This is a genomic window from Sphingomonas turrisvirgatae (assembly GCF_001721295.1).
GTDB classification, from domain to species: Bacteria; Pseudomonadota; Alphaproteobacteria; order Sphingomonadales; family Sphingomonadaceae; genus Sphingomonas; species Sphingomonas turrisvirgatae.
On the sequence record NZ_MDDS01000046.1, the window covers coordinates 57,381 to 115,051 of the forward strand.

Sequence of the window (57,671 nt, forward strand, 5' to 3'; positions counted from 1 at the left end):
TGGAGTAGAGTTATGTCGACGAAATCTGAGGCCCTCAAAAAGCGGATGATCCGCCGCCATGAGCTTCGGCAGATCGTACCGCTGGCCGACACCACCATCTATGAGATGGAACAGCGCGGCGAATTCCCTCGTCGCTTTGCGCTCACCCCACGCTGTGTGGTGTGGGATCTGGCCGAGGTCGAAGCCTGGCTGACCGATCGCCTGGCGACAGCCCGGCGATCGCCAATCGACCGGGCGCCGCATCCCGATGTGCGCAAGCGTAAGGCGCGTCCCGTCAAAGCGCCGGATCAGGCGCGAGCATCGGCATCGAGGGCGGAATCAGGACCGGCACGCGCTTCTGCCCTGCCACCCAGGCGTCGATGATATCAGACCATTCCTGCATCATATGCCGCCGCTGGTGCTCGTACTCCGCCTTGTTGTAGACGCCGCGCGAGGACCGCCCATCTTCATGGGCCAGGCACTTTTCGATCCAGTCACTGTTGAACCCCAGTTCATTGAGCAGGGTCGATCCAGTCCGGCGCAAGTCATGTACCGTGAACGGCTCCAGCGGTAAGCCTTCCTTCTGCGCGCGCTCCACGACGGCGTAGGTGACGCGATTGAAGGTCGCCCGGGACATCGGCGCATCCGCATCATACCGAGACGGCAGAAGGTAGCGCGAGTTGCCCGCGCAAGTCTTCAACGCGATCATAATGTCGAGGCATTGCTGCGAGAGATAGACGTTATGCGCCTTGGATCGCTTCATGCGCTCCTTGGGGATCGTCCACACGGCGTTCTCGAAGTCCACCTCGTCCCAGACCGCATCCTGCAGCTCGCTCTTGCGCACCATTGTCAGCAGGAAGAGGCGCATCCCGAGTCGGATCGTTGGCAGCGTCGCCACATGGTCGAGCTGCTTGAGCATCACGCGAATTTCCGTCGGCGACAGCGACCGGTCCTTTGGAACGAACGTCGCGATCGAGGCGGGGCCGACATCGTCGGCCGGATTGGCAACCTTCTCGCCGTGCAAGATCGCAAACCCGTAGATCTGCTTGAGGATGTCGCGGACATGGATAGCAGTCGCCGGTGCGCCGCGATCAACGATCTTGCCGCAGTGGGCGCGCAGGTCATCCGGCGTGATTTCAGTCAACAGCCGGTTCTTCCAGACTGGCAGAAGCTCTCGTTCGAAGATCGAACGCCGCATCGCGCGGGTGCTGTCAGCCATCGGCGCCTTCACCAACCAGCGCTCTCCAAACTCACCGAAGCTCTTGGCCTCCTTGATCCGGCGTTTGTCGCGTTGTTTTTCCTGGGCCGGAGACCTGCCTTCGAAGACGGCACGTTTAGCGTCGATCGTCGCTTCACGGGCTCGAGCAAGGGACAAACCGGAGGGACCGTATTTCCCAAGCGTTAGCGTCTCGCGCCGCCCATGCAGCCGGTAGTCCAGCCGAAACGTCAGCGTCCCGGAGGTTGAGACCTGGACATAAAGGCCGTCACGGTCCGTGACTTTGTAGGCTTTCTCGCGTGGTTTCAGGTTCTTAAGGGCAACATCGGTGAGCATACCGACCTCCTTTACGCAAAATACCGTCAGGCGATTTTCGGCCATTTTCGCCGACATTATCGTTTGATTTACAATAGTTTAGTGCGTAAAAAATACCGTCACTGGCTTCAATACCTCTGACGGTATCGCTGGATTGGGCCAAGTGCAAGTTTGCCGGATACCGTCGAGCATGACGCCAGAGCCAACCGCTGCTCCGCGATTGATCCCGATAGATAACGTGAGATAATCTTTTTATTTCAATGTTTTGATGGTTAAACGCCGATTGATCGCGATAGCCAAAAATGGCCTCGAATCATTCCCACTCGATCGTGCCGGGCGGCTTCGACGTATAGTCATAGACCACGCGATTGACGCCCTTCACCTCGTTGACGATCCGTGTCGCGACACGCGTCAGGAAGCTGGCATCGAAGGGGTAGACGTCCGCCGTCATGCCGTCGGTCGACGTCACTCCGCGCAGGCCGCATACGCTGTCATAAGTGCGCCCGTCGCCCATCACGCCGACGGTCTTCACCGGCAGCAGCACCGCAAACGCCTGCCAGATCGCGTCATACAGCCCGGCGTTGCGGATTTCCTCCAGATACACGGCATCTGCCTTGCGCAGGATGTCGCAGCGTTCCTTGGTCACCTCGCCCGGGATACGGATCGCAAGGCCCGGCCCCGGGAACGGGTGCCGCCCGACGAACACGTCCGGCAGGCCCAGCTCCCGGCCGAGCGCGCGCACCTCGTCCTTGAACAGCTCGCGCAGCGGCTCGACCAGCTTCATGTTCATCCGCTCGGGCAGACCGCCGACATTGTGGTGGCTCTTGATGGTGACCGATGGACCGCCAGTGAACGACACGCTCTCGATCACGTCGGGGTAGAGTGTGCCCTGCGCCAGGAACTCGGCCCCGCCGATCTTCTTGGCTTCGGCTTCGAACACGTCGATGAAGGTCTTGCCGATGAACTTGCGCTTGGCTTCGGGATCGGTGACTCCGGCCAGCCCGTTCATGAACAGCGTCTCGGCGTTCACATGCACCAGCGGGATATTATAGTGTCCGCGGAACAGCGACACGACCTGATCCGCCTCACCCGACCGCATTAGGCCATGGTCGACGAACACGCAGGTCAGCTGCTCGCCGATCGCTTCATGGATCAGCACCGCCGCCACCGCCGAATCGACACCGCCCGACAGGCCGCAGATCACACGGCCGGATCCCACTTGCTTGCGGATTTCCTCGATCTTGGTCTGGCGGAACTCCGCCATCGTCCAGTCGCCCTTGAGGCCGCAGACATGCCGCACGAAATTGGCCAGCAGCTTTCCGCCGTCGGGCGTGTGAACCACCTCGGGGTGGAACTGCATGGCGTAGTAGCGCCGCTTGTCGTCGGCGATCACGGCAAAGGGCGCGCCAGGGCTGGCCGCCACCGGGCGGAAACCGGGCGCCAGGTTCGTAACCTTGTCGCCATGGCTCATCCATACCTGGTGCCTATCGCCCTCGGTCCACAGCCCGTCGAACAGCGCGCAGCCATCGGCGATCTCGATGAACGCCCGTCCGAACTCGCCGCTATCACCAAGCTGAACCTGGCCGCCCAGCTGCTGCATCATCACCTGCTGGCCGTAGCAGATACCCAGCACGGGCAGTCCGCTCTCGAAGATCGTATCGGGTACACGCGGCGAGTCCGCGTCCAGCACCGATGCCGGAGATCCGGACAGGATCACGCCGCCCGGGCGCATCCGCTCGAACGCCTCGGCGGCGGCGTTGAAGGGCGCGATCTCGCTATAGACCCCCGCCTCGCGCACGCGCCGCGCGATCAGCTGAGTCACCTGACTACCGAAATCGACGATGAGAATGGATTCGCTGGGGCCTGTCATGGCGGGTCGATAGGAAGGGCTGCGAGTCGTGTAAAGCCGCCTTGCCAGCTGCGTCGCGCCGCCCGATAGCTGTGGCAATGGGGGAGATCATCGAGCGTCGCGCCAAGTGGACCGTCGTGGCCATTGCCGTGTTCGGCCTCGCGCTGCGGATGGCGGCCGCACAGGGCGGGCTGTGGCTCGACGAAGCTTGGTCGGCGGTGATGGCGCAGGAGGCCGGCACCCCACTCGGCATCTTCCTCAACATCAATCACGACAACAACCATCATCTCAACTCGCTATGGTTGCAGCTGGTGGGACAGAGCGGGCCGCCCATGCTTCAGCGCGCGCTGTCGATCGTGGCCGGCACCGTCACCATCCTGATCGCCGCGCGCATCGGCGCACGCCGCAATGCTGGCACTGCGATCCTGACCGCCCTGTTCCTCGCGCTTTCGCCGCTGCTCGTGACCTATGGCTCGGAAGCGCGCGGCTATGCGCCGATGTTGCTTGCCTTGATGTGCGCGGCCGATCTGGTGGACCGCTGGCTTGCACACCCTGCCACACCGCCACCCGCCATCGCGCTTGCCATTGCCGCCCTGCTCGGCCTGCTGGCCCACCTCACAATGGCGTTCGGCCTCGTCGCGCTCGGCCTCTGGTCGTTGTGGCAGCTGCGTCAGCAGCGAGCCCAGCTGTTCGGCATGCTGGCAAGGCTGTGGGGACTCGCCGCGATGGCGGCGGCTATCGCGCTCGCGCTGATCTTCATACCGGCGTGGCGCAGCGGCGGCATGGCCTTCGGGGCCGCGGAGCCGTTCACGTTCATCCAACTCGGCGCAGGCCTGGTGCACGCCTTTCGCTATGCGTTCGGCGGCATTTGGTCTGCGGTCGCCATCATCGCGCCTGCCGCCATGCTGCTCGGCATCCCCCAGGGACGGCTCGCCGCATGTGGCTATGCCTGCCTGCTCGCGCCGCCGCTTCTGGTGTTGGCCGCCCAAATGCCCAATGCTGGTTTTGCACGGCTCTATCTGATCCCGGCCACGGGTGCGCTGCTGCTGTTGGCCCTTCTGCTCGGTAACAGCTTTGCGCAGGGGAAGCGCGTCCTGCCCCTTCTGTTCGCCGCCGCAACCCTGCTGCTGATGGCGTGGGGCACTGCCCCCCTGATCGAGGGCCGCCGTGCTGACCCCGCTCAGGCCATTGCCGCTATCGCCGCCCGCACCGGGACCGCGGATCTCGCACTCGATCACTCGCGCTCCGAAGCGACACTGCGCGCCGCGGCCGCCAGCGCCCGCTATCCACTCACCATCCGCCAGTCGTGCCCGGCCGCTCGCTTCCTGTTCCTCGAGCGTGACGGGGATGCCCCCTTCCCCGCTACCCCCTCGCATTGCGGCGCGCGCTATCGCGGGATCGCCGGCGCCTTCGCCCAAGGCCTTTCCGGCACCCATTGGAAGCTCTACGAACGCGCGGAGAGGTAGCCAGCGATGTTCTTTTCCTTCGTCGACGAACTGCGCGCCGCTGGCATCCCGGCCAGCCTGAAGGAGCATCTGGTGCTGCTGGAAGCGCTGGACAGGGATGTGATCGATCGCACGCCCGAGGCTTTCTACTATCTCGCTCGCGCTACCTTCGTGAAGGACGAAGGCCTGCTCGACCGTTTCGACCAGGTGTTCGCCAAGGTGTTTCGCGGCATCGCATCCAGCTACGGCGTCGAGAATGCCGACTTGCCCGAGGATTGGCTTAAGGCCATCGCAGAGAAATATCTCACCGCCGAAGAGATGGAGGCGATCAAGTCGCTCGGCTCGTGGGACGAGATCATGGAGACGCTCAAGAAGCGGCTCGAGGAGCAGCAGGGCCGCCACCAGGGCGGCAACAAGTGGATCGGGACGGGCGGCACCTCACCTTACGGTAATTCGGGCTACAACCCTGAAGGCGTGCGCATCGGCGGCGAGAGCAGGAACAAGCGCGCGCTGAAAGTCTGGGACCAGCGCGAGTTCAAGAACCTCGATTCGACTCGCGAGCTCGGCACCCGCAACATCAAGGTCGCAATGCGCCGCCTGCGCCGCTTTGCCCGCGAAGGTGCAGCGGACGAGCTGGATATCGACGCGACCATCGCGGGCACCGCGCGCCAGGGCTGGCTCGACATTCGGATGCGGCCCGAACGCCACAATGCGGTCAAGCTGCTGCTGTTTCTCGACGTCGGCGGCTCAATGGATCCGTGGGTCAAGCTGTGCGAAGAGCTGTTCAGCGCCGCTACCGCCGAGTTCAAGAATCTGGAATTCTTCTACTTCCACAACTGCCTTTACGAAGGAGTGTGGAAGGACAATCGCCGCCGCTTTCAGGAGCGTACGCCGACCTTCGACATCCTCCATAGATATGGCCACGACTATAAGGTGATTTTCGTCGGCGACGCGTCGATGTCACCCTATGAGATCAGCCACCCCGGCGGCTCGGTCGAGCATTTCAACGAAGAGGCCGGCGCCGCGTGGATGCAGCGGGTGACCAATACCTATCCTGCCACGGTCTGGCTGAATCCCATTCCGGAGGCGCAATGGGGCTATTCGCAATCGATTCGCATCATGCGCGATCTGGTCAACGACCGGATGTACCCGCTGACTCTCGAGGGCCTGGACGACGCGATGCGTGAACTGAGTCGGAAGACCTAAGGAGCCTAGAGCCGGTCGACCGCCCGCTGCAACTTGCGCAGCACGGCGACATCGCCTGCCGGCGCGTCCGCCGCATCCTGCGCCAGCGCCATCAGCCGCACCGCGCCAAAGCTCGCGGCCAGGCCTTTGAGGCGCAGTGCCGATCCGCGCCAGCTTTCGGGATCGGCCGCAGCATTCAGCGCCGCCAACGCACGCTTCGCGCTATCGAGAAACGCCTCGCGAAGCTCCGCGATCAGCCCGGGCTCGTCGCCCACTGCCGCCGCCAGCGTCGCATCGATTGCACCGGGATCATATGCCATGCGCCATGTCTAGGATGGCGTGCTTAACGAGCGGTTTCTCCCCGCTAGTCGCTTGCCGGGTAATCGTGCTAGATCGGGACAATGAACGGGGGCAAGAACACTGCCGGCCTCGCGCCGGTCGCGGATGACGGGCTGCTGCTCGTCGAGGAACCGGCACCGACGAGCGCCGCGCATCCTTCCTACGATCCGGCCGAAGATGCCGAAGACGAGGAAGCCTTTCGCACACCCAATGAATGGGCGGTGCCCGTGCTGGCGCTCGGTCTTGTCACCATCTGGTTTGGCGTCATGGGATGGCTGCTCGGCCCCACCTTGGCCTCGCCGCAGCCGCCGGCGCAGCTGGTTCAACTCATCGCCGCGCTCTGCGTGCCTCCGGCGCTTGTCGGCATCCTGTGGCTGCTCGCCCAGCGCAGCAGCCGATCCGAAGCCCGCCGCTTCCGCGACACCGCCCGCGCGATGCGCAGCGAAGCCGCCAGCCTCGAGCGCACCGTCGCGGTTCTCGCCCGCAAGATCGAGGAAAATCGCGCCGCGCTCGCTGCTCAGACCAGCGCGATGATGGCAATGGGCGACGGCGCAGCCGAGCGACTGCAGGCGGTTTCCAATGGCATGGCCGCCGAAGCCCGCGCGATCGAGGCAAGTGGGCGGCTGCTGGTCGACAGTGCCGCCGCTGCCGAAAGGAGCGTCAACATCGTCCTCGCGTCGCTCCCGCGCGCGCATGAGACGATGACCGGCATGGCCGCCACCCTCGATTCGGCGGGGATGAAGGCAAGCGAGCACGCCGCCGCGCTGGATGCCCAGCTTTCCGCCCTGACCGAACGCGGACGAATCGCGGATGAAGTTGCCAGCGGCGCCGCCACGCGGCTCGCCGCGCATATCACCCGGATGGAGGCGACTGGCGAGACCGCCGGTACCAAGCTCGAGGGCGTCGCCGCACAGATGGCGGAGACGGTCGACGCCATGCTCGACCGCGCCGCGGCAGCGGTGGACGAGGCGCGCAAGGGCATCGCCGCCCAGGGCGAAGCGATGCTGGCGATGCTCGCCGCCAATCAGGCGTCGCTGGACGCTGCCGGGCGTGAGAGCATCGAGGCGGTCGGCAACCGCGTCGCCGAAGTTGAGGGCACCATCCTGCGCATCGGCGACAAGCTGGGCGAGGAACAGACCCGCATCGACATCATGCTCGCTTCGGTGACGGGCGGTATCGCACAAGCCGACGGACAGCTCTCCGCGCTCCATGCCGGCGGGATGGAACGGACTCAGGCGCTTGCCGCTTCGATCAGCGCGCTCGACAGCTCGGCAACCGCGATGACCGAAACGCTGCGCATCGGCGACAGCACCGCGCGCAGCGTCATCGCCACGGCCGAAGCGTTGTTGACCGCGATGGATGCGTCGGCGCGCGAGATCGACGAGACCATGCCCGAAGCCTTGCTGCGGCTCGAGGATCGCATCACCGCGACTCGCACTGTCATCGGTAGCGCGAAGCCCGAACTGCTCGCGCTCGTCACGGCGGCAGAGAGCACGCATGACGCGATCGAGGCGATTGCCGATGTCGTCTCCAAACAGCGTGACACGTTGCTCAAGACCCAGGCCTCGCTCATCGAGACGCTGGATACGGGTCATGAAAAGACCGATCAGCTCGAGGAGATCGTGGATCGCGCGATCGGCAATGCGCGCCGCTTTGCCGAGGAGGCAGCGCCGCAACTCGTCGATGCGCTGCTCCGCATCCGCGAAACCGCAAAGGTCGCCGCCGAGCAAGCTCGCGAGACGCTGGCCGGACTGGTCCCCGAAGCGTCGCGCCAGCTTGAGCAAGCCGGCAGCAGCGCCATGCGCCGGGCGATCGACAGCGGCGTACGCCAGCAACTGGTCGAGTTGGGTGAGGTCGCCGAAGCGTCGGTCACCGCCGCCGCCCGCGCGTCCGAACGCCTGACGCAACAGATGCTGACGATCGGCGAAGCCTCGGCCGCGGTCGAGCGTCGGATCGAGGAAGCCCGCGCCGAGCGTGAAGCGGCCGATCAGGACAATTTCGCGCGACGCGTCTCGTTGCTCGTCGAAGCGCTCAATTCCGCCTCGATCGATATTACCAAGGCGTTCGCGCACGAAGTCACCGACAGCGCATGGGCCGCATATCTAAAGGGCGATCGCGGCGTCTTCACCCGCCGCGCCGTTCGCCTGCTCGACAGCGGCGACGCGCGTGACATCGCTTCGCTCTACGATGGCGACTCGCAATTCCGCGAGCAGGTCAACCGCTACATCCACGATTTCGAGGCGATGCTGCGCCAGGTGCTCGCGTTACGCGACGGCTCGCCGCTTGGCGTGACCTTGCTCTCGTCGGACATGGGCAAGCTCTATGTCGCGCTGGCCCAGGCGATCGAGCGACTGCGCGCCTAGCGCGTCGCCGCCGCCTGCACCTTCATGGCAAAGGCCAGTCGTGCCTGTGACAGCGCGCGGTCCGATGCCTTCGGCCAGGCACCACTGATCGCGATAACGATGCGATTGGCCGGATCGACCAGGATCGCCTGGCCGAATATCCCCTGCGCGGCATAGCCGCCGGGGAACGTCCACCATTGATAGCCATAGCCGCCGCCTGGGAACGTCACATGAGTCCGGGTCGCGTCGGCGAACCAGCCAGCCGGCACGATCCCCTCGCCTCCGTCCAGCGTCAACATGCCAATCCGAGCGTAGTCGCGCAGCGATACCGACAGACAGCATCCGCTGACCTCGGCGCCGGTCTGGTCGGTCATCCAGAACGCATCGCGCTCCATGCCATAGCGGCGCCAGACCTTCTCGCTCAGATATTGCGCAAGCGGCTTGCCCGTCGCGCGCCGCACCAACACGCCGATCAGGTTCGTTTCGCCCGTCTTGTAGACGAACTTGCTCCCCGGCTGGTCGGCGCGGGGAAGCTTGCGCATATAGGCGACGGTCGGATCCATTCCGGCCGGTGCCGGCTCGGCGAACATCCGGGCGACGTCGCTGTTCGGGTCGGTATAATCCTCGTTCCAGCGCACGCCCGACGTCATGGTAAGGATTTGGCGCACCGTCACGCCGTCATAGCCGCCGCCCGCCAGCTCAGGGATATACCTCGTCACCGGATCGTCGAGCGACTTGATGTAGCCGTCGCGGATCGCCGCGCCGACCAATGTCGACGTGACCGACTTGGCAACCGAAAAGCTGGTCCAGCGCCCCTCCCGCGAATAACCCAGCGCATAGCGTTCCAGCCGCACCTTGCCGTCCTGCACGACGATGAGGCCAGCGACATTCTGCGCCGCCATGAACGCATCGACCTCGGCCTGAGGTAGCGGCAGCGGCGCGCCATCGGGCAGCGGCTTCACGCGCCTGCCGGCCTTCACCACATGGCCGGGGAAGACCCGCTCCATCGCCGGGAAGTTGCGCAGCCGTTGCTGCGGCGACCAGAACAACACCGCAGCCGACGCTTGTCGCAACCGGGCCTCGTCTGCGGCGGTGACGGCGGTCGGCGCGGGGGCCACCTGGCCCGTCGGGGCGCATCCGAACAGCGCCATTGCGCTCATGCCAATCGCTACCGCCCGCATCGCGCTCTCCTATTCTTTGATCAGCGTCACTTGCGCCACCCAGATCCCGCCGCCGCGGAACCCGCCTTCGCAATACATCAGATAATAGCGCCACAAGTCCAGGAAATGCGGGTCGAATTCCGCTGGCATCCGCCCTGCCGCCACTGCGGCATCGAACGCGATGCGCCAGCGCTTCAGCGTTTCGGCATAGTCCGGCCCGAACGCGGTCCGGTCAGCCCATGCCAGGCCATGGCGCGCGGCGATCTCTCGAAAGCGCCGCTCGGAAATCAGCATTCCCCCGGGAAAAACATAGGCCTGAATGAAATCGACATTGCGCGCATAGCTGTCGAAGATCGCGTCATCGATCGCGATATACTGAATGGCCGCGCGCCCACCCGGCTTCAGCACGCGCGCGATCGTCGCGAGATAGTCGGGCCAAAACGCCTCGCCGACTGCCTCGACCATCTCGATACTTGCGACCGCATCGAACTGGCCGGTCACGTCGCGATAATCGGTCAGCCCGACCGTTACGCCGTCAAGCCCCGCCGCCGCGACCCGTGCCTCGACATGCGCCTTCTGTTCGATCGACAGGGTGATACCGTGGACACGCCGCCCTGCTCGCGCCGCGGTTTCGGCGAACGATCCCCAGCCGCAGCCGATCTCCAGGATGCGCTCGCCCGACGCCGTCGCGGTGCGTGCGAGGATCGCGTCCAACTTGGCCTGTTGCGCCGCCTCGAGCGGCAGCCCGCGGCGCTCGAACATCGCGCTCGAATAAGTCATGCCGGCGTCCAGCCACGGCGCGTAGAAATCGTTGCCCAGATCATAATGGTACGCGATGTTGCGCCGCGCGCCATCCCGGTCGTTGCGCTGCAGCCAGTGCCACGCGCGCTTGGCGACCCGCGTTGCGCCGCTCGCCCGCCCCGCATTGCCCAGCGTCGCGCGATTGCGCACGAACAGGTCGAACAGCGGCACCGGATCGGGGCTCGACCATTCGCCCGCCGCCCACGCCTCGTACCAGCCGACCGATCCGCCGGTCGCCAGCCGCCACAATGCCCGCCAGTTGCGGATCGCGACGATCGCGACAGGGCCGGGCTTTCGTCCGCCCAGCCTTCGCTGCATGCCGCCGGGCAGCGTCGCCTCGATCATGCCTTCCGCCAGCCCGGCATCGATGCGATCGAGCAGGCGGTGCAGCAACGGTGTCAGCGCCGCGCCGAGCCGCACGCCCAACCCGTCGCGCCGGCCGTCGCGGCGGCCCCTGTTTCGTAACACCCCCTGCATGGCGCGCTCAAACCACGCGCCCGCCCGGCGATCAAGTCAGGATGTCAACGGATCGCGCGGCCAGCCGCCAGCGCCCGCTCCCGCGCTTCGCGATGGCCGATGATCTTCTCGGGATAGCCGTTCGGCCGATCCTCCGGATCGTGAATCTGCGCATCGCTCACATCGCGCAGCTCCGGCACCCATTGGCGGATATAATCGCCGGCATCGAACTTCTCGGATTGGCCAAGCGGCGCCATGATCCGGCCCCACATATTGGAATCGACTCCAGTGCCCGCCACCCACTGCCAATTGACGCTGTTGTTGCCGTAATCGGCATCGACCAACGTGTCCCAGAACCACCGCTCGCCCTCGCGCCAGTCGATCAGCAGATGCTTGATCAGGAAGGATGCGGCGATCATCCGCACGCGATTGTGCATCCAGCCCGTTGTCCAGAGTTGCCGCATTCCGGCGTCGACGATCGGATAGCCGGTACAGCCCTGCTGCCACGCCTTCAGGTCCGCCGCGCTCTTGCGCCACTTCAGCTTGTCGAATGCCGGCCGGCCGTTCCTGTCGCCATAATCGGGCATCGCCAGCAACAGGCTCGACGTGAAGTCCCGCCACGCCAGTTCCTTGTGGAACTTCGCCGCATTCGCACCGCTGCCCAACGCGTGCCACAGGCTCCGCGGCGAAATCTCGCCGAAATGCAGATGCGGCGACAGCCGCGAAGTGCCCTCGACAGCCGGCATATCGCGCCGTGCCGGATAGTCGCCAACCTCTTCCGCGAAGTCCTTGGCCTTGCGCAGCGCCTCGGCCTCGCCCGGCGTCCAGTCCGGGGCAAAGCCCGTGGCCCAATTGGGGTTGGTCGGTAGCAGGTCCCAGCCCGACAGCTTTTCGCTCGACGGCCAATGGTCGGGCGCGGGGAGCGAGTGCGGCACCGGCAGCGGCTTTTCCGGCGGCATCCGCTCGCTCAGCGCACGCCAGAACGCCGAGTAGATCTTGAACTGCCCGCCAGATCCCGTTGTGACGTCGCGCAGCGGCGCCAGATGGTTGCCGTCATGCAGGCACAACCGCTCGCCAAGCTTCTCCTCTGCATCGATCCACCACGGCTCATAATGCCGGATCGCGTGGATGGCGCTCGCGCCGGTTTCGTCGGCCAGCTTTTGCAACTCGCGAACGGCCGAACCCCGCCGCAGGATCAGCCGCGACCCCTTCGCCGCCAGCGCTTCGCCCAACGCGTTCAGCGCGTGATGCAGCCACCAGCGCTGCGCTGCACCCATCCGCCATCTGCCCGGCGCCTCATCGTCCAGCACATAGACGGGGATGACCGGCCCAGCTTGAGCCGCGCTGACGAGCGCCGGCTGGTCGTGCAGGCGCAAGTCCTGCCGCAACCACAGAATGACAGGATTCACCATCCCCCGCCCAGCGCTTCAAAGCGCGTGCGGTTCCTTCTCGACCATCCAGGTCTGGCCCTTGCTCACCAGCTTCTGCAGATCGGCCGGCTTGCCTTCGCTGGCCGCGGCATTCTGCGCCATCACCGCCGCTTCAAAGGTCGATGCCGGATCGTCGTAGATCACGCCCAACGCCATCGGAAACGGCCCGAACGGCATTTCCACCAGCAGGTGCGCGAGCGCACGGTTGCGGACATTGTGGACCAGGATGCCCGATGCGTCACCATCCACCACATCGACTACTTTCAGCGTCAGTGCCTGCACGTCCAGCGCGATGCCCTTGGTCCCGCCGGCGAACAGCATCGGCTCGCCATCGGTCAGCCACAGCTGATTGCCGGCATTCGCCTTCTGCGTGAACGGCGCAAAGACGTCGTCATTATAGACGATGCAGTTCTGGAAAATCTCGACGAACGCTGCGCCCCGATGCGCATGCGCGGCCTTCAGCACGCTCGGCAAGTTCTTGTGCACATCGATCCCGCGCGCGATGAACCTTGCCCCCGATCCTAATGCGAAGGCGCACGGCTTGGCCGGGTGATCGACCGACCCAAAGGGGGTGGATGGCGACCGCGTACCCTCGCGGCTGGTCGGCGAATATTGGCCTTTGGTCAGCCCATAGATCTCGTTGTTGAACAGCAGGATCTGGCAATCCAGGTTCCGCCGCAGCAGGTGCATCGTGTGATTGCCGCCGATCGACAGCCCGTCCCCATCCCCCGTGACGATCCACACGTCCAGCTCGGGATTGGCAAGCTTCACGCCCGTCGCAACTGCCGGCGCGCGGCCATGGATGGTGTGGAAACCATATGTCTCCATATAATAGGGAAAGCGCGACGAGCAGCCGATGCCACTGATGAACACCGTATTTTCCGGCGCGCCCCCGATTTCAGGCATCGTTCGCTGCACCGCCTTCAGGATCGCATAGTCGCCGCAGCCGGGGCACCAGCGCACTTCCTGATCGGTCTCCCAGTCCTTCGGGCTGCTCGGACGGATGGTGGTGATCTCGTTCATCGCTCCCCCTTCAAGCCGATTGCGGCGAGGACTTGCCGCGCAGCGAGCCATCGTCATGCCCCGCCACGGGATTGGGCAGCTGCGTATCGTCAGCCGACAGGGTGCCGCCCTCATTGCGCGGCGCGCCGTCGAAAAAGGCCCCGATCGCCGCCTCGATCTCGTGGATGCGAAACGGCTGGCCCGACACCTTGTTGAGCGGACGCGCATCGACCAGAAACTGGTCTCGCAACACCGTCTTGAGCTGCCCGGTATTCATCTCCGGCACCAGCACATGGTCAAAGCTGCGGAGCAGATCGCCAAGGTTTCGGGGTAGCGGCCAGATGTGGCGGATATGGATGTGGCTGACATCCAGCCCCTGCCGCCGCGCACGCCGTACGGCCTGTGTGATGGGGCCATAGGTCGATCCCCAACCGACGACGACCAGCGTGCCACCCGGTCCGCCTTGCTCGACCACCTGATCGGGCACATCAATCCCGGCGACCTTCTGCCGCCGTATCTCGGTCATCGCCTGGTGATTGGCCGGCGAATAATCGAGATTGCCGGTGCCTTCCGCCTTCTCGATTCCGCCGACCCGATGCATCAGCCCCGGCGTGCCGGGCTTCACCCACGGCCGCTTGAGCTTCGCGTCGCGGGCATAGGGCAGAAACGCCTCTTCCTCGTCCGGCACGCGCGCTTCGAACTCCACCGGGAATGGCGTGTAGCCGCTCATGTCCGGGACCTTCCACGGCTCGGCCGCATTCTGGAGATAACCATCGGTCAGCAGCATCACCGGCGTCATATATTGCGTCGCGATCCGCACCGCTTCGATCGCGCAGTCGAAGCAATCCGCAGCCGAGCGTGTCGCGATTACCGGCACCGGCGCGTCGCCGTTACGGCCATAGACCGCTTGGTAAAGGTCGGACTGCTCGGTCTTGGTCGGCAGGCCCGTCGATGGTCCGCCGCGCTGCGCATTCACGATCACCAGCGGCAGCTCGGTCATGATCGCCAGCCCGATCGCCTCGGTCTTCAGCGCAATTCCGGGGCCGGACGAACAGGTCACGCCGAGCGATCCGGCATAGCTCGCGCCCAATGCCGACGCGATTGCCGCTATCTCGTCCTCCGCCTGGAACGTGGTGACGCCGAACTCCTTCAGCCGCGCCAGATGGTGAAGGATCGCGCTTGCCGGCGTGATCGGATAACCGCCGTAGAACAGCTTCAGTCCCGCCAACTGCGCGCCTGCGACCAGCCCCATCGAGATCGCATCCGCTCCCGTCACCGTGCGGTACAATCCCGGTTCGACCGGCGCGGCGGGCACATGCAGCTGTCCCACGCCCTGCGCGCCCAGCTCAGCCGTTTCGCCATAGGCATGGCCGGCATTCAGCGCGGCGATATTGGCCTCGGCCAGCTCAGGCGCTTTGGCGAACTTCGCTTTCAGCCAATCGATTAGCGGCTGGCGATCCCGATCGAACATCCACAGCGCCAGCCCCAGCGTCCACATGTTCTTACAGCGCAACGCTTCCTTGTTGCCCAGCCCGAACGGTTTCACCGCGTCCATCGTCAGCTGAGAGATATTCAGGCGCAGCAACTGCCACTTGGCGAGCGAGCCGTCGTCCAGTGGGTTCTCGGGATATCTCGCCTTGTCGAGGTTGCGCTTGCTGAACTCTCCCTCGTCCGCGATGATCAGGCCGCCCGGCTTCAAATCGCCGACATTGGTCTTGAGCGCTGCCGGGTTCATCGCCACCAACACGTCCGGCGCATCGCCCGCAGTTTCGATCGACACCGACCCAAAGTTGATCTGGAACGCCGACACGCCGAACAGCGTCCCCTGCGGCGCGCGAATCTCGGCGGGAAAGTCGGGGAAGGTCGCAAGGTCGTTGCCGGCCAGTGCGGCTGAGAGCGTGAACTGCCCGCCGGTCAGCTGCATGCCATCGCCAGAATCGCCGGCGAAACGCACGACCACCGCCTCGGGCTGAGGATCGGCCGATGCCTCGGCGGGCGTCACCTGATGGACAGCGCTGGCCACTCAGTCCCTCCTGCAATGTATCACCCTCTCCGGGGTGTTACCGGGAAGGTTAGGCCGATGCGGGCAGGTTGCAACCGCTTCTTTTCATGCCCCGCCGAGCGCCAGGATCGAGGCGACGTGACGACCAGACACTTCCATCGCGTCGGCCCCGTACCCGCCACCCAGTGCGCTCGCGAGCGGCAAGCCGCGCGATCGCGCCAGCATCGCGATCCATCGGTCGCGCATCACCAACCCCTCATGGCTGAGGGCAAGCCGCCCGAGTCGATCTCCCGCCCACGGATCGACGCCCGCCTGATAGAGGATGATCGTCGGTGCAAACTCGTCCGCCAGCCGAGGCAGGGTGGTGGTCAACGCCGCCATGTAACCGGCATCGTCGGTTCCATCGTCCAGCGGCACGTCCAGCGTCGAGCGCGCCTTGCGAACCGGGAAGTTCTTGTCGGCATGGATCGAATAGGTCGCAACATCGAGCCGCCCGGCCATCAACGATGCTGTGCCGTCGCCCTGATGCACGTCGCAGTCCACGATCAGCACTCGCTCGCCCTCACTCGCCAGCCGATGCGCGGCGATCGCAAGGTCGTTGAAGATGCAATAGCCGGCCCCCGTATCAGCCAGCGCATGATGGCTGCCGCCGGCCGTGTTCGCAGCAAAACCGCGCTGCTGCGCCAGCTTTGCCGCCAGATAGGTTCCGCCCGGCACCGCCATCGCCCGTGCCGCCACCGCCGCGGTCACGGGAAAGCCGATCCGGCGTTCCTTCTCTCGCGGCAGGCGCGCCTCGATCACCTGCGCCACATAGTCTGGATCGTGTACCGTCTCGATCCACTCGCGCGGCATCGGTTCGGGCTCATGCCATTCGAGCGCGTCACCCAGATCGCGCAGCTGATCGCGGACCAGGCCATTCTTGTTCCACTGATACTGGCTGCGTGCCGGCGCTGGCGCGACGTAGAGCGGGTGGTGGACGACCGCGATGGTCACCGCCGATCGCCCTCACCCTTCCGACGCCTCGCGCCTACCTCCCGCTCCCACCGGGAATGGGCAGAGCGAGCGCGGCCCAAGCCCCTACGCCACCGCGTCACGCCGCCAGTGCCTCCAGCGCTTCGCTCGCTTCCATCCAGCTAACCTCTGCCGCCTCGATCTGCTTCACAAGCGCGCCGCGCAGCTTCATCAGTTCGGTCATCGTCAGTTTGGTGAACTCCGGAGCGCCGCTGGCCGGATCGAACATCGCGCGATCGATGGCGGACAGTCGCTCGTTCAGCTTCGCGAGTTCCGCTTCTGCTGCCTTGGCCGATTTGCGCAGCGCATTCCCCTTCTCCCGCGCCTCGGCCGCCTCGCGCCGCGCATCCTTGCGGTTGACGCCGCCTTTCGAACCCTCCGCCTTAGGCTCCTTGGCCAGCACGAACGCGATATAATCGTCCAGATTTCCCTCGAACGGCCGTGCGGTGCCACCATCGACCAACACCAGCCGATCCGCCGTCATCTCGATCATGTGCCGGTCGTGGCTGACGATCACCACCGCGCCCTGATACGCCGCCAGCGCCTGGATCAGTGCCTCGCGCGCATCGACATCGAGGTGGTTGGTCGGCTCATCGAGGATCAGCATGTGCGGCGCGTCGCGCGTGATCAGCGCCAGCGCCAGCCGCGCGCGCTCACCGCCCGAAAGCTTGCCGACCTGAGTCATCGCCTTCTCGCCAGGGAAGCCGAAGCGCCCGAGCTGCCCCCGCACCGCCGCCGGCTTCTGCCCCTCCATCAATCGCGCCATATGGTCATACGGCGTCTCGTCGCTGTGCAGCTCCTCGACCTGATACTGGGTGAAATAACCCACCCGCATCTTGCCCGACGCCGCCTTTTCCCCCTCGATCGGGGTCAGTTGCGCCGCCAGCAGCCGCGCCAGCGTCGTCTTGCCGTTGCCGTTGCGCCCCAGCAGCGCGATGCGATCGTCGGGATCGATGCGCATGTTGATCCGCTGCAGGATCGGTTTCCCGTCATAACCGACGCTCGCATGGTCAAGCGTGATGAGCGGCGGGCGCAGCTGCTCGGGATCGGGAAAGCCGAAGGACAGGCTCGGATCGTCGATCACCGCCGCGATCGGCTGCATCTTCGCCAGCGCCTTGGCGCGCGACTGCGCCTGCTTAGCGGTCGAAGCACGCGCCGAGTTACGCGCGACGAAGTCCTGCAGCTTTGCGCGTTCGGCCAACTGCTTCTCGCGCGCCGCCGCCTGCTGCGCCTGCCGCTCGGCGCGCTGTCGCTCGAAACTGTCATAGCCGCCTGGGTAGAGCGTCAGCTTGCCGCGCTCGAGGTGCAGGATGTGATCGACGACATTGTTGAGGAAATCGCGCTCATGGCTCACGATCACGATCGTCGCCGGATAGGATTTGAGGAAATCCTCCAGCCACAGCACGGCTTCCAGGTCGAGATGGTTGGACGGCTCGTCGAGCAGCAGCAAGTCGGGCTGGCTGAACAGCAGCGCCGCCAGTGCCACGCGCATCCGCCACCCGCCCGAGAAACTGTCGAGCGACCGATGCTGCGCTTCCTCGTCGAAGCCCAGACCGACCAGGATGCGGGACGCGCGCGATGGCGCGGTATAGGCGTCGATCGCCCCCAGACGCTCGTGGATCTCGCCAAGCCGGTCGGGATCTTCCAGCTCTTCAGCCTCGGTCATCAGCGCGGCGCGCTCGATATCTGCCGCCAGCACCGTTTCGAACGGCGTCGTCTTGCCCGCTGGCGCTTCCTGCGCGACATAACCAAGCCGCGCGCCACGCGGCATCTCGGCGCCGCCTTCGTCGGGGTCGATCATGCCGGCAATGACCTTGACCAGCGTCGACTTGCCAGCGCCGTTGCGGCCGATCAGCCCGATCCTGCCTTTTGGCGGCAGGGCCGCGGAGGCGCGGTCAATGATCGTGCGTCCGCCAAGGCGAACGGTGATTCCGGACAAGTTCAGCATGGCGGCGCGCCTAGCACCGCAGCAGAAATCAGGAAAGCCGCCCCTCGAAATCCTCGTAACCGAACGATTTCACGATCCGCAGATCGTCGCTGCGGCTGTCCCACAACGCGATGCTGGGGAGTGGAACCCCGTTGAAGGTCGTCGTCTTCACCATCGAATAATGCGCCTGGTCGAGAAAGGCGAAGCGCTGGCCCGGCTGCGGGCGCTGTTCGAAGCGATAGTCGCCCAGGATGTCGCCAGCCAGACAGGACGGGCCGCCGAGGCGGACGAGCACCTCGCCCACCTCGCCTAGCATCGCCGGGCGGTACGGCGCCTCGATCACGTCGGGCATGTGGCACGTGGCAGAGATGTCGACCACGCCAATCGGCATCCCGTTGTCGAACAGGTCGACGAACTCACCCACCAGGATACCAGTGTCGAGCGCGATCGCCTCGCCTGGTTCGAGATAGACGTCGAGGCCAGTCTCCTCACGCACCCCCTTCAGGAACTGGACCAGATCGTCGCGTTGATAGTCGGCGCGCGTGATGTGGTGCCCACCGCCGAAATTAAGCCATTTAAGCTGGCCCAGATACGGCGCGATGCGTGGCTTCAAAGCCTCCCAGGTGCGCCGCAGCGGCGGGAAATCCTGCTCGCAGAGCGAATGGACATGCAGGCCGTCGATGCCATCGAGATGCTCGGGCCGCAGCTGATCCGCGGGAAAACCGAGACGCGAGTGCGGCTGGGCGGGATCGTACTTCTGGACCTCGCCTTCCGAATGCATCGGGTTGAGCCGCAGCCCGACATGGAAAGTATCGCCCCGTGCTCGCGCCGCATCCAGCTCGCCACGCATCGCCGCGTGCTGCGACGGCGTGTTGAAAATGACGTGGTCGGAAATGCGGCACACCTCCGCCATGTCGCCGGCCTTGTAGCCCGAGCAATAGGTCGCGATCTCGCCGTGATAATGATCGTCGGCAAGCTTGGCTTCCCACAACCCCGACGTCGCCACGCCGTCCAGATAGCGCCCGACGAGGTCGCCAAGCGACCACATCGAAAATGCCTTGAGCGCGAGCAGGATCTTCACCCCCGCGCGGTCGCGCACGTCGGCGATGGTCTGCAGATTGCGCTCCACCGCAGCTGCATCCACGACGAAGCAGGGCGAAGGCACGCGCGTCAGATCGAACCGGGCGAACGCGCCGGGGTCGCCCGCCTTGGTGGACATGACCGGCGGTTCAGCGCGAGTATCGGACAAGACAATTACCTCCGTAAGCCTACCGGCACCGGCAGGCGATCTCGCATAACGGAAGAAGGGAGCCGCAGCCCCCTTCCCCTCATCAGAACTTCAGCGGGCCATCCAGCTCATGTACCTGCCACGGCAGGCCATGCTTGTTGAGCATGTCCATGAAGGGATCGGGATCGAACTGCTCCATGTTGAACACGCCCTCGCCACGCCACGTGCCGTTCAGCATCAGCGCCGCGCCGATCATCGCCGGCACGCCGGTGGTATAGCTCACCGCCTGGTTGCCGGTTTCCTCGAACGCATCTTCGTGATCGCACACGTTATAGACGTAGAAGGTCTTCTCTTCGCCATCCTTCGTGCCGGTCGCGATGTCGCCGATGTTCGTCTTGCCCTTGGTCGTGGTGCCGAGCGTCGAAGGCTCGGGCAACACGGCCTTCAGGAACTGGAGCGGCACGATCTCGCGGCCTTCGTACATGATCGGCTCGATCGAGGTCAGGCCGACATTCTGCAGCACGCGCAGATGCGTCAGATACTGCTCGCCGAACGTCATCCAGAAACGCGCGCGCTCGAGCTCCGGCAGGAACTTGGCCAGGCTCTCCAGCTCCTCATGATACATGAGGTACATGTTCTTCGCGCCGACCTGATCGAATTCGAACACCTGCCGCGTCGAGAGCGCCGGGGTTTCGACCCACTCGCCATTTTCCCAGTGCCGCGCGGGCGCGGTGATCTCGCGGATGTTGATCTCGGGATTGAAGTTGGTCGCGAAATGCTGGCCGTGATCGCCGCCGTTGCAATCGAGGATGTCGAGCGTGCGAATCGTGTCGAGCAGATGCTTCTTGATGTACATCGCGAACACGCTGGTGACGCCAGGATCGAAGCCCGATCCGAGCAGCGCCATCAAGCCCGCCTTCTCGAAACGTTCCTGATAGTCCCACTGCCAGCCATAGTGGAACCGTGCCTCGTCGCGCGGCTCGTAATTGGCGGTGTCGAGATAATCGGTGCCGGTATTCAGGCACGCGTCCATCAAGTTGAGGTCCTGATACGGCAGCGCCAGATTGACCAGCAGGTTCGGCTTCACGCGTTCGATCAGCGCGCTGGTCGCCGGCACGTCGTCGGCATCCACTTCGGCGACATCAATCGTCACGCCGAACCGCTGCTTCACCGACTCCGCGATTGCCTCACACTTGAACTTACGCCGGCTCGCCAGCGTGATCTTCCCGAACAGGTCGGGGTTCTTCGCCATCTTGTGCACCGCGACCGATGAAACGCCGCCTGCGCCGATTACGAGAACGTCCTTCACGCCTTGTCCTTCCTCAAACTGACCGGGGAGTGCGCCCCATATGGGGTCGGCGCTCAGGATGCAAAGCCCGATCCTGCCGCGCGCGCATGACGGATGCGCAAAGGATCAACCGAACAGCCGCGCTAGGCTCCGCTCGAGGATCAGCAGCTGCCACAGCGTGCGGCCATGTTCCTCGCGCCCGCTGCGATGCGCATCGGCCAGGCGAGCAATTGCCTTGGGTTCGAACCAGCCGCTGCCGGCCAGCACGGCCGATCGCGCCAGCCCCGCCGCCTCGTCGGCCAGCGCGCCCCGGAACCAGGCCGAGACCGGCGTTACGAACCCCATTTTGGGCCGGTAGAGCACGTCCTTGGGCAAATAGGGTTCAAGCGCCTTCTTCATCAGCCACTTGCCCTGCCCCCGGCGGATGCGCAGCGACGCCGGCAAGCTCGCGGCGAACTCGACGAAGCGATAGTCCAGCAGCGGCTCGCGCGCCTCCAGGCTTACTGCCATGCTCGTCCTGTCCATCTTCGTCAGGATATCGCCCGGAAGCCAATGCTTGAAATCCGCATATTGCGCGCGGTCTAGACCATCCCGGGCCGGTGCATGCCGCATCGTCTCGACATAGCGTGTCTCGGCGCGATGCCCGCCCAGCTGCGCACGCGCGCCGTCGGTATAAAGGCCCTCGCGCACCGAAGGTGCGGTGACGCCCACCGCCTTGGCATAGGCTGCACCCGCGTCCTCGGCCAGCGCGAGCAGCGTCGTTTTCGCGCGAAGCGGCCGCGGTGCCCAGTCGGCCTTGGGGTACGCTCGGCCGATCGCGCCGAACATGCCGCGCACCTGGCCCGGCAACAGCGCCCGCACACGCTCTTCGGCTGCGTGGAATTTGTAGCGGCGATAGCCCGCCAGCGCCTCATCCGCGCCATCGCCCGATAGCGCCACCGTCACCTGCTCTCGCGCCAGCTCGCACACGCGATAGGTCGCCAGCGCCGAAGCGTCGGCAAAGGGCTCGTCGAAATGATGGACCAGCGTGTCAATCAGTGCGAAGTCGTCTGCCGCCGCCTTGCGCACGCGGTGATCGGTCGCGAACCGTTCGGCGACCTGGCGGGCATATGACGTCTCGTCATAGCCGGCCTCGTCGAACCCGATCGTGCAGGTTTTCACCGCCGAACGGCTCGTCTCGGCCATCAATGCGACGACCGCGCTCGAATCGACTCCGCCCGACAGGAACGCGCCGAGCGGCACATCGGCCAGCATGCGCGAACGGACGGCGGTGCGCAGGTGATCGATCAGCTGCGCCTGCAGATCTCGAACCGACCCGCTTGCGCGCCTTGAGAAGTCAACGTCCCACCACTCGACCGGCCTGCCCACCGGCTTCCCACGCTCGAGCAGCAGATAATGGCCGGCGGGAAGCTTCCTGACTCCCGCCAAAACCGAGGCATCGTCGGGAACGTAGCCAAGCCCCAGAAAGTCCTCGACTGCGCTGAAATCGGGCGTGCGGCGGAACAGCGGGTGTGCGAACAGCCCCTTGATCTCCGACGCGAATGCCACAGCCCCATCCGACAGTTCGGCATAGTGAAGCGGCTTCACACCCAGCCGGTCGCGCGCCAGCAACAGCGACTGCGCCCGCGCGTCGTACAGCGCAAAGGCGAACATGCCGTTCAACTTGTCCAGCAGCTTGACGCCCCACGCCCGCCAGCCGTGCAGCAGCACTTCGGTATCGCCGTTGCTGGCGAACCGCGCGCCCTTTGCCTCAAGCTCGGCGCGGACTTCCTGAAAGTTGTAGATCTCGCCGTTGAAGCTGACGACCACGTCCCCTTCGGGCGTCGCCATCGGCTGCGCGCCTCCGGCCAGATCGATGATCGACAACCGACGATGGCCCAGCCCCACGCCCGGCGCGGTCCATACGCCCGCGCCGTCCGGGCCGCGATGCACCAGCGCATCGGTCATCGCGCGCACCCGCGCCGGCTCGACCGGCTTGGGCACGCCTGGATAGTAAAGCCCTGCAATTCCGCACATCAGCCCGCTCTATCGCACATCGGGCGGCCGGTCGCCCCCGGCCGCCGCGTCGGCGACACGCTCCACCGGGCCGACCGCAGCCATGAAGCGTTTGATCGCCGCACGGGTCGGCAGCGCCGCATCCTTCTCGGCCGACACCAACACTGCGACGGCACGTTGCCGACCGCGGAGCAGCTTGGCCTTTAACGTCTCCGCCTTAACCCGGCCATCGCTGCCGGTCAGCACGTCGCCCACGCGATACCAGGTCACGACTTCGCGTTCTACGGGGCCAGCGGTCATGCGCAGCGCCTTGCCGCCATCCAGGGCCGGCAAATCCTCGATCCGCACCCATTTATCGTTCTCGCGAATCGCGCCTTGCCCAAAGCCGACCAGTTCCTTCCCCTCGCGCTGGCTGCCATAGACGGCCAGCACCAGATCGACCTGCGCGCCCATCCCATCTGAATAGCGGCCCATCAGGAAATGATCGGCGCCCGGGAAATTCGGCTTCCACGTCGCCCGCGCGCTGAGCGGCACCTGCTGCCAACCTGCAACCTGCGGCAGCGCGATCCTTGCCGGCAGCGTGTCCGCGCGGGCCGCAATGGCGCCGGCCCAGGCCAGGAACAGGCTGACGATGAACAGACCCGTCAGCGCCACGACGGCCGGCAGCTGCGCCGTGCCCGGCCAATGCGCCTGCAGCTTGGCGGCGTCGAACCACGGCGCGTCGGGATCACGATCGAACCACTTCCACCCGATTGCCATCACGCCCGCCATCACCAGGCCGAAGAATACCCAGCCATAGACGATATGGTCATAGCCGGTCGCCTGCTCGACCGAGGTCAAGTAAGCGGCGTAGACCGTTCCGAACGCGCGCAGCCCGTTGGCGACCATCGGCACGATCAGCGCCACGGCCATGAACGCCGCGCGTCGACGCCAGCTGACGTAACAGACGTTCGCCACCAGCGCGCCATAGGCTATCATCGCGATCACGAACTTCGCGCCGGAACAAGCCTCGGCGACCTCGAACCAGCCGTTCGGCGTGGTGATCAGCACCCCGTCGACCTGTGCCGGAACCGCGAATAGGTGCAGCAGCGGCACCAGGATTCGCACGGTCAGGTCCTGCAGCGGCCCTTCAAGCGATTCCCCGAACGGCACCAGGAAGATCATATAGGCCAGCGGAAACAGCAGTGCGCGCGTGACATTCGGGCCTAGCAGCGCGACGGCCGCACCCTGCAGCATCACCACCAACCCCAGATGCCGGAACAGCGCCACGCCGGCCGCATCGCCGATCAGCCATGCAAACCCGCCGCCGCTCATGACGACAAGCCCCGGCCACCAGCCGACCGGCGGCACCAGGGCCAGCTCACGTCGCCGCTGCCACACCAACCATGCGACGACCGGCGCGATGAACAGGCAATGCCCGAAGGTAGTGTTGGTCCAGTAGATTGCGGCAAGATCGGCGACATCGGCACGGAACAGCAACAGCAGCGCCACGCAGGTCCCCGCCAGCAATGCCGCATGACGCTGCCAGGCCGAGTCGAACAGGCCTGCGCCCCGCTCGAACGAAACGCGCGGAACTGCGATCGTCATGCCGCTACCTCGTGACCGTTCGGCAAGCGAATTTCGTCCAGCACGGCATCAAGCGCCGCGAGCTGCGCCGCCCAGCCATGGCGTTCGATCACCCGCACGCGCGCGGCATCGCCCAGCCGCTGAGCCGCCGCGGCATCGGCGAGCAGCGTGACGATCGCTTCGACGGTCGCGCTTGCATCCTCCGCGACGCTGATCGTGCCGCCGTGGTCGATGCCTGTGGCCGCGGCTGCGGACGCCACGACCGGACGCGCCATCGCCATCGCCTCCAGCACCTTGTTCTGCACTCCCCGCGCCAGCTTCAGCGGCACGACGACGACGGACGCGGCGGCAAGCCAGGGTCGCACGTCGCCAACGGCGCCGGTGACGATCACGCCGGGCTCCCTCGCCAGCGCACGGACGTCTGCGTCCGGGTTGCGACCCACAATGGCGAAGCGAACGTCGGGATGCGCCGATCGCACCTGCGGCAGGATCGCTTCGACGAACCAACGAACGCCTTCGCTATTCGGGCGATAGTCCATCTGCCCCGTGAACACGATCAGCGGTCCGGTCACCTTCTGCGGCTTGAACGACGCGTGCGGATCGAACACCGCGGTATCGATGCCATTGCCGACCGCATGCACCCGGCCCGCATGCGTGCGGTCGCAAAACAATTCAGCTTCCGCCTCGCTGACGAACAGGCTGGCATCGGCTGTTTGCGCAACGCTCGCCTCGTGAGCCAGCAGCAGTTGTGCCTCCCGCCGCATCATCCAGCCGGCAAAGCCACGCGTCGTCGCGCCGTATGTCTCGAACTTTGCCGAATCCATATCGACGAAATCCATCACGACTGATGCTTCCGTCCTGTCCGGAAGGTACTGCGCCATCTGCCCGGAAAAGACGTAGATGGTGTCGATCGGATGCCGCGCCAAAATCCCTGCGACCGTCTCGCGCATCTCGCGTTGCTCGAATGCGGTCAGCGATAGCGGCCGGCGCGACACCAGCGCCTGCACCCCGGCAACGGCCCGCGACTTCCCTCGCCACAGGATATGCGTTTCGCTGAGCGTCAGCCCGCTATCGCCGGTCAGGTCGGCGCGATCGTCGGCGAAGGCCGCAACATGCACACGCCGTTTGGCCGCAAGGTGCTTGAGGATGTGGAACGCACGGATCTTGTCCCCGCGGTCCGGAGGCCACGGCACGCGATGCGCCAGGAACAGCAGGTCTCCCATCACCCCAGACCCTTGGCGATCCAGGGTCCCATGCGGTTGGCGATGGCGAGCGGCAATCTCCGCCACAGCGCGACCTGCAGCCGGTATCTGGGATTGAGCGGGTTGGCGTCGCGGATCGACGCGCCGTTTGCGACACGGTCGTAATAGGTGAGCGGCGTCGGCACGAAGCCCCAGTTCTTCTTGAACGCCGCCGCGCCCGTGCCGACTTTCGACCGCCCGAAGTCGAACCTTGCGCAGCCCCGCTCGCGCGCGTGGCGCATCAGTTCGAAGTACATGCGGTCATTGGCTCGCAGCAGCCGTGCCGCCGCCGTGCCGCCGCCCCAATAAGGATAGACCGTACCTCGCCAATACAGGCTCAGCACCGCAGCGACCGCTTGCCCGCGGTGCCGGACGACCAGCACGTCTGATGCTGGCCCGAACTCGTTCAGCACCTCGCGAAACAGCCGCGCCGGGAACACGGGCGTGCCGAGGTTGCGCACGGATTCGGCATAGACCGCATAATGCGCCGCGACAGCGACGTCGCCCTGCCCCACCTCGACCGTCAGGTCCGCCTCCAGCGACTTGCGCACCTCTGCGCGCTGCTTGCGCGGGATCGCCAGCAATTCGGCAGCATCGTCGGCCGCCAACGCGCGCTCGAAGCCCAGATAATGCGTATCGTCGACCGTCCATTCCGGTCCGGGCCGCGGCCCGCCGCGCAACTCCACGCTGGGGCAGCTCAGCCGCTGGGCAAGAGTCCAGCACGCCTCGCCCAGCTGGTGCGCGATCTCCGGCTTGTCGGCCAGCACGCCGCCCCCCACCCCGAACCCGGCCGAAGCCAGCACCCGCCCGAACAGCGGCGAGTGCAGCTCGGTCAATGGGAGCACGCCGACGATGCCGTGTACGCCGCGTTCGGCAACCAGATAGTGCGCGCGCTGCCCGCACCCGCTCGCCACCGCCGCGCTCCACGCCGGCAGGTGAAACGGCGTGCCGTCGCGATGTTCCTCGACATAGGCCGCAATGCGCGCGCGCTCGACCGCATCGCCCAACTGAGCGATGCGCAGCGTCACAGGTCGGATCGACGCCGGCGCATTCATGGCAAGCGCGCCCGCTCCCCTGCGACCACGCGATCGGTCCGATCCCAGCGATGCCGCGCGAGCAGCGTGCGCATCTTGCCCGCCATCGCGCCAAGCCGGGCATAGTGCCGCAGCTTCGAGCGCAATGGCGCGTTTCGCACGCGCGGTTGGCCGGGATCCATATCCCATGGATGGAAGTAGAATACCGCCGGGCGTGCCTCCCGGTTCATGGCGTCGATCGCGCGATGGAAGAGCGCGCCCGGCAAGAGCCGGAAGAACCCGCCCCCCGTCACCACATCGCGGCCCAGCATGTTTGCGGTCGTCACCGGCAACTCGATCAGATCGGCGTCCGGGACCGGCCGGAAGGCCCCGCGCGGCGCATCGGCCCAGCCGTAGTGATCATGCCCGATCGGCGCGACGCTGGACGAATAGGCATAACCTTCCTCGGCCAGAATCTGGTGCGCCCAAGGGGTGCGCCCGTCGATCGAAAAGCTTGGCGCGCGATAGCCGGTAACCTTCTGTCCCGAAGCATCTTCGAGTGCCGCACGCGCACGGCGGGTGTCGGCGCGGAACTGCGTCGGCGTCATCGTGAACACACGGCCGTGATCCCAGCCATGATTGGCGACTTCATGTCCGGCATCGGCCACGCGCCGCATCAGCGCGGGATAGCGTTCCGCCACCCAGCCGAGCGTGAAGAACGTCGCCCGCACCCCGCCGTCGTCGAACAGCTCAAGCACGCGTTCGGTATTGCGTTCGACACGGTGCTCCAGCCGCGGCCAATCCTCGCGGCTGATCACCGTCTCGAACGCACCGACCTGGAACCAGTCCTCGACATCGACGGACAGCGCGTTGGCAAGCATGGTCAGGCCGCCGCGCCGCGCGCGACCGGCTCGCCCCCGTCATTCTCGATAAAGTCGACCATCAGCGTCAGCACGCGACGCAAGGCCGCATCCTGTTCCTCGAGCCGCGCCTCAAGCCGGGAAATGCGCGCAAGCAACATGTCGTCGGCGGGCGCTGTCATGGATGGGGCCGGGGCGGGCGCAGCTTCGCCCGACGCCTCGACTGTTGTTTCGACCTGAGGCTCGGGAACGGGGTCGACGTCGGCCTCGACATTGGCCTCGGCCTCAACCGTCGCTTCACTGACATGCGACGAAGCTGCCGGCGCAGGTTCGGCTGTCTCGCGCATCAGCATGTCACCGGTCATATCGGCGACCACCGCCTCAACATCCGCTGCATCGAACGTGTCGATCAGCTCGATCGCGCCGAACAGCAGCACGCGGCCGGCCAGCTGGTTGATCTTGCGCGGCGATCCGCCGGTCGCCCGGTGCATCGCGGCGACCGCATCGTCGGTGAAGTTCGGGCGCCCGTTCCACCCTACGATCGACAGCCGGTGCGCCAGATACGGCCCCAGCTCCTCGGCGCCCATCGGGTCGAGATGATGCATCGCGATCACGCGCTGGCGCAATTGCTCGAGCGAGGCATCGGCCATCCGCTCGCGAAATTCGGGCTGCCCCAGCAGGAAGATCTGCAGCAACGCATGGCCGCCCGCCTGGAAGTTCGACAGCATGCGCAGTTCCTCGACGCTCTGCGTCGGCAGCGCCTGCGCTTCGTCGACCACCAGCAGCGTGCGCTTGCCGCCCCGCGCGACTGCATGCAGCCCCTTTTCGACCGCGCCCAGCACTTGCGCCTTGGCCATGCCTGCGGTGTTGACGCCCAGCCCCTTGGCGACCAGATGCAGCAGGTCGTGCGCATCGATCTGCGTGGTCACGATCTGAACGACGTGCAGCCGCTCACGGTCGATGGTGTCCATCAGATGCCCGACCAGCGTGGTCTTGCCCGCTCCGGGGTCGCCCGTGATGACCACGAATCCTTCCGCCTGGCTCAGCCCATAGCCCAGATACGCCATCGCCTTGCGATGCGTGGCGGTGTCGAACCAGAAGGCCGGGTCGGGCGTCAGCTGGAATGGCCGTGCGCTCAGTCCGTAATGGTCGTGGTACATCGTTTCACCCTTTTCGGGGCCGAACCTAGGTTAAAAACCGTTTAGAATCCGTAACGCAGGCCCAACAGCGCTTGTGCGGACGTGTTGCCGGTCTGTCCTTCGACATCGAAGGTATAGATGCCGAGCGATGCCGTCGCGCTGAGCGGGCCGAAGCTGCGGATATACGATCCGTTCGCCCCCGCCCCCAGCACGGTCGGACTGCCCGGAATGCCGCTGACGAAGTAGTTGGCGTAGAGATTGCCCGTCAGTGTCGATTGCGGATCGAGCTGTCGCGAAGCGAACGCCTGGGCAAACCAGGTCTCGTCGCTCGTTCCCGCCAGGACCGAGCTGCCCGCCGGCACCAGGTAGCGGCGGTTGGCATAGCCCGCGCCGAACCCGAACGAGGTCGGTCCCGCGTTCAGCGCCAGCACGCCCGTGACGCCGCGCGCGCGATAATTCGCCGCGGCGATCGAACTCAGCGCATTGTCCAGGCACTGGCCCGCATTCTGCCCCGCAGCACTGAACACGCAACCGTTGAAAGCATCGCCGAATGGATCGACCGGCACGCCGAAGCGGGTCGGCAATGCCGCCAGGTTGCTTGCCAGCTGCCGGCCAAAGCTTTCGACCGAATCATACACGCCGATCTGAAGCGCGGAGCGGCGCGAGATCTGCCACTGTAGCGACCCCGTATAGCTCATCGAATCGTACCGGCGGCCGGCGCGGGCTTCCAGCATCAGGCGCGCCGCCTTGTACATGACGCCCGCATCCCAGAAGATGCCGTCGGTTTCATAGGCGATGCGCGGCGCCGACGCTTCATCCGTGACGAATCGGTCCGCGCCGTCGCGCACCACGTTGCCGTTCGCGTCGCGCAGCGCATCCTTTTGCGTGATCTCGATCTGCTCATAGCCCACGCCGCCGACGACCGCGAGGTCGCCGCCGACCGGCAACACCGCATCGGCGCGCGCGAACTTGCCGTCATAGGTCTGGTCGAGCTGGCTCGCCTCCTCGCGCTGCCATGCGCCGGCAACGCTGACTCCGATGGGCAGGTGCGCGCCGGCCTTCACGCCGGCGCGCACCTGCGCGATATGGCTGACCGCGCGGTCGTAGAGGTCGACCGGGGGCGCGGCCGGACTGACGCCGACGATCGCCGGCGCCTCGACCTTGGTCGCGCCCAGCCGATAGGCAGCGCTGACACTCGCCGGGCCGTTGCCGCTATGTGCGGTGACGCCGGCATAGCCTGAATAGACCTGGCTCGTGTTGCGGACGTTGCCCACCAGATTGCCGGGGGCGTCGCCACGCTGATCGGCCCGCGCCCGCGTCGCCAGTGCCCCGCCCTCGACCGTGACGCCGCGCGCCACGCGGACTGCCGCGCGAGCAAGGCCGCTGTGCGTGTCCTGGTCGGCGACGTCGCGCTGATAGTCGAAGCGGCGCTCATATTTGTAGGAGAGCTGCACCTCGACGCGGCGCGACTGGATCGACGCGTCGACCCCTGCGCCGATGGTCGAATAGGTCAGCACCTCGTCACTGCCCGAAAGGTCGGCGACCAGCACCTGGCTTGCGTCGATATATGGCTCGATCGATGCCCGGCTGCGGCGGCTCTGCGCCGTCGCCGGGGCCAACAGGACCGCAGCCGCAGCCAGTGCTGCGATGACCAGCTTCATTGCGCCGGCTCCCCGTAATAGGCGCCATAGCCGCCATAGCGGCGCCCGCCGGGCTGGAAGGAAACGCGGTTGAGGACCAGCTGGATCTCGTCGCACCCGTCCAGCAGTGCGACCGCTTCGCGCAGGTCGCTTTCGGAAGATTTGTCGGCGCGTACGACCAGCATCACCTGCCCGACATGGCTCGCCAGCACCGAAGCGGGCGAGGCCGCAAGCACCGGCGGCGAATCGAAGATCACGATGCGACGCGGGTTGGCAGCGGCCAGCCCGTCAAGGATGGCATGCGCACGTTCACTCGCCAGCAGTTCGGTATCAGCGACGGTCCTGGTGCCGGCGGGCAGCACGCGCAGTTGCGGCACATCGGTATCGAGGATGCAGTCTTCGGCGCTCGCGATATTGCCGTTCAGCACGTCGAGCAGCCCCGGCCCCTCCGGCGCGCCCAGCTGGTTGAGAATGTCGGGTTTGGCGAAATCGGCATCGACCAACAGGATCTCGACATCCTTCTCGGCCGCCAGGCTGAGCGCGAGGTTGATCGCGCAGAACGTCTTGCCGTCATTGGGCTTGGCCGAACACACCAGCACCATGCGCGCCTTGTCCGCGTCCCTGGGCGCGATGGCGCGCGATGTGTTCAGCAGCTGGCGCTTCACCAGCCGGAATTCCTCGGCCAGCGCGGTCACGTGTCCGCCAGGAACAATCATGCCGGCTTCGGCCAGCTTCTCGCGATCGATCGTCACGACACCGCTTGTACGTGTTACCCGGACAGCAGGTGCCGGCGCGACCACCGGATCGGGGACCAGTTCCGCCGCCGGCGGCGACGCAGGCTCCGCGTGCCGCTCGTGCGCAGGCTCCGCGTGTCGCTCGGGCGCAGGCTCCACCTGTGGCTCGGGCGCAGGCTCGATCGCGACCTCGTCGAGCATCAGCGGCTCGGGCGTCGAGGACGGCATCGATGCCGGATGTGCCTCCGGCTCGGGATAGGGCGGCAGCGGCACGTTGCGCAGCTGCGGCATCAGGTCATAGCGCTCCGCCGCCCGTTCGAGCAGCGAACCACGCAGACGCCGGGGTGTTTCGTCGTTCATGCCTTCCCCCTCACGCCGAGACCCCGCGCTGGAACATCTCCAGCCCGAGCAGCGCGACCCAGGCAAAGGCCAGGCCGCCCATTGCCGCCGCGAACATCTGCAGCTTGCGCTTGCGCAGCGCCGTCTCCGCGCTCGTCACGATCTCGCCAATCGATCCGATCACCGGCAGCCCGCTGGCACGTTCCAACTGCGCCGCGGTAGAGAAACCGCCCCTCAGCTTGGACAGGCCGAATGCCGCCGCGATCCCGCCGCCCAGGCCGACCAGCAACACGCCGGTCAACAACAGCGGGCGGTTGGGCGCAGTCGGCGCACGGGGTGCAGTCGGCGGATCGATCACGCTGAACTTCACCGCATCGGCGCGGCTCGCCGCCTGGCTGCGGAGCTTCACCTGCTCGCGATCGGCCAGCAGCTTGTCATATTGCGCCTTCAGCACCTGATAGTTGCGGTCGATCTCGGCCTGATCGGCGGCGGCGGCGGGATCGCCGGCCATCTTGTCCTCGAACGTCTGGATATCGTTTTCGATCTGCGCCTTGCGATTGCTCAGCGCGGCGACCTGCGCCGACTTGTCGGCCTGCATTGCCTTGAGACTGAGGTACAGCGGATTGCTCGAGGCGGCTCCGCCGGGGCTTACCGTCACGCGCTCGCCGCGCGCGGCGACTTGCGCGGCGCTCAGCTGGCTCTTCAGCGCGACCACGTCGGGATGATTGTCCGTCCAGCCGCGCGCGCGAGCTTCGGCCAGCTGTCCTTGAATAGCCGAAACACGCGCGCGCGCCGGGCCGGCGACGGCGGTCCCGCCCGCGCCGGCCACGGTGGCGGTGGTACCCGCCATCTGTCCATTGACTGCCGCCAGGCTGCTCTGCGCGGCGGCAAGATCGGCGCTCACCTGCGCCAATTGGCTGCGCGCCGTGGCGATGCGTTCGTTCAGCGTGCCGACGCCGGGCAGCGATCCCAGATATTTGTCAGCGAACTCGGCCTTTTTCTGCTCGGCGAGCTGCAGCGCCTTCTGTCGCTCGGTCAGCTGCTGGTCCAGGAACGTCAGCGACTGGCTCGCCTCGTCGCGTCCGGATGCCAGATTGTCCTCGACGAAGATGTCGATCAGCTTCTGGACGATGGTGCGCGACAGCTTGCCATTGTCGGCAGTCGCTGTGATCTCGAACAGATTGTCCTGCTGCGCGGTGACCTTGATCTTCTTCTGAAGTCCCGCGACCCGGTCGGCCACGTCGCGGTCGGTGGCGACGGTGTTGGCCAAGTCGGTGCCGCGCACCACCTTCTCCAGATTGACCGCACTCGCCAGCGTCGATCGGACGCGATCGATGTCCTTCTGCGCCTCCTGCTGCGTGACGACGCTGTCGCCGGGCAGCACCTGCCGCAGTTGCACGAACACGCGTGCGCGGCTTTCATACTGGTTCGGGATTTGCGACACGACCAGCCAGCCCGCTAGGCAAATAGCCCAGGCGACGCCCGCCACGATCCAGCGCTTGAGCCATACCGCGTGGATCGCGGCGCGCACTTCTGTCCAGAGACCTCCCACCGGCGCGGCCTTTTAGAACATGCTTTCGGGGATGATGATCACGTCGCCCGGCTCCAGCCGCACGTTCGCGCTCGTATCCCCGTTCTTGAGCAGGTCCGACAGCCGCAGCCGGTATTCGCGCTGCTGCCCTGTCGACCGTTCGAACCGGATCAGGCGCGCGCGGTTGCCCGCCGCAAACTCGCTGAGCCCGCCGACCGCGATCATCGCGTCCAGCATGGTCATGTTGGCGCGATAGGGCAGCGATGCCGGCTTCTCGGTCGCACCCACGATGCGGACCTGCTGGCTGAAGGTGCCGCTGAAATTCTCCACGATCACCGAGACGATCGGGTCCTTGATATACTCGGCCAGCGCGATCTTCAGGTCGTCGGCCAGCATCGCCGGCGTTTTGCCGACCGCGGGCATGTCGCTGATCAGCGGCGTGGTGATCCGCCCGTCGGGGCGCACCTGCACTTTTGCCGAAAGTTCGGGATTGCGCCACACGAAGATTTGCAGGCTGTCCATCGGCCCGATGACATATTCCTCACCCGGCCCCTCACGGCTCGCGACGAACGCACTAGGCGGCAGCCCCGGCCGGCCGCCGCCCCCGCCGGCGCAGCCCGACAGCGCTACCGCCGCGATCAGCGAGAGTGCGATCCCCTTGCCCGCCCGTTTCAAACGCATCAGCCAACCTCCTCGACCACGCCAACTCACCGAAAGTCGCGCAGGATTTGAGGATGCTATGCCGCCGGAGAGGTAAAGATGCGGTTAGCTGTGGCTGGGCGCGGCGACGATTTCGCGGGCCGGGCCATGGCCGAGGAACGCCGCCGGACTGGCGCTCGCGCCATAGGCGCCAGCCAGGAATATGGCGATGACGTCACCCGGATGAGCGGCAGGTAGCGCGACGCGGTCCGCCAATCGATCGAGCGGGGTGCACAGCGGCCCCACCACCGAAACCGTCTCACCCGGTTCGTCAGCCATGCGATGCGCCACCGCGACCGGATAGTTGCGCTTCACCACCGTGCCGAAATTGCCCGATGCAGCCAGTTGATGATGCAATCCCCCGTCGCAGACCAGGAACGTCTCGTCACCTGACTGCTTCTTGTCGATCACGGTCATCAAGTACACGCCGCATTCGCCGACGATCCAGCGGCCTAGTTCGATCGCGAACCCCGAAGCCTTCAGCGATGCCGGTCGGACCGCCAGCACCTCGCCCAGCGCCGCCCCGACCATCTCGACATCGACAGGCAAGTCACCGGAAAAATACGGAATACCGAACCCGCCGCCCAGATTGACCAGTGGCGGCGTGGCGCCGATCTCGTCCGCCAGCCTCCCCGCCAGCGCCACCGTTGCCGCCTGCGTTTCGATGATCGCCGCCGTGTCGAGCGATTGCGATCCGGCGAAGATGTGGAACCCCCGCCAGATCGCGCCGCGCTCGAGCAGCATGGTGACGAGCGCTGGAACGCGCGCCGCATCGACGCCGAAGGGCGAGGCGCGCCCGCCCATCTTCATCCCCGATCCGCGAAGTTCGAAATCGGGATTGACTCGCACCGCCAGCTTCGGCGCGATGCCGAGCCGCGCACCGATCGCCAGCGCCCGTTCCGCTTCGCCCTCGGATTCAAGGTTCAGCGTCGCCCCCGCGACGATCGCCGCCTCCAGTTCCGCGTCGCGCTTGCCCGGGCCGGCAAAGCTGATGTGCGCGGCGTCCTTGACCTTCAGCGCCTTAGCGAGCTCGCCTCCCGATGCCACATCGAGGCCACCCACCAGCGGTGCCACCGCCGCCAGCATTTCGGGCAGCGGATTTGCCTTGATTGCGAAGTGAATTTCGCACGGCTCGGGCAAAGCGGCGCGCAGCCGCTTCAGCCGCTCGGCAACGATGCCGACATCGTAGATGAACAGCGGGGAGCCATGCTCCGCAACCCACTCGCGCGCCGTCTTGCCCGCAATGGTCAGCTCACGCTCGTCCATGAAATATGGCGGGATTGGTCCCATCGGTTTCATGCCGTCAACTCCGCCTTCAATGCGCTTCGGTCGAACTTGCCGTTCGCATTGCGCGGCAGTTCGTCACGCCATTCGTATCGCGTCGGCTGCATGAAGCTCGGCAAGTCGCGCCGCAGCCGCGTGCGCAGCTTCGCCTCGGCTTCGCTCGCATCCCCCCGAGCAACGGCCACGACGACTACCGCCTGGCCCAGCCGAGCATCCCTGACCCCAAACGCCGCCGCCTCCCGTGCTTCACCGCCGGCCATCACCGCTTCCTCGACCTCGGTCGGGCTGATGCGGTTGCCGGCTGACTTGATCATTTCGTCGTCGCGGCCGACAAAGCGCAAAAGGCCGTCCGTGCCTTCGACGACATTGTCACCCGAAAACACCGCCATGCCGCCATAACACGAAAAATCCGGCGCCTGTTTGAAGCGCTGTGCGGTTCGTTCGGGATCCTGCCAATAGCCCTGCGCGACGAGCGGGCCGGCATGGACCAACTCACCCGCTTCACCCGGATCGGCGCGCGACCCATCCGGCCGCACCACCATGATCTCCGCAAAGGGGATCGCGCGCCCCATCGATTCGGGATTGGCATCGACCTCAGCCGGGTCGAGATAGGTCGAGCGAAACGCCTCGGTCAGCCCGTACATGGGATAAAGATCCGCATTCGGGAACATCGTGCGCAGCCCGCGCACCATTGGCATGGTCAGCGCTCCGCCCGAATTGGTCAGCCGCTTTACCTTGCCCGCCACGTCGCCCCACTCGCTGTCGAGCAACTGCACCCACAGTGGCGGAACACCCGCGATCGTGGTGACGTCATGCCGGTCCACCGCCTTGATCACGTCCTTTGCCGTCAGATAATCGAGCGGGATCACGCGCCCGCCCCCGGCCCAGGTCGAAAACAGCTGGTTCTGGCCATAGTCGAAGCTGAGCGGAAGCACGCCCAGCACGCGGTCTGCCGGCGTGATCTTGAGGTAGTGCGCGACCGAGATCGCGCCGAGCCACATATTGGCATGGCTCAGCATCACCCCCTTGGGCCGCCCCGTCGATCCCGAGGTATAGAGGATCGCCGCCAACTCACCCGGATCGGCGGCCGATGGCGGCAACGCGTCAAGCTGCGTCGGCTCATCCTCCAGCACCACGCGGCATCCGGCCGGCACATCGCCGGCCTCCAGTGTCCCGGCACGCGCGGCTTGCGTAAGCAGCAACGATGCACCGCTGTCGCTCAGGATATGCGCGATCTGTGCCCGCTTCAGCACGGGATTGACCGGCACGTGAACCAGCCCCACGCGTGCCGCAGCCAATGGCATCAGGCACGCAGTCCGCGTCTTGGGCAGCCAGCTTGCCACGCGTGCGCCGCGCGAGAAGTCCTGCGCCGCCAGCCAGTGCGCCAGCGCGCCCACGGCCGTTTCCAGATCGGCATAGCGCCACGCACCCGCGCGGTCCTCAAGGGCGATGTCGCCCGGCGCGCCCAGCGCCGTCAGCGCATCGATCGGCCGCGGGTTCGGATCGAGTTCCACCATGCCGATTCCCTTACCGCTCACTCGTTAACGATACAGTGCCAAACAAGTGTTAGCAGGTGCAGCACTTGGCAGCGCATGTGCCACCCCGTAAACGGGCGCGAAACAACAGGGGGAATTCAGGTGCAGCCGGACGGATTTCACGAGGTCGAGGAAACGGTGCGCGGCGTGCTGCGCGACGTGCTCGGCATCGATGCGGCCCGGGCCGCGACCTTCGATCAGGCGACGCCCTTGTTCGGCGCGCTCCCCGAACTCGATTCGATGGCGGTCGCCGGCGTATTGACCGAGCTTGAAGATCGCCTGGGCATCGTGATCGAGGATGATGAGGTCGATGGCGACATGCTCGACACGTTCGGCGCGCTGACCACTTTCGCCGCTTCCAAGGCGCTCACCTGATCCGCTTCGATCAGTATGACGGACCGGCGGGGGTCGAGGCAATGCTTCGTCTCGGCCCCGATACCGGTCCGGTGGTGATCGCTGCGCTTCCGCTGTTCGAGGAAGCGAACCGCACGCGTGCCTTTGCCATCGCGGTCCTGCGTGCGTTGGCCCAGCGCGGCATCGCCGGCGCATTGCCCGACCTGCCGGGTCAAGGCGAGAGCCTCCTCCCGACGCATGAGACCAGCCTCGCGTTACTGCAGGCCGGTCTTGCCGCGGCTGCCGCAAGCCTGCCCGGCCCAGTCTTCACCTTCGCCATCCGAAGTGGCGCGCTCCTCGACGGCGCAGCGGCGCTTGCCGGCCGTTATCACCTGTCGCCAATGACCGGCGCGGACCTGCGGCGCGAACTTGTTCGTGCCCGCCAGGCTTCGGCGCGCGAGTCAGGCGAGCCGTTCGACGCCGCCGCGATGGATACGGCGGCGGGGCCGATCGAACTTGCCGGCAACCTGATCGCTCCGCAGCTTTTGCGCGAACTTTCCGATGCCGCGCCGGTGGTCGACGGCGCGCGTATCGTTCGCCTGCAAACCGAGGCGAAGCCAGCCGATGCAAAGCTCGACGGCAGTCCGTTATGGCGCCGCGCGGAACCCGATAACGACCTGGCTTTTGCAGCCCGCGTCGCGGTCGACATCGTCAGCTGGATCGCGACATGCGCAGGCTGATTCAATTCACCTGCGCCGGCGAAGAGCTTGTTGCGACGCTTGATGGAGCGGTCGGCACCACCGGCTTGCTGATCGTTTCGGGCGGCAACGAAATCCGCATCGGTGCGCATCGCGGCATGGCCGAACTCGCCGCCAACATCGCCGCTGCCGGTTACCCGGTATTTCGCTACGACCGCCGCGGTATCGGTGATTCCTCAGGGATAAACAATGGCTTCGAAGGTTCATCTGAGGATATTCGTGAAGCCGTCGCGGCATTTCGCCGCGAAGTCCCGCACCTCACGCGCATCGTCGCGTTCGGTAATTGCGACGCGGCGAGCGCGCTGATCCTCTTTCATGCCGGTGCCGCGATCGACGGACTGGTTATCACCAACCCCTGGACGATCGAGGCGGCGGACGATCTCCCCCCAGCCGCTGCGATCCGCTCGCGTTATATCGAAAAACTGAAAAATCCGCGCGAGCTGCTTCGCCTGATGACTGGTGGCGTAAATATCCGTAAACTTATCGGTGGTTTAGTGAAGGCTTCTTCCAACCCGTCGCAAGCCTCCAACAGCCTTCCCGCCCGGCTTGCCCGTGCGTTTGAGAGCAGCACGATCCCGATCACGATCCTGCTCGCCGAACGCGACAACACCGCGGTGGCGTTCGTCGAGAACTGGCAGCATGAGGCCTTCGCCGCCTACCGCGCGCGCACCACGCTGCACCGCTGCGACACCGACAGCCACAGCTTCGCCCGTCCGCAGGACAAGGCTTGGCTAGTTGCCCAGGTCCTCGCCGCCCTTAGCGATTGATCGCCGAATCGCGCCGCTCGCCCACAGCGCCCACCAGATGATCAGCGGCTGCACCAGCAATCGCGGGATGTGGTACCACGCGGACAGCCCCGTGCCCGCGCTCACGTCGATCATCGCGTGCTTCACGTTCGCCGGGAACACGCACAGCGCATAGACGGCGAATGCCCAACCCGCCGCGACGCGCCATTGCCGCGTCAGCAACCCCGCCGCGCCAATCAGTTCGCAAATTCCCGTCATGATGACCACCGCCCGGGCCATCGGCACCCAATCGGGCGTGATCCGCACCATTGCATCGGTAAAGACGAGATGCCCGATCCCGGCCAGCAGATAGAATCCGGCGAGCGCCAACCGGGCAATGCGACGCCAGCGGGACGCGCTCACCGCCGGTCCCCGAGCATCGCGGACCGCGCCGAATGAGATTGGCGAGCATGGCAGGTGCAGTTCGACATTCCCGAGATCTCATGCAGCATCGCACCGACATCCCTGCCGGTCCGGTCGAGCCATGGCGGCAAGACTGCTTCGGCGGCATACCCTGGACCGACGCTCGCATTCGCGGCATCTGCCGTTGCGGCCAGAATGATGTCGAGCGGTGCCGTCGCCGGAAGGAAAGGGTCGCGTGTCATCTCAAACGCTCGACGCGACTATTCGCCTGTGCAACGTCGCTGGCAAGTCGAGTTTTGTCGCAATCTCAGCCGCCGCTTGGGCGGGAGGAAAATGCCAGAGGGTCTGTAAGCCGGGTTCTGTCCACGCTCGCCCTTTCCCGTGTGGGAGGTGCTGGCGATGGGCGGCCATTCCTCTAGGCCGGCACTTACGTGACGGCTCAAGCAATCAACCCGGACCGCGAGGCGGAACTCCCCATATGCGGTCCCTATTCGATCTTGCTCCCGGTGGGGTTTGCCATGCCGCTTCCGTTGCCGGTCGCGCGGTGCGCTCTTGCCGCACCCTTTCACCCTTGCTCCTGCCCCGACGTAAAAGCCGGGACGGTGAGCGGTCTGCTCTCTGTGGCACTTTCCCTAAGTCCGGCGAACCGAACCCGCCGGGCGTTACCCGGCACCGTGTTCCCGTGGAGCCCGGACTTTCCTCCCCCGCGCAAGCGCGGCGGCGACCGCCCGACCCTCTGGCAAGCGCGCGCTAGCCGATCGCCGCGGCGAAGTCAGCCCTTTTCACGAACCGGTCTGGGGAGGCGTAACGTGCGCGACGATGGTCGGCTACTCGTCGCCCTGCGGCTTTGGCAGCAACAGCGCCAGCAGGATCATACGGCACTCCGCATCGATGGTTCCGTCGATCAGTTCCGGCCGGAACCGCCGCTGGAACGCCACGGTCGCTGCGAGCGGATCGGAGACGTCGTAGCCGAATCGCTCGAGCGCCAGCAGAAACCCGGCGTCGCCCCATCCGGGGTCCATCAGGTTCTTGGTCGGGCGTGGCAGCGCCAGCCGCAGCCGCGCCAGCTTGCCCCAGGGGAACAGCTCGCCCGGATCCTGCTTGCGCGCCGGCGCGATGTCGGAATGGCCCACGATGTTGCCCCGCGTAACGCCATGCCGTTGCTTGATGGCGTGGGTGAGCCGGATTACGGCGTCCATCTGCTCATCCGGGAACGGGCGGTAGCCGAACTCGTGCCCCGGATTACAAATCTCGATTCCGACCGATGCAGAATTGATGTCGGTGACCCCCCGCCAGTGCGATTTACCGGCGTGCCAGGCGCGCTTGCCTTCATCGACCAGCCGAACGATCTGGCCGTCCTCTGCCACCAGATAATGGCTCGATACCTTATAAGCCGGATCGCGCAGCCGCTCTATCGCCTCTTCGGCGGTCTTCATGCCGGTATAGTGCAATACGATGATGCTGACCGGCAGCTTGCGATCGTCGAAATTGGGCGACGGCGCGTCGATCCAGCTGAGTTCGGCTCGTTCAAGCATTGCTGCAAGGGATGGGACGAGCCGCGGCGAAAGGCAAGGCCGTCAGCGCACTGCGGCGCGCGTCAGGCTCGCCTGCCCCGAATCCGCCACATAGAAACCGCGGAAGCGATCGCTTGGCCGGAACGCCTCGGTCTGCCCGATGACCGTCTCGCCAGCGCCGAGTACCAGCAACCCGCCGTCCCTCGTCGCGGCATGCAGCGTGTCGAAAACCGACCGCCGCACCGACGCGGAGAAATAGAGCAGCACGTTGCGGCAGAGCACGATGTCGAACTTGCCGACCGGCGCTGGGTCGCGCGTCAGGTTGTGACAACGGAACTGAACGCGCTTGGCGAGTTCAGGCCGCACGACCCATTCGCCATTCTCGCTGTCGAACCAGCTGACCATGCGACGAACCGGCAAACCCCGCTGAATCTCGAATTGCGAATACCGGCCAGCCCGCGCCCGGACCAAGGCCTGCGGGCAGACATCGCTCGCCACGATCTCGGGCATCGCCAGCCCGCGCGAAACCGCAAGCTCCTCGAACAGCATCGCCAGCGAATAGGGCTCCTGCCCGACCGAACACCCCGCCGACCAGACACGCAACCGTCGCCCCGGATGTTCAGCCTGGATGGCCAGCGCTGCTTCGGCAACCATCTCAAGCACGCCGGCGTCGCGAAAGAACGAGCTTTCCTGGTTCAGCAATGCGTTGATCACGGCGTCGGCCAGCGGCCCGTGCCTTTCGCCGGCGAGGCGAGCGATCAGCTGATCCAGCGTATCCAGGCCATGCTCGCGCAACACGGGCTTCAGCGCCGTCTCGATGCGCCAGGCACGATTCGCCGCAATCTGTTGGCCGGTTCGCTGTTCCAGCAGGGCACCGATTACGTTGACCGCGCCGGGCGAGGCGAAGCTTTGCTGCGGGCCGAGCATCAGCTGGGCCTCCGGCCGCTGGCGACCATCCGCCCGATCTCGTCCGGCGGCAGCACGGCGGCGGCTCGCTCGGCAATCGCGCCGGGCATGCCCCAGACGACGGAGCTGGCGCGATCCTGCACGATCACGCTGCCGCCCGCCTCGATCAGCTGCGCGGCGCCGATGGCCCCGTCACGTCCCATACCCGACAGAATGACCCCCAGACCGCGCGCCCCGAAAATCGCCGCCACCGATTCCAGCATCGGATCGACCGAGGGCGTGCAACCGCTCGGCACGGGCTCATGGCTCAGCCGAATAGCTACCCCGTCCGAGGTGCGCACGCACCGCACATGGGCATGGCCGGGCGCAACATAGATGCGCCCCGGGCGCACCCGCATATGATCGTCCGCGACTTCGCACGGCCGCCCGGCCAATACCGCCAGCTGCATCGCGAAATAACTCATGAACGAAGCCGGCAAATGCTGGGTAATCAGGATCGGGGGCTGAAACGCGGCGGGGATGGCGCGGAGCATCTGGCTCAGCGCATGGATGCCGCCGGTCGAAGCGCCGACTGCGATCAGGTCGAAATCGACTACTGGGCTGGTTGCATCCACTGCACTGATGGCGACCGGCACTGCGCCGTCGAACATCCGCCGCATGCGATCTTCCAGCACGACCGAGAATCGTCCCGCGAAACTGCCGACCCCCGGCTTGACCAGCGTATCGGCCGCGCCCAGCGCCAGCGCCTGCACTGCCGACGCAGCGCCGTCGTCGGCGCTCGATGAAACGACCAGCACTTTCGCACCCTGCCCCGCCGCCAACAGGTCCGGCAGGCCAGCGAGGCCCCCGACCCCCGGCATCTCGAGGTCAAGCAGGATCACATCGACTCGTTCCTGCGCCAGATGATGGAGCGCGCCGCGCACGTCGCTGACGGCGCCGGCAACGTGGAACCCCTCCATTGCCTCGATCATGCGACCGATCACCGCGCGCGCGACGACCGAATCGTCCACGATCAACACACGAATGGCCACGTCGCGAACCGGTGTTCCGGCCGCGGCAAGTTGCTGCATGGTCATGGGAGGCGCCTTATGCGACGCCGACGATCTGAAGCTTGCTCTGCAGCGTCTCGCGGTCGAACGGCTTCATCACATATTCGTCCGCGCCCGCCTCGATTGCGGCCCGGATATACGCCATGCCGTTCTCGGTGGTGCAGAACACGACCTTGGGCTTTTGCGCGATGCCGCTTTCCTTGAGCGCGCGAAGGAAATCCATGCCGGTCATCACGGGCATGTTCCAGTCGAGCAGGACCACGTCGGGCGCCGCCTCCAGACAGGAATCCAGCGCCTCCCGCCCGTCACCGGCTTCACGCACGGTGAAGTTCAGCGTTTCCAGGATATGGCGGGCCACCTTGCGGATCACCTTGGAATCATCGACGACGAGGCAGGTCTTCATGGGGCTCCGTTCCCGCTGAGTGGCGCGATCTTGAAGGTGTATGACAGCAACATGTAAGCAGCGCGTTAAGATGGTCAGGCAGCTTGCTGCGACTGTGCGGGCTGCCCCGGCACCAGCGCGATGAGGTCGATCGCCAGGATCGGTTCGCCGTCTCGCTGGATCAGCCCACGCGCCGCTGCCGCCCATGCGCCGCTCAGCGCGACCCCCTGTGCGATCGGCTGAAGTTCGAACGGCGCTACATCGTCCAGCGAATCGACCAGTAAAGCATAATGGTGCCCATCCACCCGCGTGATCACGGCGCGTCCGGGCTCGCGTTCCGGCGCCGCCATGCCCAGCGCCGCGATGGTATCGATCACCGTCACCACCCGGCTGCGCAGCGCGGTGAGTCCGCGCACATGGCCGCCGGCACGCGGAACGGCCACGATGACGCCGACATCAACGACCGATTCGACCTGCTCGGCAGCAATCGCCACGGCTCGTCCGGCGACATGGGCAATCAGGAACAATTGCTCCATCGTCACTTCCTCCGTGCTGCGCCGGCGACTGCCTGCAGCAGCGACACCCGGTCATAGCGATAGATGCTGCCGTCCTCGCCCGGCCCGCGCCGACTGCTGAGCCGCACGAGCGGCGCGGCATCGGGCAGCGTTGCCGGATCGTCGTCCAGCGTCAGCACGACATCGGGGAGCATGCCGGGTTCCGGCCTGTCGGCGACTCGATACCCGGCGCCTTCGAGCATCGGTTGAACGAAATTTCGCATCCATCCGGCTTCGTCGCAGGACAGCAGGCACAGCGGCCTCTGTTCCGCTGCGCTGTCCGCATCGCCATGGGCGTGAGTTGCAAAGAGCCAGTGGGCATCGACCAGTTCGACCGGTTCGTCATCCACCAGCACCACTGCCGCCACAGCCCCCGGCGTTTCGGCATGGATCACGTCATGCGGCAGCGTCACGATGTCAGCCGCTTCGGCAATGGCATAGGCGATCTCGGTGCTGCCGTCCTTCAGGCGCAGGATCGAGCAGACCCCTCGCCCGTTCAGGTCGCCGCGAGCGACCAGCGGCACGATCCGCCCATCGATCGTCAGCCGCAGCCTGCCAGCCGCGAAACGGATCGCATCGGCCTCCACTTGCTCGATCCGGTCTAGCAGCGCCAGCGGTACCGCGCGGCGCACGCCATCCAGGTCGCCAAACACCAGCGCGGTGATCCCCGACTCGCCGCCCGCCTGATCTTCATCCTCGTCGACGATCGCCTCGCGCACGAAGTTCAGCCCGGCATCCCGCGCGATTCCCGCGCAGTCGAGCAGCAGCATGGGGCTTCCGCTGTCGGGCAGCGTCTGACCGGCATAGAGGCCGGTCGCCATCACTGCCGGGGCCGCCGGCTTGATGACCAGTTCCTCGTTATCCAGCACGTCCTCGACGCGCAGCGCATAGCTGCCCTCGCCGACATTCACGATCGCCAGCATCGTGTCGCCGGACGACGTCGTGCCGATCTCCAGCTGGCTTGCCAGCGTCACCAGCGGCAACCGCCGCTCGCGCACGGTAGCAATCTCGGCCATGCCCAGATGGTCGATCCGAATCGCCTCGCTGCGTTCGCTCACGATTTCCTCGATCGCCTGTCGCGGCACGGCAAAGCGCTGACCGCCCGCCGCCACGACGATGGTGGGGATGATCGAAAGCGTCAGCGGGACGTGGATCTGGATGCGCAGCCCGCGCCCCGGTGCGCTGTCCAGCTCGACCCGGCCGCCAATCTGTTCGATCGCCGCACGCACCACGTCCATGCCGACGCCGCGCCCCGAAATCTCGGTCACCTCGTCCTTGCTCGACAAACCCGGCTCGAACACCAATTGCAGCTTCTGTCGCTCGCTCAGGCTGCGAAGCATCCGCTCATCGCGGCCAGCCTCGATCGCCTTGCGGACCAGCCGCTCGCTGTCGATCCCGCGGCCGTCATCGGCGACCTCGACGATGATCTGATTGCCCGACTGCCGCGCCGAAACCGTCAGGCGGCCATTCTCGCGTTTGCCTGCCGCACGGCGCGCCGTCGGATCCTCGATGCCGTGGTCGATCGAGTTGCGCACGATATGGACCAGCGGATCGCGCAGCACCTCGATCATTTCGCGGTCCAGTTCGACTTCTGCCCCCTCGACGTGCAGCGTCACCGACTTGCCGAGCCCGGCAGCCGTATCGCGCACCATGCGCGGCAACGCTGAGAACAACGCATCGATCTTTTGCATGCGTGTGCGCGTCACCGTATCGCGCAGGTCGGCGACGGTTGCCGACATCCGCTCCAGCGCTGCCTCGATCGTCGGATCGACCTCGGCGCCACGTAACCGTCGCGACAATTCGTTGCGCGCCAGCACCATGTCCGACATGCCGCTCATCATGCGGTCGAGCAGATCGACGTTCAGACGGACGCTGCGAGTCGGTGCGCGCTGTACGGCGCTCGAGGCGCCGGTCGCCACCTCGTCCGAACCCTCGGCCAGCGCCGCGATGAGCAGGTCCTCGCCCGTATCGTCGAGCGCGCTGCCCGCGTCGATCGCCTCGACGATCTCGCCGACCCGATCGACCACTGCAAGGACGGCGTTGACCAATCCGCGATCGGGCGTGCGTTTCCCTTCGCGCACCGCTGCCAGCACGTCTTCGGCGGCATGGCTCAGGCGCGCCAGACGCGGCAGGTCGAGGAAGCCGCAGCTTCCCTTCACGGTATGAACGAAGCGGAAGATCGCATCCAATCGCGCGCGATCGGCCGGGTTCGCTTCCCAGGCGACGATCTCGCCCGACAAGGCCTCCAGCGTCTCGCGCGTTTCCGCGATAAACTCTTGCAGCAGGTCGTCCAACACATGCCCCCAGTGCGTAGGCGTGCGGTCATGAACGGATAGGCGTTAAGAGGCAGTTAGCCACATGGCGGAAATCGGACCATCCCTCGGCGGGACAGACTGCCGGAGCCAGCAGCTACGGTCAGGACCCTAACGTTTGCGCCCCTGATGCTTGATGTTCGCCGGCCGGCCACGACGCTTCAGCGCGCGTGGCGGGCCCCCGCGCTTGCCCTCGTTGCCGTTCGGGCGCGGCCCCGATCCGCTTCCCTTCCCATCCGGCAACTCGAACCTCAGCGCGCCTGATACGGGGTTGGCCTCCACCAGTTTCAGCTTCAGCCGCTGGCCCAGCTTGAACGCTTCCCCGGTCTCCTCACCGACCAGCTGCTGCCCTGTCTCGTCATAGCGGAAATACTCACGCCCCAAGTCACGCGCCGGCACCAGCCCATCGCCACCCACGCCATCCACCGTCGCGAAGAAGCCGAAGCTCTGCACCCCGGTGATCCGCGCTTCCATCACCTCACCGACATGCGCCGATAGATAGGCGGCGACATAGCGATCGATCGTCTCACGTTCCGCCTCCATCGCGCGCCGCTCCAGCTGGCTGATCAGCTCGCCGGTTTTCTCCATGTCGCTGTCCGGCAGCAGCTCGCCACCCGGACCGAGCTTGTCCGCCTCGACGAGCGCGCGATGCACGACCAGGTCGGCATAACGCCGAATCGGCGAGGTGAAGTGCGCGTAACTTCCCAGCCCCAGCCCGAAATGTCCGGCGTTGGCCGGCCCGTAATAGGCCTGGGTTTGCGTGCGCAGCACTTGCGTCATCACCTCGTCGCGGAACTCGGCCTCGCCGACCCGCTCGATGACGCGGTTGAAGGTCGAAGGCTTGATGACCTGCCCCAATGTGAACTCGACGTCGAGCGTCTTCAGATACTCCTTGAGCGCGACCAGCTTCTCGCGGCTCGGCGGCTCGTGAACGCGGTACATCACGGGCGCCTTGCGCTTCTCTAGCGCCTTGGCGGCGGCAACGTTTGCCGCGATCATGTAATCCTCGATCAGCTTGTGTGCATCCAGGCGCTCGCGCGGCGCTACCGACAGGATCCGCCCCATCTCGTCGAGCACGATCCGCCGCTCCGGGAGATCGAGGTTCAACGGCTCCCGCTTCTCCCGGGCTTTGTTGAGCGCGCGCCAGCACGCCCACAACGGCCGCAGTGCGCTCTCGACCAGCGCCGGTTCGACACCCGCCAGCTCTTCGGCGGGCATGGCGCAAGGCGAAGAGGTAACTTCTGCCTTCTCCCCCACGGCATCGATCGCAGCCTGCGCGTGTTCATAGGCGATGTTCGCCGCCAGCTTCACCACAGCCCGGCTGAACCGCCACGACTTCAGTTCACCGTCCTGGCCGATCTGCAGATGGCAGGCGAGCGCCGCGCGATCCACGCCTTGCTTCAGCGAACACACGTCCGCCGACAGCACCTCCGGCAGCATCGGCACGACGCGATCGGGGAAGTAGACCGAGTTGCCACGCTTGCGCGCTTCACGGTCCAGCAGCGATCCCGACCGAACATAGAAGCTGACGTCCGCAATCGCGACGATCGCTTTCCACCCGCCGGGGTTCTTGGGATCCTCGTCAGGCGCCGCCCACACCGCGTCGTCATGGTCGCGCGCATCGATCGGATCGATCGCCACGATGGGCACCTCGCGCAGATCCTCGCGGCCTTTGCCAAGGTCCTGCTTCGCGACACGCTCCGCCTCGCTCAGCAACGCCTCTGAAAACACGTTCGGAATGCCGTGCTTGTGGATCGCGATAAGACTGAAGCTGCGCGGTGCAAAGGGGTCGCCCAGCACCTCCTGCACCTTGGCGAACAGCCGCGGTCCCTGCCCGCTCTTTTCCGCCAGCACCAGGTCGCCCGGCTCCGCGCCGTTGCGCTCCGAGATGACGACGATGCTGTCCTTGCCCTTCTTCTCCACGCCATGAAGGTAGAGCCGGCCGCCCTCCTCCTTCACCACGCCCAGCATCGTTTCCTCGCCCTTAGCGAGCTTCTTCATCGGATGCGCGATCCAGCCCTTCCCGGCCTCCTCGGTCCGCGCGAGGATCCGGTCGCCGACGCCCAGCGCGCCATGCCCCTTGCGTTCGCGCACGCGGATGCGCGGCACCGGGATGCCCTCGGCCTCCCACCGCTCGGGCACCGCCCAGACGGTATCGCCGTCGCTGTCGGTCACGCGAAGCACGGTCACCTTAGGCAGCCCGCCCATCTTGTGGAACGCCCGCCCCGGGGCACTGTCGATCAGTCCTTCATCGCTCATGTCGCGCAACAATGCCTTGAGCGCGATCTTCTCCTGCGCGGTAAGCCCGAATGCCTTGGCAATCTCGCGCTTGCCCACAGGCGTGTCAGAGGATGTGATGAAATCGATGATCTGTTGCCGCGACGGCAGGCCAGGCGCGGGCTTCTTCGCTTTATTCGGTTTTCTCATTGGCCCCGAATATAGGGGCTGTGCCGTCAAACCCCAACCGAATAGACAGGCGCGGTGGTTCACGACCTCCTGATCATCGGCGGCGGCATCAATGGCTGCGCGATCGCGCGCGAGGCGGCACTGCTCGGCCTCAAGGTCATGCTGGTCGAGCGCGACGCACTCGCCGCCCACACCTCGTCCGCTTCCAGCAAGCTGATCCATGGGGGCCTGCGCTACCTGGAAACCTATGAGTTTCGCCTGGTGCGCGAGGCACTGGTCGAACGTGAGCGGCTGCTTGCGACGGCGCCGCACCTCGTCCACCCGATGGCGTTCGTACTGCCCAAGGGCGGCGTACGCCCGGCCTGGATCGTGCGTGCCGGCCTCTATCTATACGACGCGCTCGCGCTCGGCACCTCGCTTCCCCGTTCTCAACGCCTGCGCCGGAACGATCCGCGACTCACCCCGCTCGCGACGGATGCCGGTGCGCTGCTCTATTGGGATGCGCAGGTGGACGACGCGGCGCTGGTCCGGGCCAACGCTGCCGACGCGGCCGCAAACGGGGCAACGATCCTGACTGGCACCGCCGTCACCGCAGCGTCTCGCGACGGCACCGGCTGGCAGGTCGAACTCAGTGACGGCCGCAGGCTTGCCGCCCGCGCGCTGGTCAATGCCGCCGGCCCCTGGGTGAGCCAGCTTCTCGGCCCCCTTGACGTCCGGACCGCACATGGCCTCAAGCTGGTCAAGGGCAGCCACATCCTCGTACCCCGGCTGTGGGAAGGCGATCACGCCTTCATCCTGCAGCAACCCGACCGCCGCGTCGTCTTCGCGACGCCATGGCGAGGGGAAACGATGATCGGCACCACCGATGTGCCGGTCGAACGTCCCGAAGACGCCCACATCGATCCGGCCGAGATCGACTATCTGTGCGCGGCCGCCAACCGCTATTTCCGCCGTCAATTGACCCCCGCCGACGTCACCGGCACCTGGTCCGGCATCCGCGCACTGCACGAGGACGGTGCCGGCGAAGCGCGAGCCGTGACGCGCGATTACCTGCTCGACCTCGACACCGCCGCAGCGCCGATCCTCTCGGTATTCGGCGGCAAGATCACCACTGCCCGCGCGCTCGCCGAACACGCGATGCGCAAGCTCGGCCCACCGCTCGGGTTCACGGCGCGGCCAGTTACCCGCGGCCGGCCGCTGCCTTGATCAATAGGCCCGCGCGACCAGGATCCGCTCGACCGCAGGTTCGCCGCTGAAGATGCACGCGCCGTCCGCTGGTGCGGCATCGTTCGGGACATTTCGGAAGGTGAGCTTCAGCGACTTTAATCGCTCGACGACCTTGTCCAGCGCTTCTCCGGTTGGCCGCGACCATTGCACCTCGACCCAGCCCGGATATTTTCCCGAGCTTTCGAAATGCTTCTTGAGCGCGTCGAAACTGTCCAACCCGCGCACGATATTCGCATCCATCCGCTCTCGCGCCTGCGCGTGAAGCGTAGCCTGGATGTCCTCCAGCAATGCCGCCGCATCACCGACGAACGCGTCCTTCGCCACGACCCCACTGTCGAGCTTGCCGTCCTCGCGGTACAGCCGGTCGCGGCGGATCACCGAGACGTTGCCGCCCGCCATGTCGCGCCCGCCGACCTCGATCACGATCGGCGCCCCCTTCTTGACCCAGCCCCAGCGCTTCGTCGCCGCCTTGGCTGGCCGTGCATCGAGCAGCGCGCGCACCGGCTCGCCCAGCGCTGACAGCTTTGCCAACTGCGCCTGCAGCTCCTTGCAATAGGCCAGCAGCGCGGCATCCTCGTCTGTATCGCGCAGCATCGGCACGATCACGATCTGCCACGGCGCGACGCGCGGTGGCACGCGCAGCCCATCGTCATCGCCATGCACCATGATGACGCCGCCGATCATGCGCGTCGACACGCCCCAGCTGGTCGTCTGAGCCAGTTCCTGCTGCCCCTCGGCATTCTGGAACTTGATGTTCTGCGCGCTCGAGAACGTCGTCCCCAGGAAGTGCGAGGTGCCGGCCTGCAGCGCCTTGCCATCTTGCATCATCGCCTCGATCGAATAGGTCGAGACTGCACCGGGGAAGCGCTCGTTCTCCGGCTTCTCGCCCGCCACCACCGGCATCGCCAGGCAGTCCTCGGCGAACGAGCGATAGACCTCCAGCATCTTCATCGTCTCTTCGCGCGCCTCATCGACCGATGCGTGCGCGGTATGGCCTTCCTGCCACAGGAACTCGCTGGTGCGCAGGAACATCCGCGTGCGCATTTCCCAGCGCACGACGTTCGCCCATTGGTTGATCAGCACCGGCAGGTCGCGCCAGCTCTGCACCCAGCGGCTGAACGCAGCCCCGATCACCGTCTCGCTGGTGGGCCGCACGATCAGCGGTTCCTCCAGCTTGGCCGCGGGATCGGGCATCAGCCCGCCCTTGCCGTCAGCGATCAGCCGGTGGTGCGTGACGACCGCCATCTCCTTGGCGAAGCCCTCGACGTGATCGGCTTCCTTTTCGAAATAGGAGAGCGGAATGAACAGTGGGAAATAGCAATTCTCGTGCCCCGTCGCCTTGATGCGATCGTCGAGCAGGCGCTGAATGCGCTCCCAGATGCCATAGCCCCATGGCCGGATCACCATGCACCCGCGCACGCCGCTTTCCTCGGCCAGGTCGGCCTCAGAAATCACGGTCTGGTACCAGGCTGCGAAGTCCGCTTCGCGGGTGACGTTGAGCGCATGTTTGATCATGGTCGCGCGGATAGCGACTGATCGGCGCGGCGTCACCCCTTCCCCTTGCTGCACCGCCGCATCGCGCCTAGGCCGACTGCATGAACGGTGATCGCACCATGACCGGTCTCGGTCTGCGCCTGCTGGCGGTGATGATGCTGACGTTCATGGGCGCGCTGATCAAGCTGGCCGAAGGTCGCGGGGCCAAGCTGCCGGAACTGATGCTGTTCCGACAGCTGTTCGCGATCCCGGTCGTGGTTTCGTGGGTCGCGCTGGGATCCGGGCTCGCCACCTTGCGCACCCAGCGGCTCGGCGCGCATGCCACGCGTGCGGCGCTTGGCCTTACCGGCATGGCATTCACCTTCGGCGCGCTGCTGCTGCTGCCGCTAGCCGAAGCGACGGCGATCTCGTTCACCGTCCCGATCTTTGCTACGATTCTCAGCGCCTTGGTGCTCAAGGAGCCGACCGGCTGGCATCGCTGGGCGGCCGTCGCGATCGGCTTCGCCGGCGTGCTGATCGTCACCCAACCGGGCAGCGGGCACATCCCGGTGTTCGGCGCGCTGGTCGGCCTCACCTCCGCGCTGATGATCTCGATCATCGCGATCCAGCTGCGCCAGCTCGGTCGCACCGAAAATGCCGGCACCACCGTTTTCTGGTTTTCGGTGCTCTCGTGCATCCCGCTCGGCATTGCCTACCCATTGTTCGCGGTGACGCATGATGCCGCCACCTGGGCCTTGCTCATCGGCATCGGCGTGGTCGGAGGGATGGGCCAGATCGCGTTCACCGCCGCGCTTCGTTTTGCGCCGGTTTCTGTCGTGATGCCGATGGACTATTCGGGCCTGATCTGGGCGACGCTGTTCGGCTGGCTGCTTTTCGGCGCGCTGCCGGACGGCTGGACCTTCATCGGCGCGCCCGTGATCGTCGCCAGTGGCCTCTACATCTTCTGGCGCGAGCGCCGGCTGGGCTTGCGCGCCTCGCCAGTCATCGCGGCGGATGAAGAGACCGATGCCGCAAGGCGGCGGCCTGCTAGCGGCGATAGATCAACGTGACGTTGTTCGCTGGCATCTCGACAAGCCGTTCCAGCGCCAGCCCGTGCGCAGTAGCGGCCGCGCTGACCGCCGCGACATCGCGCAGCCCCCATGCCGGATTGCGCGCCTTGAGCGATGCATCGAACGCTTCGTTCGACGGCGCGGTGGGGATGTCGGCGCGGCGATAAGGGCCGTAAAGGATCAATGGCGCACCCGCCGGCAAGATCCGGCCCGCGCCCGCCATCAAGCCCAGCGTTGCCGACCACGGGCTGATATGCACCATGTTGATGCACAGCAGCGCATCCGCGCACTCGATTCCCCACTCGGCCGTGGCCGCATCGATCGCGAGCGGCGCCAGCACATTGCCCAACCCCGCGCACCACGACGCGATCGAGGCCAACGCGGAGGGGTCCGGATCGCTCGGCTGCCAGTTCAACGCCGGAAATTGCGCCGCGAAAAATGCCGCATGTTCCCCGCTTCCGCTCGCCACCTCCAGCACGGTGCCTCGACCGGGCAGGCTCTCGGCCAGCACCGCTGCGATGGCGTCCCGGTTGCGCATCGTGGCCGGCGCGTGTTTGCGAATGTCGCCGCGGTCTTCCGCTACGATCCATGGTGTCGGGTCGGACATCGCCGATCGATGGCGTCGGCCGGTCCGGTACACAAGCAGAAACAACGCCGCGCGCCATCGTTGATCCGTGATGACCGGCCTGACCCTTGCGCTGCGCAGCCCGGTCGGACCTCGCATCGACCGCGCCGCCTACCGCCGTCGAGCTCACCGGCGCGAACGCATCTTCTCCGGCAGAATCCAAACGGGCGGCAGCTTAAGCCACCGCCCGCCCGGGAGACGGAATGGCGCAGCGGCCATTCCGGCAAAACTGACAGGATCGGCGTTACTCGGCCGCTTCTGCTTGCGCCGGTGCCTTCCACACCAGCACGGGCTTGCGCGCCGCCAGTGTTTCGTCGAGCCGTCGGCGCGGCGCGAAATGAGGCGCGCTCTTGAGCGCCGCATCGCCCGCTTTCGCCCGTTCGGCGACCGACCGGAACGCGCCGATGAACTGATCCAGCGCCGCCTTGCTTTCGGTTTCAGTCGGCTCGACCAACATCGCGCCGTGCACCACCAGCGGGAAATAGACTGTCATCGGGTGAAAACCCTCGTCGATCAATCCCTTGGCAATGTCGAGGGTCGAGAAGCCCTCCGGCAGGCCGCGATCGCTGAAGATCGCCTCGTGCATGCACGGGCCGCTCTTGGCGAACGGCGCATCCAGCACATCCTCCAGGCTGCGCAGCACGTAATTGGCGTTCAGCACGCTGTCCTCGGCCACCTGCCGCAGGCCGTCCGCGCCATGCGACAGGATATAGGTCAGCGCGCGCGTGAACATGCCCATCTGGCCATGGAACGACACCATCCGGCCAAAGCTGTCGGCATGATGCTCGCCAGCGGTCTCTTCCTCGATCAGCACGAACTTGTCGCCCTGGCGTTCGACAAACGGCAACGGCGCATAGGCGCTCAACCGTTCCGACAGCACCACCGGCCCCGAACCCGGCCCGCCGCCGCCGTGCGGCGTGGAAAAGGTCTTGTGCAGGTTGATGTGCATCGCATCGATGCCGAGGTCGCCGGGCCGAACGCGCCCGACGATCGCGTTGAAGTTCGCGCCGTCGCAATAGACATAGCCGCCAGTGGCATGCACCGCGTCGCTGATCGCCTTCATGTCCGGCTCGAACAGGCCGCAGGTGTTGGGGTTGGTGATCACCCCCCCCGCCACATCGGGGCCAAGCCGTGCCTTAAGCGCCTCCAGATCGACCCGCCCCGCGGGTGTTGCCGGTATATCCTCGACACTGAAACCCGCGAACGCAGCCGTTGCCGGGTTGGTGCCGTGTGCGCTTTCCGGCACCAGCAGCACCTTGCGCGCACCCTCGCCCTTGGCATCCAGTGCCGCGCGGATCGCCAGCACCCCGCACAGTTCGCCATGCGCGCCAGCCTTGGGCGACATTGCCACCGAATGCATGCCGGTCAGCGTCACCAGCCAGTGCGCCAGTTGGTGGACCACCTCGAACGCGCCCTGCACCGTGTCGACCGGCTGCAGCGGGTGCACATCGGCAAAGCCCGGCAGGCGCGCCATCCGCTCATTGAGGCGCGGGTTGTGCTTCATCGTGCACGATCCCAGCGGGAACAGCCCAAGGTCGATCGCATAATTCTGCCGCGAGAGCCGCGTGTAATGCCGTACCGCTTCCGGCTCGCTCAGCCCCGGCAGGCCGATATCGCGATGGCGTTCAAGCCCGCCCAGCCGCGACGTTGCCTTCGGCGCCTCGGCAAAATCGACGCCGGTCGTGTCGAGCGACCCGATCTCGAAGATCAGCGCCTCGTCCAGCATCAACGCGCGGTTGCCGGTGAAGGTCGCACCGTCGCTGCGTTCACCGGCCGTCATCTCGGGCCGCCAGCCGCTCTGGTTGATCGCGCTCATGCCAGCACCTCCTGCAATGCCGAGGCAAGCGTCTCGACATCCTCTGCCGTCGTCGTTTCGGTCATTGCAACCACCAGTCCGTTCGCAAGGCTCGCCTCACCCGGATAGAGCCGCCCGAGCGACACCCCGGCAAGGATGCCGCGATCAGCCAGTTCGCGAACGATCGGCCGGGCTTCCTTCGGCAGCTTCAAGGTGAACTCGTTGAAGAAGGTCGGCGTCACCAGCTCGACGCCCGGCACCTGGCGCAACCGCTCGGCGGCCGCGCTCGCCCCGGCATGATTGAGCGCCGCCAACTGCCGCAGCCCCTTTTCGCCAAGCAACGTCATATGGATCGACCACGCCAGCGCGCACAGCACCGACGAAGTGCAGATGTTCGACGTCGCCTTCTCGCGCCGGATATGCTGCTCGCGGGTCGAGAGCGTCAGCACGAAGCCGCGCTTGCCCTCGGCATCCACCGTCTCACCGGTCAAACGCCCCGGCATCTGGCGGACATATTTCTCCTTGCACCCGAACAGGCCGACATAGGGCCCGCCGAATTGCAGCCCCACGCCGATCGACTGGCCTTCGCCCACCACGATGTCAGCGCCCATCTCGCCGGGCGACTTGATCGCTCCCAGCGCCACCGGCTCGGTCACCACCGCGACCAGCAGCGCCTTCTTGGCCTGGCACGCAGCCGCCAGGTCGGACAGGTCGGCAATGCGGCCAAGGATATCGGGATACTGCACCACGACGCACGACGTCTCGTCGTCGATCTGCCCGATCAGGTTGGCCGTGTCGGGCACCGCGCCCAGTACCGGCAGCGACGTGACCAGCGTGTCGCCGGTATATTTCGCCATCGTCCTGGCGACCGAGACGTAGTGCGGATGCAGGCCGCCCGACAGGATCGCCTTGCCGCGTTTCGTGATGCGCCGCGCCATGCCGATCGCCTCCCAGCACGCGGTCGAGCCGTCGTACATCGAGGCGTTGGCGACATCGGTGCCCAGCAGCCGGGCAACCTGCGTCTGGAACTCGAACATCACCTGCAACGTGCCCTGCGCAATCTCGGGCTGATAGGGCGTATAGGCGGTCAGGAACTCACCGCGCTGGATGATATGGTCGACGCTGGCCGGCACATGGTGCCGGTACGCTCCGCAGCCCAGGAAGAACGGTGCCGCGCCAGCCGACAGGTTCTTGGCGGCGAGCCGAGTCATGTGCCGTTCGACCGCGAGTTCGCTGGCATGCATCGGCAGCCCCGCGATCGCGCCGCTCAGCCGACCGCTTTCCGGCACATCGACGAACAGGTCGTCGATCGCCTGCGCACCGACAGCAGCCAGCATGGCCTGCCGGTCATTGGGAGTAAGGGGAAGGTAGCGCATCAAATCACCCAGGAAGTCGTCACCCCGGCGAACGCCGAGGTTTCAGGCAGGATCGGGATCCCCCCGAAAGGTTGCGCTTGCGGCGCGAGATCCCGGCTCCCGCCGGGATGACGGTCGCCATCAAAGCTTCGAGACGAAATCCGCGTAAGCCGCTTCGTCCATCAGGCCGTTCAGTTCGCCCTTGTCAGTCAGCGTCATCTTGAAGAACCAGCCCTCGCCCTCGGGATCCTCGTTCACCAGCGCCGGCTCGCCATCCAGCGCGGCATTGCCCTCGATCACCGTGCCGCTGACTGGCGCATAGACGTCGCTCGCTGCCTTCACGCTCTCGACAACCGCGGCGTCATCGCCCTTGGCGACCTGCTTGCCTTCCTCGGGCACCTCGACGAACACGATGTCGCCAAGCTGGCTCTGCGCATAATCGGTGATGCCGACGGTCGCTATGTCGCCGTCCAGTTCGATCCACTCATGATCTTCCGTAAAATACCGGCTCATTGCGCTGCTCCTGCACGAACATAACGATGGGGGACAAAGGGCATGGCGACCACTTCGCCATGATGGATCTTGCCACGCTGGCTCAGCGTCAGGCGGGTGCCGATTTCGGCCAGCGCGGTCGGCACATAGGCCATGGTGATCGGCTTCTGCACGGTGGGCGCAAAGCCGCCGCTGGTCACGCGCCCGACCTCGTTGCCCGCGGCGTCCAGTACCAGCGCGCCTTCGCGGACCGGCTGCCGCCCCTCGACGATCAGGCCGACGCGGCGCTGAATCGAGCCACTCTCGCGCTCCGCCAGGATGCGCGCCGCGCCCGGGAAGTTCGCCTCTTCACGGCGGCGCTTGCTCGCCACCGCGAAGTTGAGCGCCGCCATGACCGGCGTCGTCTCGGTGTCGAGGTCATGGCCGTATAGCGGCAGATCCGCCTCAAGCCGCAGCGAATCGCGCGCGCCAAGGCCAATCGGCTTCACCTCGGCCTGCGCGGTCAGGGCATCGGCCAGTTCCTGCGCCATGTCGCCAGTCACCGAAATCTCGAAGCCGTCCTCGCCGGTGTAGCCCGACCGGCTGATCCACAGGCGAGTGCCGTTCCAGTCGAACCAGCCGCCGCGCATGAACACCAGCGTTTCGACGCCCGGCACTACACGGGCCAGCGCATCGACCGCCTTCGGCCCCTGCAGCGCCAGCAACGCCTGTTCGTCGAGATGGCTCAGCGAGATCTCATCCGGCAGAAACTCGCGCAGATGGCCGATATCGTCCCATTTGCACGCGCCGTTCACGACCATGTAGATGCCTGGCACGCCCGGATCGACTTCGTTGTCGCCATCCCAGCGCGTGAACATCAGGTCGTCGAGAATGCCGCCATTCTCGCCAAGCAGCAGCGAATATTTCTGTCCGTTGACCGGCACGCTGGCGACGTCCGCTGGAATCAGCGTCTCAAGCGCGGTGTCCAGTCCTTCCCCGGAAAGGAACAACTGTCCCATATGGCTGACATCGAACAGCCCAGCGCTCTCACGCGTCCACTGATGTTCGGCCATGATGCCTTCATACTGAACCGGCATTTCATAGCCCGCGAACGGCACCATCCGCCCGCCGCGCGCGCGATGCCACGCGTCCAGCGGCAGCAGTGCCAGTTCTTCGACGATCTCGGGTTCGGTGACGTCGCTCATTCGGCACTCCTACAGAAATGACGACGGAACTGGGGCGCATCGCGGCCCTTGATCCGTCGCCCCCTCTGTCACGGAAACCTGAGAGCTTTCACCCTTCCTGCGACGGAAGCGCTTACCCCTTCGGTGGCTCGTCCGAGCGGACGAACGCTTTCCAGAGTGTCGTGGCCCCGCGCGGTCCTGGGTGCCTGAGAGATTCCGGGGCGGTTGCTCCTTCGGCGGTGGGGTTTTCTCGCCCAGATCGAACCGCTGGCCAGCCAGCTACGATTTGGGTGAAGCCCAACACTCTCCCGCGCGTGCCTTCAACGGTTGCCCGTCACCGACGCCCCACCTGTGGTGCGGCCCGCCGGCCGAGTCAAACCGATTCAGCGGGTCGCGTTATATTTGAGCTGGTCGTCGGTCAGCTGAAAACCGACCAGCGCCTCGAAGGTGGCGCGCAGCACCGCCTGGCGCACTTCGGGGCGCGACAGCGGATCGATCGCCGCCGTCTCGTCGCCCGCCTTGCGGCGCTGGTTGATCTGCCGACGGATATCCTCGGGC

49 protein-coding genes, 1 other RNA gene and 1 riboswitch (1 of these 51 only partly in view) are annotated in these 57,671 nt (G+C 65.9%); of the genes, 9 read left to right on the plus strand and 41 right to left on the minus strand.

All coding sequences use genetic code 11. From position 1 onward, the window contains the following. Window positions 1-45 precede the first annotated feature (45 nt). On the plus strand, window positions 46-363 hold the full coding sequence (locus tag BFL28_RS20290) for a helix-turn-helix transcriptional regulator (RefSeq protein WP_241527352.1): 318 nt from the start codon (window positions 46-48) through the stop codon (window positions 361-363). On the opposite strand, the gene BFL28_RS14830 is transcribed toward BFL28_RS20290, so the two are convergent. Further along, window positions 275-1,531 (minus strand): tyrosine-type recombinase/integrase, encoded by a 1,257-nt coding sequence (locus tag BFL28_RS14830; protein ID WP_011157759.1) that lies wholly within the window; start codon window positions 1,529-1,531, stop codon window positions 275-277. The two genes, BFL28_RS20290 and BFL28_RS14830, sit on opposite strands and share 89 nt — an antisense overlap. Window positions 1,532-1,823: 292 nt before the next feature. Continuing rightward, window positions 1,824-3,380 (minus strand): glutamine-hydrolyzing GMP synthase, encoded by a 1,557-nt coding sequence (guaA, locus tag BFL28_RS14835; RefSeq protein ID WP_069321316.1) that lies wholly within the window; start codon window positions 3,378-3,380, stop codon window positions 1,824-1,826. Between the two features lie 77 nt (window positions 3,381-3,457). Here guaA and BFL28_RS14840 point away from each other — a divergent pair, with 77 nt between their 5' ends. Then, entirely contained in the window at window positions 3,458-4,825 is a 1,368-nt protein-coding gene (locus BFL28_RS14840; RefSeq protein ID WP_069321317.1) for a hypothetical protein, read from the plus strand. Between the two features lie 6 nt (window positions 4,826-4,831). Then, window positions 4,832-6,010 carry a vWA domain-containing protein gene (locus tag BFL28_RS14845; RefSeq protein ID WP_069321318.1) on the plus strand — a complete coding sequence of 393 codons (1,179 nt, stop codon included), beginning with the start codon at window positions 4,832-4,834 and terminating at the stop codon, window positions 6,008-6,010. 5 nt (window positions 6,011-6,015) lie between these two features. Here the strand turns inward: BFL28_RS14845 and BFL28_RS14850 are convergent, their stop codons facing one another. Further along, window positions 6,016-6,309 carry a hypothetical protein gene (locus BFL28_RS14850; RefSeq protein WP_069321319.1) on the minus strand — a complete coding sequence of 98 codons (294 nt, stop codon included), beginning with the start codon at window positions 6,307-6,309 and terminating at the stop codon, window positions 6,016-6,018. Between the two features lie 81 nt (window positions 6,310-6,390). Between BFL28_RS14850 and BFL28_RS14855 the strand changes: the two genes are divergently transcribed. Beyond that, the gene (locus BFL28_RS14855; RefSeq protein ID WP_069321320.1) at window positions 6,391-8,691 is read left to right on the plus strand and encodes a coiled-coil domain-containing protein; all 2,301 of its coding nucleotides are present in this window, start codon (window positions 6,391-6,393) and stop codon (window positions 8,689-8,691) included. Here BFL28_RS14855 and BFL28_RS14860 read toward each other — a convergent pair. From BFL28_RS14860 to BFL28_RS14960, 21 genes are all read right to left on the minus strand, one after another. Beyond that, window positions 8,688-9,851 (minus strand): serine hydrolase domain-containing protein, encoded by a 1,164-nt coding sequence (locus tag BFL28_RS14860; RefSeq protein WP_241527353.1) that lies wholly within the window; start codon window positions 9,849-9,851, stop codon window positions 8,688-8,690. The two genes, BFL28_RS14855 and BFL28_RS14860, sit on opposite strands and share 4 nt — an antisense overlap. Before the next feature lie 9 nt (window positions 9,852-9,860). After that, the gene (locus BFL28_RS14865; RefSeq protein WP_069321322.1) at window positions 9,861-11,108 is read right to left on the minus strand and encodes an SAM-dependent methyltransferase; all 1,248 of its coding nucleotides are present in this window, start codon (window positions 11,106-11,108) and stop codon (window positions 9,861-9,863) included. 44 nt (window positions 11,109-11,152) lie between these two features. Continuing rightward, window positions 11,153-12,499, minus strand: coding sequence for a cryptochrome/photolyase family protein (locus BFL28_RS14870; protein WP_069321323.1), 1,347 nt, complete (start codon window positions 12,497-12,499; stop codon window positions 11,153-11,155). Window positions 12,500-12,514: 15 nt separating this feature from the next. After that, window positions 12,515-13,540 (minus strand): 2-oxoacid:ferredoxin oxidoreductase subunit beta, encoded by a 1,026-nt coding sequence (locus tag BFL28_RS14875; RefSeq protein ID WP_069321324.1) that lies wholly within the window; start codon window positions 13,538-13,540, stop codon window positions 12,515-12,517. 10 nt (window positions 13,541-13,550) lie between these two features. After that, a complete protein-coding gene (locus BFL28_RS14880; protein ID WP_069321325.1) occupies window positions 13,551-15,542 on the minus strand; it encodes a 2-oxoacid:acceptor oxidoreductase subunit alpha in 1,992 nt (663 codons plus the stop codon). Window positions 15,543-15,626: 84 nt separating this feature from the next. Continuing rightward, a complete protein-coding gene (locus BFL28_RS14885; RefSeq protein ID WP_241527354.1) occupies window positions 15,627-16,514 on the minus strand; it encodes a histone deacetylase family protein in 888 nt (295 codons plus the stop codon). 97 nt (window positions 16,515-16,611) lie between these two features. Next, window positions 16,612-18,480 (minus strand): ABC-F family ATP-binding cassette domain-containing protein, encoded by a 1,869-nt coding sequence (locus BFL28_RS14890; protein WP_069321326.1) that lies wholly within the window; start codon window positions 18,478-18,480, stop codon window positions 16,612-16,614. Window positions 18,481-18,508: 28 nt separating this feature from the next. Next, window positions 18,509-19,678 (minus strand): carboxynorspermidine decarboxylase, encoded by a 1,170-nt coding sequence (locus tag BFL28_RS14895; RefSeq protein ID WP_069321327.1) that lies wholly within the window; start codon window positions 19,676-19,678, stop codon window positions 18,509-18,511. A gap of 112 nt (window positions 19,679-19,790) precedes the next feature. After that, on the minus strand, window positions 19,791-20,996 hold the full coding sequence (locus BFL28_RS14900) for a saccharopine dehydrogenase family protein (protein ID WP_119184619.1): 1,206 nt from the start codon (window positions 20,994-20,996) through the stop codon (window positions 19,791-19,793). Window positions 20,997-21,101: 105 nt separating this feature from the next. Further along, a complete protein-coding gene (locus BFL28_RS14905) occupies window positions 21,102-22,991 on the minus strand; it encodes an XrtA/PEP-CTERM system amidotransferase (protein WP_069321328.1) in 1,890 nt (629 codons plus the stop codon). Between the two features lie 9 nt (window positions 22,992-23,000). Beyond that, complete coding sequence (xrtA, locus tag BFL28_RS14910; RefSeq protein ID WP_069321329.1) at window positions 23,001-24,557, minus strand: exosortase A; 1,557 nt, start codon at window positions 24,555-24,557, stop codon at window positions 23,001-23,003. After that, complete coding sequence (locus BFL28_RS14915; protein ID WP_069321330.1) at window positions 24,554-25,759, minus strand: TIGR03087 family PEP-CTERM/XrtA system glycosyltransferase; 1,206 nt, start codon at window positions 25,757-25,759, stop codon at window positions 24,554-24,556. The genes xrtA and BFL28_RS14915 overlap by 4 nt, the downstream gene beginning before the upstream one ends. Further along, complete coding sequence (locus BFL28_RS14920) at window positions 25,759-26,832, minus strand: FemAB family XrtA/PEP-CTERM system-associated protein (protein WP_069321331.1); 1,074 nt, start codon at window positions 26,830-26,832, stop codon at window positions 25,759-25,761. The genes BFL28_RS14915 and BFL28_RS14920 overlap by 1 nt, the downstream gene beginning before the upstream one ends. Next, on the minus strand, window positions 26,829-27,671 hold the full coding sequence (locus BFL28_RS14925; protein WP_069321332.1) for an XrtA system polysaccharide deacetylase: 843 nt from the start codon (window positions 27,669-27,671) through the stop codon (window positions 26,829-26,831). The genes BFL28_RS14920 and BFL28_RS14925 overlap by 4 nt, the downstream gene beginning before the upstream one ends. A gap of 2 nt (window positions 27,672-27,673) precedes the next feature. After that, on the minus strand, window positions 27,674-28,810 hold the full coding sequence (locus BFL28_RS14930; protein ID WP_069321333.1) for an AAA family ATPase: 1,137 nt from the start codon (window positions 28,808-28,810) through the stop codon (window positions 27,674-27,676). A 41-nt stretch (window positions 28,811-28,851) separates the two neighbouring features. Then, entirely contained in the window at window positions 28,852-30,450 is a 1,599-nt protein-coding gene (locus BFL28_RS14935; protein WP_069321334.1) for a hypothetical protein, read from the minus strand. Next, window positions 30,447-31,523, minus strand: a complete 1,077-nt coding sequence (locus tag BFL28_RS14940) for an AAA family ATPase (RefSeq protein WP_079247189.1) — start codon at window positions 31,521-31,523, stop codon at window positions 30,447-30,449. The genes BFL28_RS14935 and BFL28_RS14940 overlap by 4 nt, the downstream gene beginning before the upstream one ends. Before the next feature lie 10 nt (window positions 31,524-31,533). Then, on the minus strand, window positions 31,534-33,033 hold the full coding sequence (locus BFL28_RS14945; protein WP_338152257.1) for an XrtA system polysaccharide chain length determinant: 1,500 nt from the start codon (window positions 33,031-33,033) through the stop codon (window positions 31,534-31,536). Between the two features lie 33 nt (window positions 33,034-33,066). Then, window positions 33,067-33,714, minus strand: a complete 648-nt coding sequence (locus BFL28_RS14950; protein ID WP_069321336.1) for an XrtA/PEP-CTERM system exopolysaccharide export protein — start codon at window positions 33,712-33,714, stop codon at window positions 33,067-33,069. 84 nt (window positions 33,715-33,798) lie between these two features. Beyond that, window positions 33,799-35,031: a pyridoxal-dependent decarboxylase, exosortase A system-associated gene (locus tag BFL28_RS14955; RefSeq protein ID WP_069321337.1), complete on the minus strand. Its 1,233-nt coding sequence runs from the start codon at window positions 35,029-35,031 to the stop codon at window positions 33,799-33,801. Then, window positions 35,028-36,533 carry an acyl-CoA ligase (AMP-forming), exosortase A system-associated gene (locus tag BFL28_RS14960; protein ID WP_069321338.1) on the minus strand — a complete coding sequence of 502 codons (1,506 nt, stop codon included), beginning with the start codon at window positions 36,531-36,533 and terminating at the stop codon, window positions 35,028-35,030. The genes BFL28_RS14955 and BFL28_RS14960 overlap by 4 nt, the downstream gene beginning before the upstream one ends. A 120-nt stretch (window positions 36,534-36,653) precedes the next feature. Between BFL28_RS14960 and BFL28_RS14965 the strand changes: the two genes are divergently transcribed. The 3 genes from BFL28_RS14965 to BFL28_RS14975 are packed head-to-tail and all read left to right on the plus strand — an operon-like array spanning window position 36,654 to window position 38,409. After that, window positions 36,654-36,926: an acyl carrier protein gene (locus tag BFL28_RS14965; RefSeq protein WP_069321339.1), complete on the plus strand. Its 273-nt coding sequence runs from the start codon at window positions 36,654-36,656 to the stop codon at window positions 36,924-36,926. Window positions 36,927-36,967: 41 nt separating this feature from the next. Next, a complete protein-coding gene (locus tag BFL28_RS14970; protein WP_069321340.1) occupies window positions 36,968-37,624 on the plus strand; it encodes a hypothetical protein in 657 nt (218 codons plus the stop codon). Then, the gene (locus BFL28_RS14975; RefSeq protein ID WP_069321341.1) at window positions 37,612-38,409 is read left to right on the plus strand and encodes a hydrolase 1, exosortase A system-associated; all 798 of its coding nucleotides are present in this window, start codon (window positions 37,612-37,614) and stop codon (window positions 38,407-38,409) included. Before BFL28_RS14970 ends, BFL28_RS14975 begins: the two co-directional genes overlap by 13 nt. On the opposite strand, the gene BFL28_RS14980 is transcribed toward BFL28_RS14975, so the two are convergent. The 10 genes from BFL28_RS14980 to rnr all read right to left on the minus strand — a co-directional run bounded on the left by BFL28_RS14980 (window position 38,374) and on the right by rnr (window position 47,934). After that, window positions 38,374-38,790, minus strand: a complete 417-nt coding sequence (locus BFL28_RS14980) for a DoxX family protein (RefSeq protein WP_069321342.1) — start codon at window positions 38,788-38,790, stop codon at window positions 38,374-38,376. The genes BFL28_RS14975 and BFL28_RS14980 overlap by 36 nt on opposite strands. Next, window positions 38,787-39,032, minus strand: a complete 246-nt coding sequence (locus BFL28_RS14985) for a hypothetical protein (protein WP_069321343.1) — start codon at window positions 39,030-39,032, stop codon at window positions 38,787-38,789. The genes BFL28_RS14980 and BFL28_RS14985 overlap by 4 nt, the downstream gene beginning before the upstream one ends. A gap of 90 nt (window positions 39,033-39,122) precedes the next feature. Beyond that, an RNA gene (gene rnpB, locus BFL28_RS14990) (RNase P RNA component class A) lies at window positions 39,123-39,530 on the minus strand. 87 nt (window positions 39,531-39,617) lie between these two features. Further along, entirely contained in the window at window positions 39,618-40,325 is a 708-nt protein-coding gene (locus BFL28_RS14995) for an N-acetylmuramoyl-L-alanine amidase (RefSeq protein WP_069321344.1), read from the minus strand. 42 nt (window positions 40,326-40,367) lie between these two features. Beyond that, complete coding sequence (locus BFL28_RS15000) at window positions 40,368-41,231, minus strand: CheR family methyltransferase (protein WP_069321345.1); 864 nt, start codon at window positions 41,229-41,231, stop codon at window positions 40,368-40,370. Then, the gene (locus tag BFL28_RS15005) at window positions 41,231-42,286 is read right to left on the minus strand and encodes a chemotaxis protein CheB (protein WP_420911770.1); all 1,056 of its coding nucleotides are present in this window, start codon (window positions 42,284-42,286) and stop codon (window positions 41,231-41,233) included. The genes BFL28_RS15000 and BFL28_RS15005 overlap by 1 nt, the downstream gene beginning before the upstream one ends. A gap of 10 nt (window positions 42,287-42,296) precedes the next feature. After that, window positions 42,297-42,662: a response regulator gene (locus tag BFL28_RS15010; protein WP_069321346.1), complete on the minus strand. Its 366-nt coding sequence runs from the start codon at window positions 42,660-42,662 to the stop codon at window positions 42,297-42,299. Window positions 42,663-42,736: 74 nt separating this feature from the next. Then, complete coding sequence (locus BFL28_RS15015) at window positions 42,737-43,177, minus strand: chemotaxis protein CheW (RefSeq protein WP_069321347.1); 441 nt, start codon at window positions 43,175-43,177, stop codon at window positions 42,737-42,739. Window positions 43,178-43,179: 2 nt separating this feature from the next. After that, window positions 43,180-45,489 carry a chemotaxis protein CheA gene (locus tag BFL28_RS15020; RefSeq protein ID WP_069321348.1) on the minus strand — a complete coding sequence of 770 codons (2,310 nt, stop codon included), beginning with the start codon at window positions 45,487-45,489 and terminating at the stop codon, window positions 43,180-43,182. A 129-nt stretch (window positions 45,490-45,618) separates the two neighbouring features. Next, a complete protein-coding gene (gene rnr, locus BFL28_RS15025; RefSeq protein WP_069321349.1) occupies window positions 45,619-47,934 on the minus strand; it encodes a ribonuclease R in 2,316 nt (771 codons plus the stop codon). Window positions 47,935-47,988: 54 nt separating this feature from the next. Here rnr and glpD point away from each other — a divergent pair, with 54 nt between their 5' ends. Further along, window positions 47,989-49,119, plus strand: coding sequence for a glycerol-3-phosphate dehydrogenase (glpD, locus tag BFL28_RS15030; RefSeq protein ID WP_069321350.1), 1,131 nt, complete (start codon window positions 47,989-47,991; stop codon window positions 49,117-49,119). Here the strand turns inward: glpD and proS are convergent, their stop codons facing one another. Beyond that, window positions 49,120-50,655 carry a proline--tRNA ligase gene (proS, locus tag BFL28_RS15035; protein ID WP_069321351.1) on the minus strand — a complete coding sequence of 512 codons (1,536 nt, stop codon included), beginning with the start codon at window positions 50,653-50,655 and terminating at the stop codon, window positions 49,120-49,122. A gap of 80 nt (window positions 50,656-50,735) precedes the next feature. Between proS and BFL28_RS15040 the strand changes: the two genes are divergently transcribed. Further along, window positions 50,736-51,683: a DMT family transporter gene (locus BFL28_RS15040; RefSeq protein ID WP_069321352.1), complete on the plus strand. Its 948-nt coding sequence runs from the start codon at window positions 50,736-50,738 to the stop codon at window positions 51,681-51,683. Here the strand turns inward: BFL28_RS15040 and BFL28_RS15045 are convergent. The 6 genes from BFL28_RS15045 to BFL28_RS15070 all read right to left on the minus strand — a co-directional run. Next, a complete protein-coding gene (locus tag BFL28_RS15045; protein WP_069321353.1) occupies window positions 51,661-52,290 on the minus strand; it encodes a DUF938 domain-containing protein in 630 nt (209 codons plus the stop codon). The two genes, BFL28_RS15040 and BFL28_RS15045, sit on opposite strands and share 23 nt — an antisense overlap. A gap of 262 nt (window positions 52,291-52,552) precedes the next feature. Beyond that, complete coding sequence (gene gcvPB, locus BFL28_RS15050; RefSeq protein ID WP_069321354.1) at window positions 52,553-54,124, minus strand: aminomethyl-transferring glycine dehydrogenase subunit GcvPB; 1,572 nt, start codon at window positions 54,122-54,124, stop codon at window positions 52,553-52,555. Further along, window positions 54,121-55,479, minus strand: a complete 1,359-nt coding sequence (gene gcvPA / locus BFL28_RS15055; RefSeq protein WP_069321355.1) for an aminomethyl-transferring glycine dehydrogenase subunit GcvPA — start codon at window positions 55,477-55,479, stop codon at window positions 54,121-54,123. Before gcvPA ends, gcvPB begins: the two co-directional genes overlap by 4 nt. Window positions 55,480-55,599: 120 nt before the next feature. Beyond that, the gene (gcvH, locus tag BFL28_RS15060; RefSeq protein WP_069321356.1) at window positions 55,600-55,971 is read right to left on the minus strand and encodes a glycine cleavage system protein GcvH; all 372 of its coding nucleotides are present in this window, start codon (window positions 55,969-55,971) and stop codon (window positions 55,600-55,602) included. Beyond that, entirely contained in the window at window positions 55,968-57,134 is a 1,167-nt protein-coding gene (gene gcvT / locus BFL28_RS15065; RefSeq protein ID WP_069321357.1) for a glycine cleavage system aminomethyltransferase GcvT, read from the minus strand. The genes gcvH and gcvT overlap by 4 nt, the downstream gene beginning before the upstream one ends. Window positions 57,135-57,296: 162 nt before the next feature. Beyond that, window positions 57,297-57,434: riboswitch (glycine riboswitch) on the minus strand. Window positions 57,435-57,496: 62 nt separating this feature from the next. Beyond that, a protein-coding gene (locus BFL28_RS15070) for a hypothetical protein (RefSeq protein WP_420911771.1) crosses the window boundary here: on the minus strand, window positions 57,497-57,671 show its 3' portion. The gene runs 464 nt beyond the window's last position; 175 of the gene's 639 nt are visible here — the last part of the coding sequence; its start codon lies beyond the right edge, outside the window; it ends in the stop codon at window positions 57,497-57,499.

Coding starts and splice junctions, on each gene's coding strand:
- BFL28_RS20290 (WP_241527352.1), top strand. CDS start 46: ATGATCCGCCGCCATGAGCTTCGGCAGATCGTACCGCTGGCCGACACC.
- BFL28_RS14830 (WP_011157759.1), bottom strand. CDS start 1,531: ATGCTCACCGATGTTGCCCTTAAGAACCTGAAACCACGCGAGAAAGCC.
- guaA (WP_069321316.1), bottom strand. CDS start 3,380: ATGACAGGCCCCAGCGAATCCATTCTCATCGTCGATTTCGGTAGTCAG.
- BFL28_RS14840 (WP_069321317.1), top strand. CDS start 3,458: ATGGGGGAGATCATCGAGCGTCGCGCCAAGTGGACCGTCGTGGCCATT.
- BFL28_RS14845 (WP_069321318.1), top strand. CDS start 4,832: ATGTTCTTTTCCTTCGTCGACGAACTGCGCGCCGCTGGCATCCCGGCC.
- BFL28_RS14850 (WP_069321319.1), bottom strand. CDS start 6,309: ATGGCATATGATCCCGGTGCAATCGATGCGACGCTGGCGGCGGCAGTG.
- BFL28_RS14855 (WP_069321320.1), top strand. CDS start 6,391: ATGAACGGGGGCAAGAACACTGCCGGCCTCGCGCCGGTCGCGGATGAC.
- BFL28_RS14860 (WP_241527353.1), bottom strand. CDS start 9,851: ATGCGGGCGGTAGCGATTGGCATGAGCGCAATGGCGCTGTTCGGATGC.
- BFL28_RS14865 (WP_069321322.1), bottom strand. CDS start 11,108: ATGCAGGGGGTGTTACGAAACAGGGGCCGCCGCGACGGCCGGCGCGAC.
- BFL28_RS14870 (WP_069321323.1), bottom strand. CDS start 12,499: ATGGTGAATCCTGTCATTCTGTGGTTGCGGCAGGACTTGCGCCTGCAC.
- BFL28_RS14875 (WP_069321324.1), bottom strand. CDS start 13,540: ATGAACGAGATCACCACCATCCGTCCGAGCAGCCCGAAGGACTGGGAG.
- BFL28_RS14890 (WP_069321326.1), bottom strand. CDS start 18,480: ATGCTGAACTTGTCCGGAATCACCGTTCGCCTTGGCGGACGCACGATC.
- BFL28_RS14895 (WP_069321327.1), bottom strand. CDS start 19,678: ATGTCCACCAAGGCGGGCGACCCCGGCGCGTTCGCCCGGTTCGATCTG.
- BFL28_RS14905 (WP_069321328.1), bottom strand. CDS start 22,991: ATGTGCGGAATTGCAGGGCTTTACTATCCAGGCGTGCCCAAGCCGGTC.
- xrtA (WP_069321329.1), bottom strand. CDS start 24,557: ATGACGATCGCAGTTCCGCGCGTTTCGTTCGAGCGGGGCGCAGGCCTG.
- BFL28_RS14915 (WP_069321330.1), bottom strand. CDS start 25,759: ATGGGAGACCTGCTGTTCCTGGCGCATCGCGTGCCGTGGCCTCCGGAC.
- BFL28_RS14920 (WP_069321331.1), bottom strand. CDS start 26,832: ATGAATGCGCCGGCGTCGATCCGACCTGTGACGCTGCGCATCGCTCAG.
- BFL28_RS14925 (WP_069321332.1), bottom strand. CDS start 27,671: ATGCTTGCCAACGCGCTGTCCGTCGATGTCGAGGACTGGTTCCAGGTC.
- BFL28_RS14930 (WP_069321333.1), bottom strand. CDS start 28,810: ATGTACCACGACCATTACGGACTGAGCGCACGGCCATTCCAGCTGACG.
- BFL28_RS14935 (WP_069321334.1), bottom strand. CDS start 30,450: ATGAAGCTGGTCATCGCAGCACTGGCTGCGGCTGCGGTCCTGTTGGCC.
- BFL28_RS14940 (WP_079247189.1), bottom strand. CDS start 31,523: ATGAACGACGAAACACCCCGGCGTCTGCGTGGTTCGCTGCTCGAACGG.
- BFL28_RS14950 (WP_069321336.1), bottom strand. CDS start 33,714: ATGCGTTTGAAACGGGCGGGCAAGGGGATCGCACTCTCGCTGATCGCG.
- BFL28_RS14955 (WP_069321337.1), bottom strand. CDS start 35,031: ATGAAACCGATGGGACCAATCCCGCCATATTTCATGGACGAGCGTGAG.
- BFL28_RS14960 (WP_069321338.1), bottom strand. CDS start 36,533: ATGGTGGAACTCGATCCGAACCCGCGGCCGATCGATGCGCTGACGGCG.
- BFL28_RS14970 (WP_069321340.1), top strand. CDS start 36,968: ATGCTTCGTCTCGGCCCCGATACCGGTCCGGTGGTGATCGCTGCGCTT.
- BFL28_RS14975 (WP_069321341.1), top strand. CDS start 37,612: ATGCGCAGGCTGATTCAATTCACCTGCGCCGGCGAAGAGCTTGTTGCG.
- BFL28_RS14985 (WP_069321343.1), bottom strand. CDS start 39,032: ATGACACGCGACCCTTTCCTTCCGGCGACGGCACCGCTCGACATCATT.
- BFL28_RS14995 (WP_069321344.1), bottom strand. CDS start 40,325: ATGCTTGAACGAGCCGAACTCAGCTGGATCGACGCGCCGTCGCCCAAT.
- BFL28_RS15000 (WP_069321345.1), bottom strand. CDS start 41,231: ATGCTCGGCCCGCAGCAAAGCTTCGCCTCGCCCGGCGCGGTCAACGTA.
- BFL28_RS15005 (WP_420911770.1), bottom strand. CDS start 42,286: ATGACCATGCAGCAACTTGCCGCGGCCGGAACACCGGTTCGCGACGTG.
- BFL28_RS15010 (WP_069321346.1), bottom strand. CDS start 42,662: ATGAAGACCTGCCTCGTCGTCGATGATTCCAAGGTGATCCGCAAGGTG.
- BFL28_RS15015 (WP_069321347.1), bottom strand. CDS start 43,177: ATGGAGCAATTGTTCCTGATTGCCCATGTCGCCGGACGAGCCGTGGCG.
- rnr (WP_069321349.1), bottom strand. CDS start 47,934: ATGAGAAAACCGAATAAAGCGAAGAAGCCCGCGCCTGGCCTGCCGTCG.
- proS (WP_069321351.1), bottom strand. CDS start 50,655: ATGATCAAACATGCGCTCAACGTCACCCGCGAAGCGGACTTCGCAGCC.
- BFL28_RS15040 (WP_069321352.1), top strand. CDS start 50,736: ATGAACGGTGATCGCACCATGACCGGTCTCGGTCTGCGCCTGCTGGCG.
- BFL28_RS15045 (WP_069321353.1), bottom strand. CDS start 52,290: ATGTCCGACCCGACACCATGGATCGTAGCGGAAGACCGCGGCGACATT.
- gcvPB (WP_069321354.1), bottom strand. CDS start 54,124: ATGAGCGCGATCAACCAGAGCGGCTGGCGGCCCGAGATGACGGCCGGT.
- gcvPA (WP_069321355.1), bottom strand. CDS start 55,479: ATGCGCTACCTTCCCCTTACTCCCAATGACCGGCAGGCCATGCTGGCT.
- gcvH (WP_069321356.1), bottom strand. CDS start 55,971: ATGAGCCGGTATTTTACGGAAGATCATGAGTGGATCGAACTGGACGGC.
- gcvT (WP_069321357.1), bottom strand. CDS start 57,134: ATGAGCGACGTCACCGAACCCGAGATCGTCGAAGAACTGGCACTGCTG.